Annotated in this window: 48 protein-coding genes and 1 pseudogene (1 of these 49 running past the window's edge); 19 read left to right on the top strand and 30 right to left on the bottom strand. The window is 46.1% G+C overall.

Annotation, left to right across the window (positions count from 1 at the left end; translation table 11 throughout):
- The 4 genes in view from hpsO to hpsP are tightly spaced (at most 47 nt apart) and all read left to right on the top strand, a layout consistent with a single transcriptional unit that may run on beyond the window.
- Positions 1 to 879, top strand: partial view of a hormogonium polysaccharide biosynthesis glycosyltransferase HpsO gene (hpsO, locus tag E5S67_RS10895; protein WP_172187056.1) — the 3' portion only. Its footprint begins 291 nt before the window's first position; the window shows 879 of its 1,170 coding nt (coding positions 292-1,170); its start codon lies beyond the left edge, outside the window; the stop codon is at positions 877 to 879.
- Positions 880 to 922: 43 nt separating this feature from the next.
- Positions 923 to 1,270 (top strand): hypothetical protein, encoded by a 348-nt coding sequence (locus E5S67_RS10890; RefSeq protein WP_172187055.1) that lies wholly within the window; start codon positions 923 to 925, stop codon positions 1,268 to 1,270.
- Positions 1,267 to 1,446 (top strand): hypothetical protein, encoded by a 180-nt coding sequence (locus E5S67_RS10885; RefSeq protein WP_172187054.1) that lies wholly within the window; start codon positions 1,267 to 1,269, stop codon positions 1,444 to 1,446. The genes E5S67_RS10890 and E5S67_RS10885 overlap by 4 nt, the downstream gene beginning before the upstream one ends.
- 47 nt (positions 1,447 to 1,493) lie before the next feature.
- The gene (hpsP, locus tag E5S67_RS10880) at positions 1,494 to 2,708 is read left to right on the top strand and encodes a hormogonium polysaccharide biosynthesis glycosyltransferase HpsP (RefSeq protein ID WP_172187053.1); all 1,215 of its coding nucleotides are present in this window, start codon (positions 1,494 to 1,496) and stop codon (positions 2,706 to 2,708) included.
- A 12-nt stretch (positions 2,709 to 2,720) separates the two neighbouring features.
- Here the strand turns inward: hpsP and E5S67_RS10875 are convergent, their stop codons facing one another.
- The 5 genes from E5S67_RS10875 to E5S67_RS10855 form a co-directional block, all read right to left on the bottom strand.
- Positions 2,721 to 4,694 (bottom strand): TerD family protein, encoded by a 1,974-nt coding sequence (locus E5S67_RS10875; protein ID WP_246276724.1) that lies wholly within the window; start codon positions 4,692 to 4,694, stop codon positions 2,721 to 2,723.
- 216 nt (positions 4,695 to 4,910) lie between these two features.
- Complete coding sequence (locus E5S67_RS10870; protein ID WP_172187051.1) at positions 4,911 to 5,069, bottom strand: hypothetical protein; 159 nt, start codon at positions 5,067 to 5,069, stop codon at positions 4,911 to 4,913.
- A gap of 33 nt (positions 5,070 to 5,102) precedes the next feature.
- Positions 5,103 to 5,669: a TerD family protein gene (locus E5S67_RS10865; RefSeq protein ID WP_172187050.1), complete on the bottom strand. Its 567-nt coding sequence runs from the start codon at positions 5,667 to 5,669 to the stop codon at positions 5,103 to 5,105.
- A gap of 226 nt (positions 5,670 to 5,895) precedes the next feature.
- Positions 5,896 to 6,321 carry a DUF4359 domain-containing protein gene (locus E5S67_RS10860; protein WP_172187049.1) on the bottom strand — a complete coding sequence of 142 codons (426 nt, stop codon included), beginning with the start codon at positions 6,319 to 6,321 and terminating at the stop codon, positions 5,896 to 5,898.
- A gap of 225 nt (positions 6,322 to 6,546) precedes the next feature.
- Entirely contained in the window at positions 6,547 to 7,512 is a 966-nt protein-coding gene (locus E5S67_RS10855; protein WP_172187048.1) for a M48 family metallopeptidase, read from the bottom strand.
- 227 nt (positions 7,513 to 7,739) lie between these two features.
- Here E5S67_RS10855 and E5S67_RS10850 point away from each other — a divergent pair, with 227 nt between their 5' ends.
- On the top strand, positions 7,740 to 8,291 hold the full coding sequence (locus E5S67_RS10850; protein ID WP_172187059.1) for a 1,2-dihydroxy-3-keto-5-methylthiopentene dioxygenase: 552 nt from the start codon (positions 7,740 to 7,742) through the stop codon (positions 8,289 to 8,291).
- A gap of 78 nt (positions 8,292 to 8,369) precedes the next feature.
- Here E5S67_RS10850 and E5S67_RS10845 read toward each other — a convergent pair whose 3' ends face one another.
- On the bottom strand, positions 8,370 to 9,989 hold the full coding sequence (locus E5S67_RS10845; RefSeq protein WP_172187047.1) for an NAD(P)/FAD-dependent oxidoreductase: 1,620 nt from the start codon (positions 9,987 to 9,989) through the stop codon (positions 8,370 to 8,372).
- 228 nt (positions 9,990 to 10,217) lie between these two features.
- On the opposite strand from E5S67_RS10845, the gene E5S67_RS10840 reads away from it, so the two are divergent.
- Positions 10,218 to 10,823, top strand: coding sequence for a chorismate lyase (locus E5S67_RS10840; RefSeq protein WP_172187046.1), 606 nt, complete (start codon positions 10,218 to 10,220; stop codon positions 10,821 to 10,823).
- 102 nt (positions 10,824 to 10,925) lie between these two features.
- Here the strand turns inward: E5S67_RS10840 and E5S67_RS10835 are convergent, their stop codons facing one another.
- From E5S67_RS10835 to E5S67_RS10775, 13 genes are all read right to left on the bottom strand, one after another.
- On the bottom strand, positions 10,926 to 12,224 hold the full coding sequence (locus E5S67_RS10835; RefSeq protein ID WP_172187045.1) for a cytochrome P450: 1,299 nt from the start codon (positions 12,222 to 12,224) through the stop codon (positions 10,926 to 10,928).
- Positions 12,225 to 12,425: 201 nt separating this feature from the next.
- Entirely contained in the window at positions 12,426 to 17,387 is a 4,962-nt protein-coding gene (locus tag E5S67_RS10830) for a PAS domain S-box protein (protein WP_172187044.1), read from the bottom strand.
- Between the two features lie 643 nt (positions 17,388 to 18,030).
- Positions 18,031 to 20,037 (bottom strand): ABC transporter ATP-binding protein, encoded by a 2,007-nt coding sequence (locus tag E5S67_RS10825; protein ID WP_172187043.1) that lies wholly within the window; start codon positions 20,035 to 20,037, stop codon positions 18,031 to 18,033.
- Between the two features lie 177 nt (positions 20,038 to 20,214).
- Positions 20,215 to 20,727: a hypothetical protein gene (locus E5S67_RS10820; protein WP_172187042.1), complete on the bottom strand. Its 513-nt coding sequence runs from the start codon at positions 20,725 to 20,727 to the stop codon at positions 20,215 to 20,217.
- Between the two features lie 326 nt (positions 20,728 to 21,053).
- Positions 21,054 to 21,257 carry a hypothetical protein gene (locus E5S67_RS10815; RefSeq protein ID WP_172187041.1) on the bottom strand — a complete coding sequence of 68 codons (204 nt, stop codon included), beginning with the start codon at positions 21,255 to 21,257 and terminating at the stop codon, positions 21,054 to 21,056.
- Between the two features lie 168 nt (positions 21,258 to 21,425).
- Positions 21,426 to 21,863: a DUF3574 domain-containing protein gene (locus E5S67_RS10810; protein ID WP_172187040.1), complete on the bottom strand. Its 438-nt coding sequence runs from the start codon at positions 21,861 to 21,863 to the stop codon at positions 21,426 to 21,428.
- A gap of 574 nt (positions 21,864 to 22,437) precedes the next feature.
- Positions 22,438 to 22,788: a hypothetical protein gene (locus tag E5S67_RS10805; RefSeq protein WP_172187039.1), complete on the bottom strand. Its 351-nt coding sequence runs from the start codon at positions 22,786 to 22,788 to the stop codon at positions 22,438 to 22,440.
- 333 nt (positions 22,789 to 23,121) lie between these two features.
- Complete coding sequence (locus E5S67_RS10800) at positions 23,122 to 24,204, bottom strand: ABC transporter ATP-binding protein (protein WP_172187038.1); 1,083 nt, start codon at positions 24,202 to 24,204, stop codon at positions 23,122 to 23,124.
- A 111-nt stretch (positions 24,205 to 24,315) separates the two neighbouring features.
- Entirely contained in the window at positions 24,316 to 25,179 is an 864-nt protein-coding gene (locus tag E5S67_RS10795; RefSeq protein WP_172187037.1) for a carbohydrate ABC transporter permease, read from the bottom strand.
- 91 nt (positions 25,180 to 25,270) lie between these two features.
- Positions 25,271 to 26,164, bottom strand: coding sequence for a carbohydrate ABC transporter permease (locus E5S67_RS10790; RefSeq protein ID WP_172187036.1), 894 nt, complete (start codon positions 26,162 to 26,164; stop codon positions 25,271 to 25,273).
- A 212-nt stretch (positions 26,165 to 26,376) separates the two neighbouring features.
- Positions 26,377 to 27,690: an ABC transporter substrate-binding protein gene (locus E5S67_RS10785; RefSeq protein ID WP_172187035.1), complete on the bottom strand. Its 1,314-nt coding sequence runs from the start codon at positions 27,688 to 27,690 to the stop codon at positions 26,377 to 26,379.
- A gap of 661 nt (positions 27,691 to 28,351) precedes the next feature.
- Positions 28,352 to 29,686 carry a DUF4912 domain-containing protein gene (locus E5S67_RS10780; protein WP_172187034.1) on the bottom strand — a complete coding sequence of 445 codons (1,335 nt, stop codon included), beginning with the start codon at positions 29,684 to 29,686 and terminating at the stop codon, positions 28,352 to 28,354.
- A gap of 98 nt (positions 29,687 to 29,784) precedes the next feature.
- The gene (locus E5S67_RS10775; protein WP_172187033.1) at positions 29,785 to 29,988 is read right to left on the bottom strand and encodes a hypothetical protein; all 204 of its coding nucleotides are present in this window, start codon (positions 29,986 to 29,988) and stop codon (positions 29,785 to 29,787) included.
- Positions 29,989 to 30,253: 265 nt separating this feature from the next.
- Here E5S67_RS10775 and E5S67_RS33990 point away from each other — a divergent pair, with 265 nt between their 5' ends.
- Both E5S67_RS33990 and cysS read left to right on the top strand, forming a co-directional pair.
- Complete coding sequence (locus E5S67_RS33990; RefSeq protein WP_281363531.1) at positions 30,254 to 30,376, top strand: hypothetical protein; 123 nt, start codon at positions 30,254 to 30,256, stop codon at positions 30,374 to 30,376.
- Between the two features lie 103 nt (positions 30,377 to 30,479).
- Positions 30,480 to 32,069 (top strand): cysteine--tRNA ligase, encoded by a 1,590-nt coding sequence (gene cysS, locus E5S67_RS10770; protein ID WP_172187032.1) that lies wholly within the window; start codon positions 30,480 to 30,482, stop codon positions 32,067 to 32,069.
- 50 nt (positions 32,070 to 32,119) lie between these two features.
- Here the strand turns inward: cysS and E5S67_RS10765 are convergent, their stop codons facing one another.
- On the bottom strand, positions 32,120 to 32,308 hold the full coding sequence (locus E5S67_RS10765) for a DUF433 domain-containing protein (protein WP_172187031.1): 189 nt from the start codon (positions 32,306 to 32,308) through the stop codon (positions 32,120 to 32,122).
- 110 nt (positions 32,309 to 32,418) lie between these two features.
- Here E5S67_RS10765 and E5S67_RS10760 point away from each other — a divergent pair, with 110 nt between their 5' ends.
- Positions 32,419 to 32,646 (top strand): hypothetical protein, encoded by a 228-nt coding sequence (locus E5S67_RS10760; RefSeq protein ID WP_172187030.1) that lies wholly within the window; start codon positions 32,419 to 32,421, stop codon positions 32,644 to 32,646.
- 321 nt (positions 32,647 to 32,967) lie between these two features.
- Here the strand turns inward: E5S67_RS10760 and E5S67_RS10755 are convergent, their stop codons facing one another.
- Positions 32,968 to 33,924: an alpha/beta fold hydrolase gene (locus E5S67_RS10755; RefSeq protein WP_172187029.1), complete on the bottom strand. Its 957-nt coding sequence runs from the start codon at positions 33,922 to 33,924 to the stop codon at positions 32,968 to 32,970.
- A 143-nt stretch (positions 33,925 to 34,067) separates the two neighbouring features.
- Between E5S67_RS10755 and E5S67_RS10750 the strand changes: the two genes are divergently transcribed.
- Positions 34,068 to 35,180 carry an AI-2E family transporter gene (locus E5S67_RS10750; protein WP_172187028.1) on the top strand — a complete coding sequence of 371 codons (1,113 nt, stop codon included), beginning with the start codon at positions 34,068 to 34,070 and terminating at the stop codon, positions 35,178 to 35,180.
- A gap of 130 nt (positions 35,181 to 35,310) precedes the next feature.
- Here E5S67_RS10750 and E5S67_RS10745 read toward each other — a convergent pair whose 3' ends face one another.
- Positions 35,311 to 36,246: an OmpA family protein gene (locus E5S67_RS10745; RefSeq protein WP_172187027.1), complete on the bottom strand. Its 936-nt coding sequence runs from the start codon at positions 36,244 to 36,246 to the stop codon at positions 35,311 to 35,313.
- A 730-nt stretch (positions 36,247 to 36,976) separates the two neighbouring features.
- On the opposite strand from E5S67_RS10745, the gene E5S67_RS10740 reads away from it, so the two are divergent.
- On the top strand, positions 36,977 to 37,648 hold the full coding sequence (locus E5S67_RS10740) for a hypothetical protein (protein ID WP_172187026.1): 672 nt from the start codon (positions 36,977 to 36,979) through the stop codon (positions 37,646 to 37,648).
- A gap of 5 nt (positions 37,649 to 37,653) precedes the next feature.
- Positions 37,654 to 39,732: an abortive infection protein gene (locus E5S67_RS10735; RefSeq protein ID WP_172187025.1), complete on the top strand. Its 2,079-nt coding sequence runs from the start codon at positions 37,654 to 37,656 to the stop codon at positions 39,730 to 39,732.
- Between the two features lie 168 nt (positions 39,733 to 39,900).
- Here E5S67_RS10735 and E5S67_RS10730 read toward each other — a convergent pair whose 3' ends face one another.
- From E5S67_RS10730 to E5S67_RS10715, 4 genes are all read right to left on the bottom strand, one after another.
- Entirely contained in the window at positions 39,901 to 41,073 is a 1,173-nt protein-coding gene (locus tag E5S67_RS10730) for a DUF4335 domain-containing protein (protein ID WP_172187024.1), read from the bottom strand.
- Positions 41,074 to 41,076: 3 nt separating this feature from the next.
- A complete protein-coding gene (locus E5S67_RS10725; RefSeq protein ID WP_422614740.1) occupies positions 41,077 to 41,682 on the bottom strand; it encodes a DUF3038 domain-containing protein in 606 nt (201 codons plus the stop codon).
- Between the two features lie 328 nt (positions 41,683 to 42,010).
- Complete coding sequence (locus E5S67_RS10720; RefSeq protein ID WP_246276723.1) at positions 42,011 to 42,514, bottom strand: hypothetical protein; 504 nt, start codon at positions 42,512 to 42,514, stop codon at positions 42,011 to 42,013.
- A 116-nt stretch (positions 42,515 to 42,630) separates the two neighbouring features.
- Complete coding sequence (locus tag E5S67_RS10715) at positions 42,631 to 44,835, bottom strand: cation:proton antiporter (RefSeq protein ID WP_172187022.1); 2,205 nt, start codon at positions 44,833 to 44,835, stop codon at positions 42,631 to 42,633.
- Between the two features lie 430 nt (positions 44,836 to 45,265).
- On the opposite strand from E5S67_RS10715, the gene rpsB reads away from it, so the two are divergent.
- The 7 genes from rpsB to E5S67_RS10680 all read left to right on the top strand — a co-directional run bounded on the left by rpsB (position 45,266) and on the right by E5S67_RS10680 (position 55,279).
- Positions 45,266 to 46,096 (top strand): 30S ribosomal protein S2, encoded by an 831-nt coding sequence (gene rpsB / locus E5S67_RS10710; protein WP_172187021.1) that lies wholly within the window; start codon positions 45,266 to 45,268, stop codon positions 46,094 to 46,096.
- 322 nt (positions 46,097 to 46,418) lie between these two features.
- Positions 46,419 to 47,078 (top strand): translation elongation factor Ts, encoded by a 660-nt coding sequence (gene tsf / locus E5S67_RS10705; RefSeq protein WP_172187020.1) that lies wholly within the window; start codon positions 46,419 to 46,421, stop codon positions 47,076 to 47,078.
- Between the two features lie 199 nt (positions 47,079 to 47,277).
- Positions 47,278 to 48,246, top strand: coding sequence for a hypothetical protein (locus E5S67_RS10700; RefSeq protein WP_172187019.1), 969 nt, complete (start codon positions 47,278 to 47,280; stop codon positions 48,244 to 48,246).
- 150 nt (positions 48,247 to 48,396) lie between these two features.
- On the top strand, positions 48,397 to 50,904 hold the full coding sequence (gene recG / locus E5S67_RS10695; protein WP_172187018.1) for an ATP-dependent DNA helicase RecG: 2,508 nt from the start codon (positions 48,397 to 48,399) through the stop codon (positions 50,902 to 50,904).
- A gap of 577 nt (positions 50,905 to 51,481) precedes the next feature.
- Positions 51,482 to 53,566 carry an elongation factor G gene (fusA, locus tag E5S67_RS10690; protein ID WP_172187017.1) on the top strand — a complete coding sequence of 695 codons (2,085 nt, stop codon included), beginning with the start codon at positions 51,482 to 51,484 and terminating at the stop codon, positions 53,564 to 53,566.
- 339 nt (positions 53,567 to 53,905) lie between these two features.
- Positions 53,906 to 54,550, top strand: a complete 645-nt coding sequence (locus tag E5S67_RS10685; protein WP_172187016.1) for a Uma2 family endonuclease — start codon at positions 53,906 to 53,908, stop codon at positions 54,548 to 54,550.
- A 294-nt stretch (positions 54,551 to 54,844) separates the two neighbouring features.
- Entirely contained in the window at positions 54,845 to 55,279 is a 435-nt protein-coding gene (locus E5S67_RS10680) for a hypothetical protein (protein WP_172187015.1), read from the top strand.
- A gap of 309 nt (positions 55,280 to 55,588) precedes the next feature.
- On the opposite strand, the gene E5S67_RS10675 is transcribed toward E5S67_RS10680, so the two are convergent.
- The 4 genes and pseudogenes from E5S67_RS10675 to E5S67_RS34700 all read right to left on the bottom strand — a co-directional run.
- Entirely contained in the window at positions 55,589 to 56,203 is a 615-nt protein-coding gene (locus E5S67_RS10675; protein WP_172187014.1) for an FMN-dependent NADH-azoreductase, read from the bottom strand.
- 40 nt (positions 56,204 to 56,243) lie between these two features.
- Positions 56,244 to 56,939 (bottom strand): glutathione S-transferase family protein, encoded by a 696-nt coding sequence (locus tag E5S67_RS10670; RefSeq protein ID WP_172187013.1) that lies wholly within the window; start codon positions 56,937 to 56,939, stop codon positions 56,244 to 56,246.
- Positions 56,940 to 57,022: 83 nt separating this feature from the next.
- Complete coding sequence (locus E5S67_RS10665) at positions 57,023 to 57,550, bottom strand: EamA family transporter (protein WP_172187012.1); 528 nt, start codon at positions 57,548 to 57,550, stop codon at positions 57,023 to 57,025.
- Positions 57,547 to 57,671, bottom strand: a pseudogene (locus E5S67_RS34700) (IS1 family transposase); the annotation flags it as partial. The gene E5S67_RS10665 and the pseudogene E5S67_RS34700, both read right to left, overlap by 4 nt.

Raw genomic sequence — 57,671 nt, 5'->3', positions numbered from 1 at the left:
GGTTCAAAATCCCTCGCTTGCGCGCAATTAATATTATTAAATAAACTGCTCAAACTAAAAGCAAAAAATATATTATTTACCTGGTGGAATCTGCCTTATAAATTGAAGTGGCCTGTTTCACTCTTAGAAAATTACAATCTTCAGCACACCGACGGAATTATTGCAGGGAACTTAGATGGAGCTAAAATTTTGCGGCAGCGGGGCTATCAAGGTGCGGTGAAAGTAATGCCACAACTCGGAGTAGATGAAACTTTGTTTCGCCGCACTGGTAAAGACGCTGATTTATCCCGCAGGTTCGGCATTGAACCGACCGATTTTGTGGTAGGATTTGTAGGGCGATTTGTCGAAGAAAAAGGATTGTTAACTTTAGCTGATGCCTTGGCAGGCTTGAAAAAACTTTCTTGGAAGTGGCTGTTAGTAGGACAAGGAAAATTGCGGATGCAACTCGCAGAAAAATGTATGGAATGGGGAATCAGCGACCGAATAATTTGGGTAGAAAGCGTTTCGCACGAGGAAATCCCCCCCTACATTAACTTAATGAACTGTTTGGTATTGCCTTCGCAAACCAGCTATAAATTCAAAACTTTGACCACAGTGGGCTGGAAAGAACAATTCGGTCACGTTTTAATCGAAGCGATGGCCTGTAAAATTCCGGTTATTGGTTCCGACTGCGGGGAAATTCCCCACGTCATCGGCGATGCGGGGTTAGTATTCCCCGAGGGAAATGCAGGGGTTTTGCGAGAGTGTTTGCAGCAATTGATGGAGCTGCCGGAGTTGGCGGCAGATTTGGGCGATCGGGGTTATCATAGAGCGATGAGCAATTATACCAATAAAGCTTTAGCTGAGCATTTGTTGGAATTTTACAAAGAATTGTTGTAATTTTTAGTAGTAGAATGCAAGTGTTAAATAAAAGCTGTGGTAAATGTCTATTCCTTCCGACATACGACCTTTGGTAGACGAACTCTACCAGGTACTGCACGATACCGAAAGCCAAGCAACGCAGGGACTTTTTGCACTTAGAAGAGCAATGTCTCTTTTTCCCCAGAATGAAATACTGATGCAATACTTTTCTTCCATCACTAATTTTCAATTCAACGTAGCAGGTACTCGCTTACAAGCAGAGCACATTGTGGGCAATGTATTGATGGCTGGTGTGCCCGATGAAGATGTTCAAAAAGCAGGAGATTATTTAGCAGCCTTGCTACATATGGCTCCAGAATCGAAAATTATGATTGACAAAGTAGTTGAGAGATTAGAAGCATTGCCATGAAACAATTACCAGATGAAACCCAACTCCTGGAAATCCTTGAAATTGTGAAAGCTGCGGAAGCAAAAGCCAGTGAAATGTATGAATTTTCCAAGACAATGGCTCACAATACCCAAATTACAGCAACAAAGAGAGAGGAAGCTGAACAGCTAGACGGTCAACCTTTTCCAGATAATTAAATTTGTAATGGGAGATGTTGGTATGTGGATTTAAATAACTATCCCTGATGCGGATTCTCCAAATTATCCCCTCAATTTCGCTAGTCTACGGGGGGCCCAGTCAAATGGTACTCGGACTTTCTGCGGCCCTGGCTTCCCGAGGTGTTGATGTCACAATTATCACCACAGATTCTAACGGAGATATCGGTCAAATTCCCTTAGATGTCCCCTTAAATCAACCCATAAAACAAAACGGTTATCAGATTATTTATTTCCGCTGTTCTCCGTTTCGTAGATATAAGTTTTCTCTGAGTTTATTGCAGTGGTTGAATGAAAATGCGAAACAATTTGACCTCGCCCACATTCACGCTTTATTCTCGCCAGTAACTACCTTTGCCGCCACAATTGCTAGATATCGCCACTTACCGTATATTATCCGTCCCTGCGGTATGCTTGACCCCGCTGATTTGCAGAAAAAAAAGCGCTTAAAACAGATTTATGCAGCACTTTTAGAACGTCCTAATTTAGCAGGGGCTGCCGCAATTCACTTCACAAGTAAAGAAGAAGCTAAAATCTCAGAAAGATTTGGTGTCGGGATCACAGGCAAGATGCCTGTGCCACGAAATTTGGACTTCACAGGCAAGATGCCTGTGCCACGAGATTTGGTGATTCCATTGGGGGTGACAGCAGGTTTGTTTCCTAAGAGATTGCGGGAATCTCAAGTGCCAATCATCTTATTTATGTCGCGCATTGAACCTAAAAAAGGGCTTGATTTGCTAATTCCAGCATTAGAAAGTATTTTAGAAGCGGGCATAGAGTTTCACTTTATTTTAGCTGGTTCAAGTCCCCAAGATGCTGAGTATGAAACAAAAATTAAAGTGCAAATTCATAATTCAAGCTTAGCAAAATACACAACAATAACTGGCTTTGTGAGCGGTGATTTAAAAGTTGAACTTTTGACAAAAGCCGACTTATTTGTATTGCCTTCTTATTACGAAAACTTTGGCATTGCTGTAGCAGAAGCGATGGCCGCGGGTGTACCTGTCGTAATTTCCGATCGCATACATATTGCCGAAGACATACAGCAAGCAGAAGCTGGTTGGGTGGGACCTTTGGAAGTAGGGGCGATCGCCAATTCAATCAAATCAGCACTTCTGAATCCACAGGAGCGCCAACGGCGGGGATTGAACGGCAAAGAGTATGCAAAAAAGCATTATAACTGGGAGGCGATCGCCCAGCAAACCATCGATGCTTACCAGCAGATTTTGTCGTCTACTAACTAATGCCACAGCGGTTTACCTTCTGCTTCTTCTACTGCTGCGAGTTCTGGTCCTGCTGCTATCTAAATTTTCAGGCGCTATTTTTTCGGGGCTGCTATTGCTTTTAACATCAGTAGAACCCGAAATTGAGGCATCGATCGCCGATTTTCTTCTAATTATAATCGGAACATTAACAGAGCGACCGCAGGGTCTGCCGAAGGAGTCTATGTTCCTTCGATAATCGCAGATTGCAGCCTGTACATTCGGTTCTTGACAATCATTAATAAAGCTTTGTGCTAGTTTGTAATTATTTCCGTCTCCCTCCTTTAAGAAAAGTTCTCCCGCTTGTTGAAAGTCTGCTACTGCTGGCGATTTTGTTCCCAGCATACAGCGAATAGCACCTCGTTCCAAATAAGCCAAACCATAATTAGGATTAACGCGAATAGCTTGTTCGTAATCCCCGATCGCCTTTTGCTTGTTTCCCAATTCATAGTATGCTTGACCGCGACCGAAATAAGCTTCTGCCAAGTTAGGATTAAATTGCAGCGCTCGATCGTAATTGTAAATTGCCTGCTGCTTGTTTCCCTGTTTGGAAGTAGCAATTCCCAATCCGAGGTAAGCTTGAGGTATGTTCGGATTCAGCGCTAAAGCCTGAGTAAAATTGGCGATAGCCCCCGGAACATCTCCCTTTTGAACTTTCAAAGAACCTTGGTTGCTGAAAGTTGCGGCTTTTTGAGCGATCGCAACTCTTTGACCGATCGCAGCGCGATTGGCTCGGTAATTAGATAACTTATTATGAGCTAAATTATAAACAGGTGTACGTGAATCGATCGCTTCTAAAAGTGCGATCGCCTGTTGCCATTTACTTTGCGACTGATGCCAAACTTCCATCGGATGAGGCGGCTTTTGCACAACTACAGCAGCTTCCATCGCCAATTGTTGAGCTTTTTCTAGACTTTCTGCCGCCTGTAAATTTTGCGCTACTGGAACCAAATTCGGGCGCAGTTGCAGCAAATCTGCTCTAGCTTGTTGATACCCAAAGCCGGGGAAGTTAGGAATTTTGTCTAAATTGGCGATCGTTTCTTTAAGTCGTCGATCGAAACTTCTGAGCAGATTTACATCGGTGACTTTCCCTGCATTCTGCGTTTCAACTGCCAGTATTTTCGCTTGCTTCAGCGTTTCATTTCCCGATCGCATAACGGCGCTCATCCCTGCACCTGTTCCCAACATCAAAACGCCTAAACTTGCTAATAAAGCTGCGGGTATTTTGCGGCTTCGCGAATTATTAACTTGATTGTTTAGTCGTGATGGTTGTACCCTTCGAGTCTGACGAGATTGTTCCGCTTCCGGTTCTGAATCCACCTCCAAATCCCAAGCCGGCAACTGCAAATCATCTGCTGCTGTTCCCGCTGTCAACTCCCTACTAATGGGAGCAATATTATTGCTATTTCCGCTGGAATACTTGTCAACCAAACTCTGCAATCCTGCTTGATATCCTTCTCCTACCGCCTGAAATCTCCACTCTCCATTCTTTCTATACAAACGACCAAACTCTACAGCAGTCTCTCGCGAGAAATTCTCTTTTAATTCATACCGAACAAGTTCGCTTCCCGTATCCAAATTGCTAATTTTGATAAAAGCATTTTTGATATTGCTAAAATTTGCATTGATTTTATTTGCTTCGTGAATAGTGGCAGCAAAAGTCACTTCCTCAATTTCAGGATTAATTTTCTGTAAAATAACCCCGTAAATAGTTTTATTCTCTTGACCTCGGTTGTTTTTCTCAGGAATAGATTGCAGTACCGAACCGTCACAGGATTGCAGATTATTATAAAAGATAAAATATTTATCGTTAGGTATTTTGCCGTCAGCACCTAGCATAAAGGCAGAGACATCAATCTCGTAGCTTTGTCCTGCCTCTGTCGCCTGCCAACCGAGGGCGATCGCCATTTTTTTTAAACCAGGCACTTTTTTAGAGATATTAAATCTCTCACCCTTACTTAATTGCATTGCCATCTGCTTATTTGTTAAACCTAAAATTTTATACTCCTAATCTTAATGTTACGTGGCACAATAAGTTCTTTAATTAATGAAATTTAACAGAGTTTCTCTAATCGCGGGCTTGATTAAAAATATCTGCTGCCTGTATTTGAATTTATTGAGATTTACTTAGAGAGAATTACCTAAGTAAAAACCGGGATTTCTGCCCCAAGCGGTTTCTACAATTTAACTTAATTTGACATTAGTTTGGAGCATTTTCAAAACTAGGTAGCAAGGTAACAAAGTCACCAAAAGCTCCAGACGAGACTGTTCCGCTTCCGGTTCTGGCTTCACGTCCAACTTCCCAGCCGGGAACTGCAAATCATCGGCTGTTCCCGCTGCCAACTCGTGAGTAATTGGAGCAATATTATTACTGTTTTAGCTGCAATACTTGTCAACAAAACTTTGCAATCCAGCCTGATATCCTGCTCCTACCGCCTGAAATCTCCACTCTCCATTCTTTCTATACAAACGACCAAACTCTACAGCAGTCTCTCGCGAAAATTTCTCTTTTAATTCATACCGAACAAGTTCGCTTTTCGTATCCAAATTGCTAATTTTGATAAAAGCATTTTTGATATTGCTAAAATTTGCATTAATTTTATCGGCTTCGTGAATAGTCACAACAAAAGTTATTTCCTCAATTTCAGGATTAACTCTTTCTAAGATAACGCCGTAAATAGTCTTATTCTCTTGACCTTGGTTGTTTGTTTCAGGAATCGATTGCAGTACCGAACTGTCAAAGGATTGCAGATTATTGTAAAAGATAAAATACTTATCGTTAGGTATTTTGCCGTCAGCACCTAGCATAAACGCCGATACATCAATCTCGTAGCTTTGCCCTGCCTCTGTCACCTGCCAACCGAGGGCGATCGCCATTTTTTTTAAACCGGGCGCTTCTTGAGAGATATTAAATCTCTCACCCTTACTTAATTGCATTGCCATCTGCTTATTTGTTAAACATTAAACTTTATAGTGTTAATGTTAATATTAAGTGGCACAATAACTTTTCATATTTAATAAAACTTAATATTTGGCTTTAATAGCGGGCTTGATTAAAAATATGTGCTGCCTGTATCCGAATTTATTTAGATTTACTTATATATAATTACGCAAGCAAAAACCGGGTTTTCTACAAAACCCGGTTTCTACAATTAAACTTAATTTGAGATTAGTTTTGAGCATTTTCCGAACTAGGTGGCAGCGTCACGAAATTGCCAAAAGCTCCAACAGTTTGATAGCTTTTTTTGCCTAATTCAGTTGTGTAAATACTGGCTACGCCTAAATTTTGACGCTGCGTTGTATTGTCGAGCAAGCCTTCGATCGTGTCCCGTTGCGAAGTCAGTAAATTCTTGCAACTGCCGATCAAAGTATCTGTAATGCCGCTCAAAGCTTTAGGCACGCGAGAATCCTTGCATACAGTGCTTTCCAACTCGGTTTGGAGTACGCCGGAAGCATAAGTTAGGTATTTGTCTCTCCCAGGATTTGTAAATGCCATGCCGGCGGCCAGAAGAGTCAGGGCGATCGCGACTTTTCCCACATTGCCGAAAAAATTAGAAGTTGGCTTCTTAGTATTCATTGCGTTATCAATAATCATTTTTTTTAGCCCCGTTGATTTATAAGCTTCTCTTGATTTAAACTACACCTCCTCAGAAACAGATTTCCGAAAGGAGGGGACAGTTTTTAGATTGGAGACCATTTGCGAGTAAGTCTCTCACTGGTTTACCTTCCTTTTACGTTTCTCCCTCCCTCTAATCCGGTAAATCTTCAACAAAACATTTAGCTGGTTCCCAGGCACAGCCTGGAAACGAGGAATTTAAACTTAGTTTCGCTTTGATTTTTGCCGATCGATCTCCCGCTGCAACTCTTCAATTTGACGGCGCAAAGCCTCCGTCTCGGTGTTAGGCGTTTGGGACTTCACATCAACCGCACCCTCAGCTACAGCCCGCTTGTAGTTCCCCAGCTTAATTTGGCGGTATTCCTCGGAACTTGCCCAGTCTCGCAAATACCGCAGGCGTTCCACCGGGAAAGGGTGACTCAGCATCACGCCCTGACCGCCGTTGTAAAGTAAAAACTTATACACTTGGTTGAGATTGTCTCGATCGAGATCTTGATAGTTGTCAGACTGGCGGATAAATTCTTGCAAACTGCATTGGTCAGCATATTTACTGCTAACTCCCGCAAGTTTCATCATCGTCTTCATCACGCTGTTTAAGTCATCCGTTACCAACAAAGCCGCCCGATCTGCCGATAATTCAGCCTTGCGGCGCCACTCATAAAAAGCGTAAATTAAACCGCTGCCTACCATATTTCCCAGCCCGAAAGTCATCTCGCCAATTGTCGATGCAACGCTCATTGCCCACGTCGCCATTTGATTTAAAGTTGGATGACCGCATTTAATGTGTCCCAACTCGTGAGCCAATACTACCCTAATTTCTGGCTCTTCCAACAAGTCTAAAAGACCAGTGTTTAATACTACATAAGGCTGGTTTTTTCCCAGAGCATAGCTGTTAACTGAGGGATTCTGAGAAACAAACAAACCAGGTTCTGGAAAAACATCTAAAGCCTGCACGCACTCCCGAAATATATGATAAATGCTGGCATATTGGCGTGGACCGACTTGAATGCTATTTCCCATTAGGTAAACGAATTGCGGTCGTTCGTAGACAAATTCTACAAATTTGCTGGCAATTAAGTCAAATCCAGGTACGCTGCGCAGCGCTTCCTCAGCTTGCCGATCGAGGGGATGCTGAAATGCTTCGCTAGAAATTCCAGTATAAGTAGGCATAGTTGTTGCAAAAATTACATTTAAGATATCAGTATTGCCGATTGCTGCTGGTGCTAGCTGGCCCCTGACTTATCAATATTATCGCGACAAATATTGAACTGTTGTGGAACAGGCCGGAAAGCCTGTTCAAATTAGCGTTAAAATTGGGATTCTGGTACAGGCGCGATCGACAAACATCTTTCGCTGTGTCTGTTTATCGCCTCATCCAAAAATTGGAACGTGCAAAAATGGCTATCCTGCAACTCGAAAACGGTACAACCTACACTCAATTAAGCGACATTGCGCGCGAACTCGCGCCTTTAAACATTCAACTCAACCGCTGGCCCGTGGGTGACAGCGCTGAAATTCAAAATTTGTTAGCGAAAGATGCTCTTGACGACAATCAAAAAGAGCAAGTGCTGCAAGCTCTCGACGGCTACTTTCAACAGCTAAACCAAAGTGCCGGCTATCAGGATCGCGACTTACTGGTACTGCACCCAGACATTCCCAACCTCGACACCATGCTGTCCAAATTCAACAAGTGCCACATCCACGCCGATGATGAAGTCCGCTATATCGTAGCAGGCGAGGGCATTTTCGGCTTCGTGCGGCCCGACGGCAGCCAAGTCGAACTCACAGTGCAGCCGGAAGAATTTATCAACGTGCCGGCGAATACAGAACACTGGTTTTATTTGACAGCAGCCCGGAAAGTTAAAGCGGTGCGCTATTTTACCACCAAAGAAGGCTGGACGCCGGCGTATACCGATACGGAAATTCGATCGCGTTTAGCTGCTGTTTGAACAGAGTTAACCATTGATGGTTGACGGTTGAGAGTTGACGGCAATCTTCAAACCATCCAAAAATCCTCAAACCCCGCATCAAATTTTGTGGTTTGAAGATTGCACAATACTCAAAGCAACCGCCTCCGCCACCTTAATCCCATCAATCCCCGCCGACAGGATTCCACCTGCATATCCTGCACCTTCCCCAGCAGGATAAAGACCTTCTGTATTCAAACTTTGATAATCTTCCTTGCGTTTAATCCGAATTGGTGAAGAAGTGCGCGTTTCCACCCCAGTCAAAACCGCATCATCCATCGCAAATCCTTTAATCTGTTTGTCAAAAGCCGGAAGTGCTTCGCGGATGGCTGCGATCGCATAATCTGGCAAACTTTCGCTCAAATCAGTCATCACAACTCCCGGCGTATAAGACGGCTGCACGCTGCCTAGCGCCGTGGAAGGGCGATTTGCCAAAAAATCACCCACAAGCTGCCCAGGGGCGTTATAAGTGCCACCACCTAACTCAAATGCCCGTTCTTCTAGGCGACGCTGAAACTCAATTCCTGCTAAGGGATGACCGGGATAATCCTCCGGCGTGATACCCACCACAATCCCGCTGTTAGCATTGCGTTCATTGCGAGAATATTGACTCATCCCATTAGTGACAAGTCGCCCCGGTTCTGACGCAGCCGCCACTACCAAACCACCGGGACACATACAGAAACTATATACAGAACGATTGTTTTGGCAGTGGTGAACCAGTTTGTAATCGGCGGCACCCAAAAGCTTATGGCCCGCCCGATCGCCAAAACGACAGCGATCGATGATAGTTTGGGGATGTTCCACCCGAAAACCAATAGAAAAAGGTTTAGCCTCAATGTAAACCCCGCGCGAAAACAACATTTCAAAAGTATCGCGGGCGCTGTGTCCCACCGCCAGAACTATATAATTAGTAGCAATATATTCTCCACTGGCGAGGGTAAGCCCCTGCACTTTTCCCTTTTCGATGTGGATATCTTCTACACGAGTTTGAAACCGAATTTCTCCGCCTAATGATTCAATTTGAGCGCGAAGACTTTGGACAATTCCCACCAGTTTGAACGTGCCAATATGCGGTTTGTTAATATATAAAATTTCCGGTGAAGCTCCCGCATTCACAAGTTCCGTCAGCACCTTCCGCCCATAATGCTGAGTATCTTTAACTTGGCTGTAGAGTTTGCCATCGGAAAAAGTACCCGCACCACCTTCGCCAAACTGGGCGTTAGATTCTGGGTTAAATCCTGCTTTTTTCTTCCAAAATCCAAAGGTGTCAACTGTGCGATCGCGCACTGCTTTTCCGCGTTCTAAAAGGATGGGGCGAAACCCCATTTGTGCCAGCATCAGACCTGCAAACATACCGCACGGCCCTGTACCAATCACAATGGGGCGAATCGTCAAATTGCTGGGGGCTTTGGCTGCAAAGCGATAACTCGTGTCTGGTGTCACCATTACATGAGGATCTTTTTTGAAGCGTGCCAAAATTTGCTTTTCCTGTGTCGTCTCTACATCCACAATATAGACAAGGAGGATTTCTGCTTTTTTACGAGCATCGTAGCTGCGCTTGAAGATGGAATAGCCGAGCAATTCTTCAGGGGGAATTTGCAGCTTTTTGAGAATGGCACTGGCGATCGCATCTTGAGGATGATCTAGGGGGAGTTTTATTTCGGTTATTCGTAACATATAGTGGAAGGAAGAAGGAAGAAAGAAGGAAGAAGGAAGAAGGAAGAAGGAAGAAGAAAGAAGGAAGAAAGAAGGAAGAAGGAAGAATAAAAATCCCGAACAGAAGTATTATAACTATTTAACCGGACATCCTATGGGCGATCGTCCTCGACCGAGCAATTTTTTATTTTTGAGTGGATAATTGAAGAAGCGTTATAATAAGCAAAAAATTAAGTTTTGTAAAGACCCTTGACTGCAACATTCACACCCAAAAACAGCCGCACCTGGCACGCTCTCAACCCCCTGTGGCAAGGAGCCGAAGACGCAGTACAGAAGGGTTTGCCCCACACCAAGCTCGCACCGGCATGGCAAATACTGCTCCTAGGCGACGGTTCTCCCACCCGTCACCTGCGACTGCTGACAGGGGAACCCACAGAAGTAGATGTGATCGATATGTCTTTAGTGGGTAAAGACGCAGACGGCGCACCAGAGCAAATTGTCGCGGTTCCGGGGCCGCGCCTGCGCCGCCAAGTGTGGCTGCGGACTGCTTCTGGACAGCGTTTAGCCTATGCAACTTCTTGGTGGGAAGCGAGCCATGTAGATGAATATTTACAAAATAAATCTTTGCCAATTTGGGCCAGTTTAGCGCGGCTGCGGACGGAATTGTATCGGGACGTGCAAGGCATTTATTTGGGTAATTCGGCTGCTTTGGAGTCAGCTTTTGAACAGTCGGGGCCTTTTTGGGGGCGACACTATTTGTTTTGGCATCATGGTAAGCCATTGACGCTGATTTATGAGGTGTTTTCGCCTTATTTAACTAAGTATTTAGGGCCGATGCAATTGGATGTTGATTGAGACTGTGATCTTGCACCATTATCAATAAGGGTTTCAGGGCACGCGAGCGTGCCCACCCCACAAGAACATTTACCTATTGTGGAACAGGCAAAATGCCTGTTCTTAAGAATAGTTCCGCCGAAATTTCACTCGCAAACCGTCGCGGGGATGAGGAGTCGGTACTCGGATTAAATTCAAATCTTGATCCGGTAAAAGCTCCCATTCAAACTCCCGAACAATCTTTGCCGCAAACAACTTCATCTCTAACCGGGCAAATTCTTTGCCCAAACATTCTCGCAAACCTCCACCAAATGGCACGTAACTGAACGGTTTAGCCGATCGATCCGAGCTAAATCGATCGGGGTCGAATCGATCGGCTTCGGGATAAACTGCGCTATCCTGATGAGTCTGATTGATTTGATAAAGCACGGTCCAACCCTTGGGAATTTCGTAGCCACCAAACTCGCAAGCATTAATTACCTGCCGAAAACCATTTGCCACCGGCGGAACCAACCGCAGCACTTCTCGCATAACCTGTTCTAAATAAGTCATTTGTTTGAGCTGTTCCAAGGTTAGCGGTTCACTTGTGAGGAACTGCTGCTGTTCGGCCCGTACTTTTGCCATCACGTCGGGATTTTGAGCTAGGAGAAGACAAAAAGAGGCGATCGCCGAAGTTAAAGTTTCGTGTCCCGCAAACAGCAGCAACAGCACTTGATCTTTTAACTCATCCAAACTCAAACTATTTCCCTCGTCATCGCGAGCCGAAATCAGCAAACTCAAAGCATCACTGCCACTAGGGGTTCCTTGCTGGCGATCGCGAATAATCTTTTCAAGTTCTGCCAACAGCAGCTTGCGGCACTTTTTCGCCTTGCCAAACTGAGTCCAAGGCACATCTAAAGGAATCGAAAATAAACCATTGCACCAAGTTTCAAAATAATGTCCTAGCGGCGTTTCCGAACCATTTTCAATCCCTACTAACAACTTACCCGCAACATCAAAAGTATAATTTCTCAGTTCTGGATACCAAGTCATGGTTTCCATTTTTGCCCATTTTTCTAAATAGCGCTGAGTGATATTTTCCATCCCGCCGATGTACCCTGCCAAAGCTCGCGGCTGAAACGCTTGGTACAGCAACTTACGCCGATTTTGGTGGTTAGCACCGGTTTGCAACGCCAAGGAAAGCGGCCCTAAAAGCGCTCTCGTGCTGGGAGGCCAAGTCACAACAAAATATTGGTTGTCATTGCTTAAAACAAACAAATTAGCCTCTGGGCCACACATAAACACGGTAGGCTGTCCGAAAATGCTGCTTTTGAAAATGGGCCCGTACTGCTGGTGGCGTTTATTGGCAAATTGGGAATCTTGCAAAAAGTTGAGGGTATCGCCAATTAGGGGTAAACCTAAACTGCCGGGAGGTAATGCCATTTTAGATTTTAGATTTTAGATTTTAGATTTTTAATATTATATCAATTTTAGTTGTCTCGTGCATATTGTATACCAGACAAATTTAGGGGAAAACAACTTTTATTTGTTTGTAGCTTATAGGTAAGTCTGTCTTAAGGTTAATAGAAAAAATATGGTTTTTCCAACTGATTTACCTTACTACTTTTGTTGCATAAAACCAATTTAGTTTTCTGTTCTTTTAATCGGAATCTCTATTATAAATTCACTGCCTTTCCCCACCAGAGAGAAACACTTGATTTCACCTTTATGTTTTTCGACAATAATTGAATGGGAAATCGCCAAACCCATCCCCGTCCCCGAACCGATCGGTTTTGTAGTATAGAAGGGGTCAAAGATTCGCTGCTTGACTTGATCGGTGATACCTGCACCGTTATCAGCAATTCTAATCACAGCGAGAGTACCTTCTACCGCTGTACGAATGCGAATAATTCCCGGATTTTCGAGCGGTTGTTGTAAAACGTCAATAGCGTTAGCGATAATATTCATAAACACCTGATTTAACAGTCCGGCGTAGCACTCCACCAGTGGCAATTGTCCGTATTCTTTAACAAGTTGAATTGCGGGGCGACGGTACTCCGTACCCTCTACGCTAACGGGCTGAACTTTCAGACGGTGTTCTAAAATCATCAATGTGCTGTCGATGCCTTCATGAATATTAACCTTTTTCATGTCAGATTCATCGAGGCGAGAAAAATTGCGCAAACTCCTCACGATATCGCGGATGCGAGTGGCTCCCACCTGCATAGAAGACAGCATTTTCGGCAAGTCGTCTAGCACAAAATCTAGCTCTAACACCTCTATTGCCTGCTGAATATCCGGAGAAGGTTCCGGGTATTCATCTCGATACATTTGCACCAGTTTCATCAGGTTTGTGGTGTATTCTTCTGTGTAGGTAAGATTGCCAAAAATAAAGCTGATCGGGTTATTGATTTCGTGGGCAATTCCTGCTACCATCTGACCGAGACTCGACATTTTTTCTGCCTGCACGAGCTGAGTTTGAGCTTGCTGGAGTTCGCACAGAGTTACTTCGAGTTGGGCAGCTTGTTCTTGTGCTATCCGAGCTGAATCGACGCTTTTAGTGTAAAGTTCAGATTGACTGATGGCGATGCCCAATTGAGCGCCAATTGCCTCCATTAACTCCACTTCCTCTTTTGTCCACTTACGCATCTCGCTGCAAGAAACGCAGCAAATAACACCAGTTAAACCCTCGGCACTTTTAATCGGCAAATCCAAGACAGATTTGTAACCAACCTCCAAAAAGAATTTTCGTTCTACGGGATCGCTGAGAGTTGCAACATCATCTATTGGATAAACTTCCAAATTAGCGATTTTTTGCGACTGCGTACCCGTTATGTCAGCAGGGAAATAACCCAAAAGCGAGAACAAGTCATCATTTTTAGCTTCGTGGACGACATCCCAAGCAGGTGGCGAAGCGTCGGGCAAATACCAGATAAACATACAGCGATCGAGTTGCAGCAAGTCGCGAATTTGCTGCACAGTTGTTGCTAAAATAGTACCTAAATCCAGAGATTCGCGGATATTGCTAGCTAGCTGGTTCAGCAGCGCTTCCTGCTCCGCTAACTTGCGGAATCGCGCTTCCGAAGCTTGCAATTTTCGTTGAGCTTCTTTTTGTTGTGTAACATCCAAACCCAAACCGATTAAGCCGATCGCGCTGCCGTTGGCCTCTTTTACCTTAGCTTTGATCACCTCTAAATGGTGATTTTCACCGTCAGCAAACTGGATAATTTCATCAGCATAAAAAGGAGTATCTTGACTCCAGACTTGCACGTCAGATGCCATGCACTTAGCAAATGCTTCCCCTCCCAAAATTTCTGAAGAATGAGAAGCTGCCAAAAATCTTTCTTCAGGAACGTTCACAGATTCGCAAAAAGTTTTGTTAACCAACAGCATCTTGCCTTTAGTATCAGTCAGCCACACCCAAATGGGAGCGTTGTCAATAATTGCCCTCAAAGTTTGCTTTTGTATGGCGAGAGCTTCTTCTGTTTGTTTGCGCTTAATTCCCAGGGCGATCGCATCGGCACTTGATGCCAAAGCAACCAGCGTTGATTCGTTCAACTCCTGGCGAGCAAACATCGCCATTACTCCCAGCAACTGATTGTCAACAATTAGCGGATATCCAGCAAAAGCCACCATTCCTTCTCGTTTTGTCCATTCTTTGTCCTGGACTCGGGGATCTTCTTGCACAGAATTAGTGATGTGAGGTTTTCGCTCCAAGGCGATTAAACCAATTTTGAACTCACCGACAGCAATGCGGCTGTGAGCGCCGTCAATGTGAGTATATATCCCCGCGCTTGCTTGCAGTTCCAATACATTTCCCTCTTCATTCAGCGTCCAAATCCGAGCAAACGCAGCATCCAAATGGCGCACAACTGCATCGGCGCAATATTGCAAAGTTGCAAGCAAAGTCTGGTTTTGAGTTAGAGCAATTCCCACATCTGCAGTGAATAGAGAAAGTTTCAATTGTTCTGCTAAAGCTTGTTCTGCTATTTTGCGCTGTGTAATGTCTGTAGCAGCACCGAGACGCTGTTTAATTTTTCCCTCCTCTGTTCTGCTAAATACAATATTCCGGCTGACTAACCAGTGCAAACAATTCTGTCGATCGCGTACGCGATATTCGTACTCAATTACTTCGCCGTCGGGAGCATTTTCTAATTGCTGAAAGTATCCGGGAAATTTAGCTAAGTCGTCAGGGTGGATGATGGTGGGCAGTAGATTGCTGCCCATGTTTTCAACTTCTGCCCTCGTATAGCCGAGGGTGTCACTGATTTCGCGGTTGCTGTAGACATTTCGCTGCTCGCTTTCATCGTAAACAAAGAGAAGATTCGGACTGGTATTGGCAATTCGCTCAACAAAACGCTGACTCTCTTGCAGCGCTGCTTCTGCTTGTTTGCGATCGGTAATGTTAGTCGAATTGCCAATCAGGCGGTAGATTCTGCCAGAGGCATCGCGCAGCGCCGTCAGAGTTACCATAAACCAATGTTGTGCGCCTTCCAACTCGGTGCTGTCTTCATAAGAAATCGAGCTGTCGGCTGCCAAACAATCGACGCATCTTTGCCGAAAATCTGCTGCTACGGTTGGGGGAAAAACCTCTTCTGGGGTTTTTCCTTTGATATCGGCGCTCAAAAGGCCTGTATAGGCTTCTGTGGCTGTATTCCAGCCTGCATAGCGAAACTCTCCGTCGGCGCCGACATCTATCACGAAAAGAGCTTGACTGGAGCCGTTATAGATGCTGTTTAAAAATTCCTCTTGTTCGCGCAATTGTGTTTCTGCTTTTTTGCGTTCTGTAATGTCGGTGAAACTGCCGACAACGCGATAAATTTTGCCTGATGGGTCCTGCAGCGGAGTCAGAGTTAGGATCGACCAGATTTCTCCAGGCACAAAATTAGCGGGATATTCGCGGGAAATCGAGCTGCCTTTTTCCAAACAGTCAATCAAATTCTGCCGGAACATTGCTGCTGTAGCTTCTGGGAAAAGCTCTTGAGGAGTTTTGCCGTACCCGAATTCGCTGCTGATGCCGCCGAGTAAATCTGTTGCTGGGTTCCAGCCGGCGTAGCGAAATTCTCCGTCTTCGCCGACATCTATTACAAAAATGCTGTAATCTACGCCGTCGTAAATGCTGCGCAAAAATTCTTTTTGCTGCTGTATTTGTTCTTCTGTTATTTTGCGATCGGTAATATCGAAGTGCGCTCCCACCCACTGGCGAACGCTGCCGTCTGCGTTCAATACGGGCACACCGCGCACGCTCATGTACCTGTACTCGCCGTCGTGCCTGCGCAAGCGGTGTTCTACTTCGTATAAAGTGCAGTTGGCAATTGCATCAGACCAAATCTTTGCAGTATGTTGTCTGTCGTCTGGATGGATAGCATTCAGCCACCCCCATCCTTTAAGTTCGCCGTAAGTCTGTCCTGTAAATGCACTCCATCCTGTTTGTTCGGTGACAAATTCGCCTGCGGCTTTAGTATCCCAAACAATTTGGGATGTGGCTTCAATTAAGCAGCGGTAGCGTTCCTCGCTTTCTTGCAAGGCTTTTTCGGCGCGTATGCGATCGCTGATGTCGCGAGATATGCCAACTACGCCGATAATATTTTCCTGAGAGTCGCGCCAAGGGTATTTCGCGGTTAGAAACGTTTGCACAGCCCCGTTTTTTGGTATATATTCTTCATAAGTCAAATATTCTCCTGCCGTCACTCTGCTGTCTATTTCGATAATTTTACTGGCCATTTCAGCGGGAAATAATCCTGCATCGTCTGTGCCTAAAATTGCCTCAAGCGGTTTTTCAAAAAATTGAGCTAGCGCAGAATTAGCGATCGTGTAGCGGCCTTGAATATCCTTGACACAAATGATATCCGGCGTGCTTTCAATCACGGAATACAAGATAGAATTGCTGTACTGGAGTGACTCTTGGGCCCTTTGGCGATCGGTAATGTCGCGGCCGACACCATAGATCAATTCTTCCTCGCAGAAACGGGTAGCAGTCCAGGCTATCCACTTGTAAGAACCGTTGCGACAGCGCCAGCGGTTTTCAAACCCAACGGTATTATTTCCCGCAGCAATACTTTCAACTTCTTTTAAAGTAATTTCGCGATCGTCTGGATGCACGAATTCAATGAACAGTTTGCCAATCATTTCTGCTGGGGAATAGCCGAGGATTTTTTCTGCTGCTGGGTTGATGAGTGTTACATAACCGTCAAAACCAATGACGCACAGCATATCTGGCGAGAGGCTAAAAAAGCGATCGCACCCGTCGGGTTGGCTGGATGGGCGATCGTTTTGGGCTGCGACAGCAGAGGCGTTTGAGCGCGCCGATACCGCCAAAAAGACAATATTTGCTATTCCCAAAAATCCCAGGGCGAGTTGGCCACCGTACAAATTATCACGGCTGCCAGCTACGAGCCACCCGTTTAATATCAGCAGTACAATTATCAAAATTGAGAATAAACTGCCAGGGGCGATCGTCGCTAGGCTGATTTTTTTTTCATACTGCTTGCTGCCTTCTGCCTTTTCTATTCTGGTGACTGCTGGCGTGAATTTTCTCAACAACAGTTGCAGTAAGTTCGATAATTTAGTGCTGTTTGATTCTTCGATATGAACAGAAGATTTCATTTTTTTACTCTTGATTCCGTTTTTGTTTTGGTGAGTCACAATTACAATAAAGATGTTTAAATTTTGTAAAACTTTTCTAGCTTGCTAAATCTATCATTTTTAAATTTGCGTAAATCTACGCAACTTGGTCAGAGAATTAAGTGTATTTACGGAATTAGCGAGCAATCTCTTTTTAGCTAGGGTGCGCCTTTTCTACTTTTTTCCACTCATAGAGAAAGTTTATCTATAATACTACGCTACATATTGCTGTTAGTCATTGGACATTTGGCGTAATCTAGCTCATCCTGCACGCAGAGCCTAATTATGTATGCTGCGCATGAAGCTGCTTACCGCGTTAGAGTAGCGTATTATACCACTTTTTGCGTCCGGGAATGACCGGGTTTGATGTATGAAAATACTGCGTGAACCGCCCTGGGTGTGGGTTGAACAGCCCGGAATATTAGTCAAGTTCAAGCAGGTTGAATTTGACCATAAATTATGAAGTTAAAATAAAGATAAACTGCTGATTTGTGAAGATAAAATGAAAAAAATATTTGTAGAAGTTTTTCGTTGCACGAGATGTTCGCGCTTAATGGTTAATTAGTAATTGGTAATTGGTAACGGGCAATTGGTAATTGATACCACCAGTTTAAAACACTAGAGCTCACAAGTGTTTCGATTCATCTGCCGGCGATGGGGGCCAAGCAGCTTGGCGACCTAGTTGCTGTTGCCGAATTCGCTCCAAATTTCCCGCAGGAATAGCAGCTATAAGTTGCCGCGTGTAAGCTTGCTGCGGCTGCCTGTAAATGCGCTCAGCAGTGCCAATTTCCTCGATTTTACCTTTGTTCATGACGATCGCGCGATCGCTCATAAACTTGACCACGCTCAAATCGTGAGAAATAAAAATATAAGTCAGTCCAAACTCTGTTTGCAACTCCTTCAGCAAATTTAAAACTTGCGCCTGCACCGACACATCTAATGCCGAAACCGACTCATCGCAAATAATAAACTTAGGATTCAAAGCCAAAGCTCTAGCAATACAAATTCGCTGCCGCTGTCCGCCCGAAAACTCGTGGGGGTAGCGCCGCATAAAATCGGGATTTAAACCCACTCTATCCAACAAATAAGCCGCGCGATCGCGCTGTTCTTTTTGGTTCTTACCAAAGCGGTGAATCACCATCGGTTCCATCACCGCATCCCCAATATTCAGGCGCGGATCGAGAGAACTAAAAGGGTCTTGAAAAATAATTTGCAGATCGCGCCGCAGCCACCGCAATTTGCGATCGTACTCTTTTTGCCTCCGATAATTAGCCATCCACTGCGATGCCGAACTACTTATGGCAGGAGGCGTAATTTCTTGACCTTCAAAAAACACTTTACCGCTGGCGATCGGAATTAATTGCAGCAAAGCTCTCGCCAAAGTTGATTTGCCGCAGCCAGACTCGCCCACCAAACCCAAAGTCTCGCCCGGGTAAACCTCAAAAGAAATATCGTTGACCGCCATAAACAAGCGTTTAGTTTCGCCAAACATTCCCTGCACCGGAAAACCGACTCGCAAGTTATTAACAGCCAGCAAAGGCTCGGAAATATTCGGCAGCCGAGGCGGTTTTCCATTTGGAAAAGCGGGATTTCCTCCGCTGCTGTCGCCGTCTAAATCGGTATTTTTCTCGACAATTACTAATTCGCCACTAGCAGTTGTGGTGACATCCATAAAATCGGAAACTGTCGGCAAGCGGCGCAGTTGCCGATCGAGAGTTGGGCGGCAAGCTAATAAACCTTTTGTGTAAGGATGTTGGGGATTGCTGAAAATTTGTTCGATCGCACCGCACTCAACAATCTTGCCTCGGTACATCACCGCCACCGTATCGCCAATTTCCGCAATGACGCCCAAATCGTGGGTAATAAAAATCATTGCCATGCCTCTAGAGTCCCGCAATTCGCGCAGCAAAGCTAAGATAGTTGCCTGCACGGTTACGTCTAAAGCCGTGGTCGGTTCGTCAGCAATTAATAAAGTTGGATTGCAAGAAATGGCCATTGCAATCATCACGCGCTGGATTTGACCGCCTGAGAGTTCGTGGGGGTAGCGATCGAGCATAGCTTGTTTTTGGCCGTTGACGAGCTCCATCAAATCGCGATCGTCCTCCCGAACCGCTTCTTGCCGCAAAGCCAAACACCGCTGCCTGAGCTCATCGTCGCCCGCTAGCAGCTTGACCTCTTGCAGCAGAGAAGCTGCTTTGCGCCGCGCTTCTGTCTGCGACACCTTTTGGTGCAAACAAATGGCTTCTGTGAGTTGAAATCCGATCGTATAAACAGGATTGAGCGAACTCATCGGCTCTTGAAAAATCGTCGCAATCTGGCTGCCCCGGTATGTTTGTTTTTCCCTGTCCGGCATTTCCAGCAGATTCACAGGCCCATTGCTAGCGCCGTCTTTTGTCGGAGAAAACCAAATTTCGCCCTCGATTTTCGTTGACGAACTCGACAGCAAACCCATCACAGCCAGGGATGTTACCGATTTTCCAGACCCCGACTCTCCCACGATTCCCAGAGTTTGCCCTCGCTTGACCTCAAACGAAATGCCGTCAACAGCTTTGACTGTTGCAGACGCATCGCCTGCGTCCGCAGATTGAAATTGAACCCGCAGGTTGCGAACTTCTAGGACGGTTTCACTCATGGAGGTCTATGGCAAAAGTTAAATGGAGATTAAGTGGATTGTAGCAGTGCCTGTTGAAGGCAGAAGGCAGTGGGAAAATTTTAAGTTGTGAGTTTTGAATTTTAAAGTTTAAATTCTTTAAATTAAAACTCACAACTCAGAACTACTGGAGTGCCTTCGGCCTGCGAGTAATTTTCCTCAAAAACCGATGACTTGAGTATCAGCAGGCAGTGCAGTGGCCTCAGAGACCTTTTTAAACACGGTTGCCTGCTCGTTTAAGGCATTAGGTCTGGCCTGTCCGGGATTAGTGCCTTGCAACTGAAGCCGCATTTGACCTTCGGGAGTCAATTCAAAAACAGTCTCAACGGTTTCTGTGCTGCTGAGGCCGACATCAATGTGCATCGGTTTTTCACCGAGATTAACTTTGTACCTCATTTCTTTGGCGCGGGCGGCTCCGTCGGGGCCTTTAGCCATGAGAAACAATTTGCCTTCTGGGGCAAAGACGAAGGTGAAAGACTGACCGGAGGGGACTGTGCCTTGCCATTGACCTAGGAGTTGCTGGTCGATGCTGCTAGCGGCCGGGGCTGCTGTTTCTTGGGCAATTATTGGTGCTGCTGCGGATGCGGGGCCGTATGAAGCGGTGAAGCTGGCGAGGATGCCGAAGCAAAGACCACCTGCGATCGCTTTGCCAATCATTTTTGAATTAGACATGAGACCGATCTAAAAATTGGTTATTTGTTTTGTACACTGTAGCGGTAAAACCGTACTTTTTTTAGTTTAAATCGGTTTTAGGGATAGAGATAGGTTGAGGTTCAAACCCGCAACGCAGTTCTCATCCCCTGACTAAAGCTTGTTCTGAGCTTATTGAAGAGTCACGGGGATTTCACTTTTTTTTGTTGTAAAATCCAATACAAATTCGGCTTTAATTGAACAGCTCGCTGCTCTGAGTAGATCGTTCTGAACTCAAAACAGCTAACTGACTACTGTGTTCGATCGCACAGATAATTTGGCAAATCGATCGCATTAATGATCTTTCATTAATTGCTGTCAGGATTGCGATCGACTTTTTCGCTCGGAGATTCCGGCGCGGGTTCCTGTGGATTTCGCGATCGTTGCGTTCGCTCCAATGCCTCTGCGTAAGACCAAGCCACGCTCACAATAAAAGCTTTCGCCATACCGTCCAAATTTTCTGAATCCTCGCTTTCGGGCCGTTCAGCTTTTGGGTTGCCGTCGTTTGTCATGTTTTTGTTTTCTCCCGGGCAGGTTTTTCTAGCGAGTTTTTGCAGTGTGCGATCGATACCCAAAAATTATGATTATGATTTTGCTTGCACCCGCACCCTACTTATCTTTGAGGGTATGACCTTGCTCAGCACAAATAATATCATAAATACACTGATTCGATGACCGCATCAGAAGGAAACCTTAACTTCGCTCGTGGCCCGCAAAACGGACTCTTGCTGGAAAGTGCATTTGTAAGTTTCGATAATTTCATTAATAGCCTGATTTTTTTCGGGGCTACTTTCATAAATCAAAATAACTATTTTAGAGTTTTCTCTAATCAGAATTCCCGAGCTGTTGAGAAACTGCCCCGAGCCCTCTAATACAGTTAGCCCTTCCCGAAAGCGAGGGGTAATAACTGCCTTGACAAACTCCTGCCATTCTGCTTCCGAAATTGTCTCGCCTCCCGGTTTAGTTAAGCCAAAATACAGTTCATCTTTGAGGAGGTTTATTTGCTTGGCATTAGTATCCGAAGTTTCGAGCAGTTGAGCGCGGGCAATTGTCGCGGGACAAACAGGCAGGATGAACAGCAGGCCGGTCAAGCAAAGACTGTTAAGATGTTTATTCATCAGGAATTACGCGGAACTTCTATATGTAAAGTGCAACCTAAGCGCCTTACCGCTTATTTCTCAGTCTCTTAGACAGGGACGAAAGTTTGTGTAGTTTGACCTCAAACTCGGATTCTAGAGGCGATCGAAGCCACATACGAGTTTGAGGTTAAAAGCGGTTTTAACTGACATCTTGCACCATTTTCACGAGCAGGCTTTCGGGCCTGTTCCGCTCATAGTTCAATTTTATTCGGGGCCGTTGCTCCTAGTCCGCCCTTGAAATGCTTATGGAGAATCCAGCAATATCTCAGTTTCAACCGCCGAGTCTTATCAAGGGGTTTTTAACGCGGATTTGATTTAATTTAACATAAAAGGCTTCCAACTCAAAAACCCAGTTTCACATGAGAAACCGGGTTTATGAACGTCAGTCTTAGTTTATTTATGCTCGCCTACTTGATTGTCTCTGCCGTATTAAGTAGCTCAACCTATTTAAACGTCAAACTGTTCAGGTGTTGAGAAACCCGCAAGGGCGAACACTCTTGGCGCTGCCCCTACAGCAATCAGGTTTCTCAGTGTTATATTTTTTTAGGTGGATCTACTTATCCTTTAAGTCGCGGACACTTCTCTTAGCAGTGTCTTGGTACATCTCTCCCATTTCTTTCACGGCTGCTCCTGCCTCTTGTCCAATCTTCTGAGCTCGTTCGCCCGGAGAGTCTGACGTTTCGCGAGCTTCTTGCCTCCATTCCCGGGTTGTTTGGGGTCTTTCAGGATTGTTTAGATCCGCTTTTGAGCCTCCTGCAGTGCCGAAAGCCTTGTTACTGTGTCCCGAATCAACATTTGCCGTCAGCAGCATAAAACCGACTAGGACAACACTCAAAAAACTCTTCACTTGAAAGCCCTTAAGCAGGGAACTGATGCGAGCAATGGCTGTGGAAATCAAATTCATCTCGGTAATACTCCCTAAGTTGATTGGTGATAAATTTCAACATTTTTAAATCTAATTGGCTCACTCCAAACTCAGCAGCTAACGCCAGAGAAAGCCAACTTAGCTTCACCTTGTCATTAACCACCTAAATAGAGTTATAGGTTAGCGATAAATTCTGGTAAATACGCCACCTATGTGTGAGCCAATTAGCTTTTTCACACATTAATATCACGTTAACAGCAGCAAAATAGTTTTACCTCTAACTAAAGTCATAATTTAATTAGAAGCAAAACACCTATTTTTATACACATGGTTAGAGAATTTTTAATCAATCATGCTATTCAGGGCAAATTCTTATTGCAAGCGATCGCCCGTTTTTACATCAAACCAGTGCAGCAACTGAGGCGGAAAAACCAGCTCTACAATTTCGGAATTCCCGTGGCGGTCATTGGGCAGCAAAGCCCGCACCGTTACTGGCTCCAAACCTTTAACTCGGACGCTAACTAAATTTTGCATTCCCAAGTTTTCCACTAAATAAACCTCACCTTTAATTGCCTCTGGGGCCGACATCTTGCCGGCCTCTGCATCTGCAAAGCCGACGTGTTCGGGGCGAATTCCCAACACAATTTCTGGCGGCACAGTCGGCATATTTGGGAGTGGAACTCCAAAATCACCTAACATCGCAAAATTGCCCTGGCATTTAAGCACGAGCAAATTCATTTGCGGGCTGCCCACAAAACCGGCTACAAACTGATTAGCAGGACGGGTATAAATTAAGTGTGGCGGATCTAGCTGCTGCACGCTGCCGCTGTTGAGAACTGCGACTTTTGTAGAAAGCGTCATTGCTTCGGTTTGGTCGTGAGTGACGTAAACTACAGGAGCTTTTTGGGAGGAAAACAATTGTTTGAGTTCGGCCCTAACTTTTTCCCGCAATAATGCGTCGAGATTGCTCAAAGGTTCGTCGAGCAAAAATACTTCCGGTTGGCGCACTAATGCGCGGCCGAGGGCGACTCGCTGCCGCTGTCCGCCTGATAGTTTCCCGGGTTTGCGATCGATTAATTCTGTCAATCCGAGGGATGTTGCTACTTCTGTCACTAATCGGTTAATTTCGCCGGATGGGATTTTGCGAAGTTTGAGGCTTGACGCCATATTCTCGTATACTGTCATGTGCGGATAAAGCGCGTAACTTTGAAAAACCATTGCGATATCCCGATCGCCCGGTCTGAGATAAGTGACATTGCGATCGCCAATTCTAATCTCGCCCCTAGTTGGCTGTTCCAACCCTGCAATTAACCGCAGTGTCGTAGATTTGCCACACCCCGACGGCCCCAGCAAAGTCAGAAATTCTCCTTCGCTGACATCCAAACTAATGTCTTTTACGGGAACTACTTTAGGGCTGTAGGTTTTATTGAGGTTTTTGAGTTGCAATTTTGCCATGATTTTTAAAGTGTTGACTGTTGACTGTTGACTGTGTTGTTTGACTCGTTACCAGGCACAGCCTAGGAACCAGTTCAATCTAAAATCTAAAATCTAAAATCTAAAATCGATTTATCCTTTTACCGCCCCCGCAGTTAAACCCTGAACAATGCGCCGCTGGAACACCAAAACTAGCAAAACTAAGGGCAAAGTTCCCAAAACGGTAGCTGCGGCGATCGGCCCGTAAGGAATCTCAAAGACTGACGTGCCGCTGAGTTGAGCCGTGGCGACGGGAATAGTTTTTAGAGATTCGCGAGTCATAAATGTTAGTGCAAATATAAACTCGTTCCAAGCTGAAATAAATGTCAATATTCCGGTTGTGACTAAAGCTGGAAATGTCATCGGCAGTACGATTTGCCACAGCATTTGGAAAGTGTTGTATCCGTCAACTTTAGCGGCATCTTCCAAATCTTTTGGCAACTGTTGAAAGAAACTCCGCATTACCAAAATTGTCAGGGGCAAGTTGATCGCGGTGTAAGGAATAATTAATGCTAAATAATTATTGCCTAAATCCAAAGCTTTGACAATTTCCAGCAGTCCCAAAAATAGCAGCACCGCCGGAAATAGCGTTACAATTGTCACAGTTGCCAGGATGATTCTCTCGCCCCACAACCTCAACCTGGCTAAAGCGTAAGCTGCGGGAGCGCCTACTGCTAAACACAGCAATGTTGAAGTAATGGAAACAAAAGCGCTATTTAAAATATAAAGAGCAAACGGGCGGCGCTGGAAGAGGGACAGGTAATGCTCGAAAGTAATTCGTTTGGGAATGTAGACGTTGGGAATTGCCGAAATATCTGGATTTACTTTGAAAGAAGTTAGCACCTGCCAGATAATAGGTGCGAGGAAATATGCGACAATTAATATCGCCGATATTGGCAAGATTAATTGCCGGATGTCAAAGGTTTTTTTGGTGGGTTGTTCGCGGGCAATCGACATAATTTATACCAATGAAAGGAAAAATTTAAACCGTTCAGCAATCTAAAATCTACAATCTACAATCCTCAAATCTAAAATCTAAAATCTAAAATCAATTGATGCGGGCTCTCGATAACAGGTAAGCGGCGATCGCGACTGCTGCCACTAACAGTAAAAAAGTACACACCACCAAAGCCGCCCCATACCCAAAGTCTAAATACCTCATTACCGTGCTGTAAATGTAGATAGAAACCGTCTCGGTTGCCCCCGCCGGCCCCCCTCCCGTCATCACCTGAATCAAGTCAAAAATGCCGAAAGATTGGGCAAATCGAAACAGCAAAGCAATCACAATTTGCGGCATCAGCAGGGGGACGGTAACTTGACGGAAACTCTGCCAGCTACTCGCGCCGTCAATGGCGTGTGCTTCGTACAAATCATTGGGAATTGACTGCAATCCTGCTAGCAAAAGCAAGCTGACAAAGGGCGTAGTTTTCCACACATCTGCTGTAATTACTGCCATCATTGCCAAAGTCGGATCTCCCAGCCAGCTAATGCTATTTTGAATCAATCCCAAACGCATTAAAATGTCGTTAATTACGCCGTATTGATCGTTAAAAATCCACGCCCAAGCTACTCCCATCAATGCAGTCGGTAGCGCCCAAGGTAGCAGGGAGATTGTGCGAACAATGCCGCGCCCTGCGAAGGATTGATTTAAGACTAAAGCAATGCCCATGCCGAGAATTAATTCCAGTAAAACTGAGGCGACAGTAAATACTGTGGTGTTGCCTAAAGTTTGCCAGAAACGCCCATCACCTAACATTCGACTGTAGTTAGCAAAACCGGAAAAAACCAGTTTTAATTCAGTACCGAGGTTTTGGGTGAATAAACTCAGCCAAAAAGCGCGCAATATTGGGTAAGCAAATACTAGCAGCAGAATTATCAAAGCTGGTGCTACTAATATCCATCCGGTTGTTTGTTCGCGCTGTCGCATCTTGTCTAATTGCATATTTCTCACATTTAAATTATTTTATGGCGGGCTAGGAACCCAACCCGCAAGAGAATTAGCTTTTGTGGAACAGGCCGGAAAGCCTGTTCGGGCAGGCTAGATGCCCACCCCACAATAAAAAAATTCACTCTGTGTGGAACAGGCATCTTGCCTGTTCGGGCGGGCTAGAAAATTCACTGTTTGTGGAACAGGCCGGAAAGCCTGTTTAGGACTTACGAAGCTTGGGGTTGTTTCAAACTGCCTAATAAATTGCGAGTTTCGCTAGCTGCTGCTTTCATTGCTTGTTCTGCACTCATTCTCCCGGTAAAAGCTGAACTCAAATAGCGCTGCAAAATATCAGAAGCTTGAGCGTATTGTGCCAGGGGCGGGCGCAAAGCTGGCCGTTCCACTACTTTTAGAAGCTGCGGGTAGTGGGGATATTTAGCAACTATTTCTTTGTTGGTAAATAGGGACTTGTAACTGGGAATTAAACCTGTTTCTAAAATAAATTTGCGCTGGGTTTCCTCGCTGGTAAGGTACTGAATTGCTTTCCACGCTTGTTCTGGATGTTTTGAGGTTTTGGCAATTCCCCAGCCCCAGCCGCCCAAGCAGGAACCGCCTGTTTTACCGGTACTGCTGAGCATTGGCTCGATCGCAATTTGGCCTCTAACATTCGATCCTTCGGCATTGGCCAGCTTCCAAACGTAGGGCCAGTTTCGCAAAAACAGCGCTTTGCCGTTTTGAAACAACAGCCGGGTTTCTTCTTCGCCGTAGGTGGTGACACCCGGAGGAGAAATGCCGGAGGCGATCGTATTTTTGAGAAATTCCACTGCTTTAATTGCCTCGGGTTTATCTAACCCAACTTCAAAAGTTTGAGGGTTAGCCCAGAAGCCGCCGAAACCGGAAAGCACCTCGACAAACATTGCAGATACTCCCTCGTATTGTTTGCCTTGCCACAGATAACCCCAAGTTGCTTTTCCCTGTTTCTGCAAGTTTTGAGAGATTTTTACCATCTCTTCAAAGGTTTTTGGCGCTGGAATTTTCGCTTGTTCTAGAATGTCTTTGCGGTAATAAAGCATTCCGGCATCGGAAGCATGGGGAATTCGGTAAAGTTTGCCCCGATACCGGCCGCCTTCGACGTTACCTTGGATGAATTTTGATAGTTGTTCGGGGGGAATTCTGTCTGTCAAATCCCTTACCCAGCCTGCGGCTGCAAATTTGGGAACCCAGACAATATCCATGTTGATGATGTCGTAGGGCGATTCGCCTAAAAGAAAGGCAGATGTGTAAAGATTTTCGATGAGGTTTGTGTCAAAAGGCCCTTCTATGAGGTTGATGCGAATGTCGGGGTTTTTCTGTTCAAATTCTTTGACAAAGGGTTTCCAGTTAAGAAGGTCTTGGCCTTGCATTAACATGGTGAGCACGACTGGCTGTTGAGTCAGTGCCGGCAGAATAAATAAAAGCAATACGGTGGCTAGTGTGGCAGCGAATAAGGCTAAAAGACGAGGCTTCTGCATTCGTTGCGGCGGGGAATTTATTTTTTGCATTTGCTTTTGAGAAGTGGCTGTGCGATCGCCTTATTTCTCTCATAACTCGCTTTCTTTTGTTTCGCTGAATTTAGCGAGTTTGTGCAATAAAAATTTAAGTAAACTTTAGCTTACTTAATAATGGTGGAGTGAAAAATCCATATTTTGATTAAACAAGCTCAATAGCGAGTTAAGTAAACATCTATCTACAGATAGATATTGAGATAATTGTCTAATATATAGCAATCCTAAATCATTTGTGAATTTCTTACTCCCTCCCCTTAGCAAGGGGAGGGTTGGGGTGGGGTAAAAAATTTACGACTCATTTAGTAGGATTGCTATAGCAGTTATCAATCGGATGAAATAAAGTAGGAACTTAGACCTAAGTCCCTACAGATGTTCGCATACAATCTATATTTATCCCTAGTTTTAAGAATTGGTATAACTTTTGCCGATCGCCCGATCCGCGATCTATTCTGCTATAAAAACCCGGTTTCTGAGTAAGTCCTAAATACAAAAAACACCGCTCCTCAAAACAGGAGTACGGTGTATAGGGGGTGTTATGGGTTGTTGTCTGGGATTAACCCTAACAAATCACGATCGGCTCAGGCTATGCCTTGTGATGGTTAACAAATTGGCACAAACCTGCATTATCGCCCGGATCGCGATCGACCGCGAGCGATCAGCCCAACCATTCCACAACAGCATCTTCCTTGGTATTGGTGTGCCGTTCAGGGGTTTCGCGGTTGAATTTCATGTGGATAGCGCGGTTTTGTTCGCCGTCTGCTGCTACTGCAAAAATCGGATAGTCGATTAAGCCGTCTTGGAAAGACATCTGGAAGCGGAAAGTGCCGTCAGCATTGAGTTTAATCGGCTGTCCGCCTACGTAGACGGTGGCGTCGGGTTCGGTGGCGCCGTAGACGATCAGTTCGGCATCAGCAACTAACCAGAACTGGCGGGGGCGCATCGGGGCGGCGAAGCCAACTCCCGACATACCGACACCGGACATACCGATACCCGACATGGTGAGGCCGGACATACCGACACCCGACATGGTGAGGCCGGACATACCGACACCCGACATACCGACACCGGACATAGTAGGAACAGCCCACATTCCAACGCCGGAGGGGAACACGTAAGAACTGAGAGCTTGTTCGTGGATGCCGACTTGCTGGACGGAACCGGCGACGTGCTGCATGGAACCAAAGATAGAACCCGCTACGCGCAGGGATTCGGCAGATTCTGCCATGCCGAAGATTTGTTCGTAGATGGCGTTGCTGGTGCTGTAACCACCGCCATTGACTGCTTGTGCGAGTTTCTTGGCCGGAGGAACCAGTTCCGCGAAGGTTTTGCCCTGCAATTCTTCTTCCCAATCGAGGGTGATGAATTGATCTTCAATCCAGTCGCTGGGATAGACGGGAGGAACGCGGACTTGGGCCGATCGAGCTAATACCAGCCAGCGACCGTCTGCACAGCGGTAGCCGATGTCGATCGCGTAGTCTCGATCGCTTACGGGGATTGGCACGTACCATTCCCGCGCCAGTTCGTCGCAGGGATATTCTTGAATGCTGTGCGGGCTTTGGGTGTCGAGGTTAACATCTGTAACGTCGTAGATCCGCAGGGCGAGTTGCTGTCCTCCTTGGCGGCGCAATTCTTCTTTGCGATCGTTGGGAATGTCCCAGTAAGTGTAGGCCCATTCTGGGTCGCGGGGCATTAAAACAACCCGGCTTTCGCCGTAGCCGTTGGGCAAATCTGCTAAACCTTCATCTACAGACGACAAAGAACCGCCTGTTCTATCTTCTTGACCGAGTTCAAACTTTGCTGCTTCCACTGCTTCTTGTGCCTCTAATTTGCGAGATGGGCTGTAGGAAAATTTGGTGCGCTGAATTTCTTGAATTGATGCCAGAAGTTGCGATTTCCGCATCCGGCTGTAGCGAGAGACTCCACATTCGCTAGCAACTCTGCGGAGTTGTCGCAAAGTCATCTCTTCTAATGGTGGGCGTTCTTTTGCCATGAGTTTGTTCTCCACTTATTTGGGATGGCGGGTTAGATTTTTTCTTTCAACACAAATGTGTTGACTTTTTGAGTTAGAAACTCTTTTAAATGCAAATATTATCGAGCTTCCAAATCTCTCCAACCTTTGAAGCCTTGCTTGTTTTTAGCTTGTCTTGTCCCCAATGCGATCGGGGGTTGTGACTTCTTGGCTTCTGCGCGCACCGTCCGATCTAAATAAAACTTTTCTGTCGATTCTTGATTGACAAGATCGATTTTGTGAGTGCGATCGGTGCTGCTAGCAACGCTGTGCTGGCAGCACACGCGCTATTCGACTCCCAGAGCTGCTTAGCTTAATCGAAGCATTTCTTTGGGATCGCTTTGTCATGACTTAATGTTGCAGACAAGTTGCGATCGGGTCAAGGGGTCTTTGCCATCAATCATGAGTAGTTATACGCATTTTCGTGATTTTGGGGATCAATATGTCAGGAAACCTTGACAAAAAAACGCTTGTGGGGATCGTCACCTACTATTGTCAAGATTCCCTGACATGAATTAGATGTGAGATTGAGTCGGCCGGGGCGGTACTATGGATAGAGGAGATTTAGTACCAAATTTCCTAGGCTGGCAGTTGGGCGCTCTTTTTCTGCAAGCTTCGCTAACAGGCGATCGCAACTACAAACCAACAGTCCTGGACGCAAAAATAGTTTGACGCGCTACCTATACAGATCGGGTGCGCACTGCGCACCCTACACATAGAGGTTCTGCGTAAATCTTGTAAAATCTAAAATCTAAAATCTAAAATCTAAAATCGAATGACTCTAACGCTTTACAACAGCTTGACCCGCCGCGAATCACCTTTTGAACCCATCGAACCAGGAAAGGTGCGGATGTACTGCTGCGGCGTTACGGTGTACGATTACTGTCACGTCGGCCACGCCCGCGCTTACATTGTTTGGGACATGGTGCGCCGCTATCTGATGTGGCGGGGATACGATGTCCGCTACGTGCAGAACTTTACAGATATTGACGACAAAATTCTCAACCGCGCCCGCGAAACTAATTCCACAATGGAAGCCGTGGCGGAACGCTTCATCAATGAATATTTTGCAGATATGAAAAAGCTAAATATTCTCAAGGCCGATGAATATCCCCGCGCCACCCATACAATGGACGGCATCAAACGGCTGATTCACGAATTAGAAAATAAAGGTTATGCCTATGCTTCCGGCGGCGACGTTTACTACAACGTGAGGCAGTTTGCCGATTACGGAAAACTTTCGGGCCGCAAGTTGGAAGAAATGCAGGCAGGGGCTAGCGGTAGATTGGAAACCGCAGAAATAGAAGCTCAAAAAAAGCAAGATTCCTCTGATTTTGCCCTGTGGAAAAGCGCTAAACCGGGAGAACCTGCTTGGGATTCATCTTGGGGAAAAGGCCGCCCCGGATGGCACATCGAATGTTCGGCGATGGTGCGCGATTGCTTGGGCGAAACTATTGACATTCACTGCGGCGGTTCCGATTTAATTTTTCCGCACCACGAAAACGAAATTGCTCAATCTGAAGCCGCGACTGGCAAGTCACTTGCTAATTATTGGATGCACAATGCTTTTGTGACTGTCAATGGCAAAAAGATGTCGAAATCTTTGCACAATTTTATTACAATTCGCGATTTGTTGGAGGGGAATTGGTCGGGCGATTTGGAATCTAACCCCCCCCAGCCCCCCCTTGGTAAGGGGGGGAGTCAGAATGAAGGAAGCGAGAAGTCAAAAGCGGTGGAACCGATGGCGGTGAGGCTGTTTGTGTTGATGGCGCAGTACCGCAGTCAAATTGATTTTACCGAAGAGGCGATCGCTAACGCTCGAAATGGTTGGCATACTCTTAAGGAAGGTATAGTTTTTGGTTATGTGCACGGTTCCCAATGGGGTTGGGATGTAGATAAAATTCGGAAATTGCCCATAGTGGAGAGTGAGGCTGTACAGCAATTTAGAGCAGCGATGGATGATGATTTCAATACTCCTAATGCTTTAGCTGTTCTGTTTGAATTGGCGAAGGAATTGCGGCGCGAAAGGAATATAATTGTACATGAGGGAAAAACAGAAATGCCTTTGGAAGTGTTGCAACAAAAGTGGCAGACTCTTGTTCGTTTAGCCGACGATGTTTTAGGAATTACCAACCGAGTCGAGCTAAGTTCGACTATCAATCTGCCTTCCGCATCTTTCAGTATTAATAAAGTTGAAATCATTAGCGAATTAGATGAGGAGATTGAGGCGATGATTCAGCAGCGGAAAGATGCCCGGAAAGCTAAGAATTTCGCTGAGGGCGATCGCATTCGCAACGAACTTAAGGATCGGGGCATTACTCTGATCGATCAAAAAGATGGTACAACAATTTGGCATCGGGGTTGAAACGAAATTCATAATCTGCGGAGGCAGACTTTGTTTTACAAGAAGCGGTTTCAACCGCCGAATTCTAAACACGCTCTAATGTCTTCCTCCGTCAACTCTGGGAAATCGTCTAGAATCTCTGTATGAGACATTCCCGCAGCCAGCCAACCCAACACATCATACACGGTAATTCGCATTCGGCTGATGCAAGGCTTTCCACCGCGTTTACCTGGTTCGATCGTAATGATTTTGTCGCTCATGACAAAACCGAGTTTAGTACATTTTTTTTGTTTAGCCTAGTCTTGGAATAAGCGATACAATTTACTAAACTTCGCAAGTTGTTCAACCTTAGAGGTAATAGCCTAGCTCTATGAATACCCTCGACCAAGTGCTAGAAACTGCTTTGCAACTGTCCTACGAACAGCAGGAAATGCTGATAAAAATCCTGCAAAACCCTCACCGCGAGAGTATCCGCGCAGAAATAGCTGCTGACGCTCAACAAACCTTAGCTGATTTCCGTACAGGCAAATTTCGACAGCAGTCAGCCGAGGATGTTATTGCAACATTACGCCAGTCTTTGGACGAGCCGGAAGCATGAGACAACTGGTTATGACTCCCTAATTCAAACGAGCATTTCGCAAGTTTGTCAAACGAAATCCTGAGCTCCAGCAACGTATTGAAGAATCTCTTCAACAAATGGAAGCAGATGTATTTTTTCCCAACCTAGGTACTCATAAACTAGGTGGCAAACTTGAGGGTTTTCAGTCCTGCTCTTGCGGCTGTAATTGTCGGATTGTGTTCTCGATTGAAGAGGACACGGAAACAAATTGTGAAGTCATTGTTTTACTCGACATCGGGACACATGATGAGGTCTATTAACTGTGTCAGTTATTATTAGATAATAACTCCACAAATAGATTTAATTTTTATTTAACTTATCCACAAACGCCGCAACAGCCTCGACAAATTCTGCGGTTGATTCGTAGGGCAAAACATTGCGCCCTGGCATTAATAAACCTTCCGCATTGGGAAAATGGGCTAAATATTGCGCTAATCTTTCATCGGGTTTCTCTTCCTTACCCGCTTGACTGATGCTTGAGGCTTTTTCTCCCATGACAACAAGTGCAGGCCGATCGAACTTTTGAATCGTACCGCTGTAATCCTGGCGCCAAAACCCCGCTAAAAACGAGAAAACCGCGTGCCGGCTGTCAGGATTCGCCGCCCCAGCCTGCAAAGCATCCAACCATTCGCTGTCAACTTTTTTCGCATCGCCAAAGAGTTGTTTGATGGAAAAAGAACGCAAAAACTCAGCGCGTCTGGCGTAGCGGTAAAAAGCGTTTCCCAAGGGAGAATCTAACAAATTCCAGACAATTCTTTGCTGTCTTTCTGTCGAATGTTTGTTCATCACAGCCCAAGCGGGAGGCCCTGCGAGAACTAAGCCGCGAATTAAATTTGAGCCACTTTCCTGCTGCTTTTTTACTAAAGCCAAGGCTACAGCTAGTAAAGCACCTTGCACGAGGACGATCGCAGGTTTTTTTACTACTGTTTCCAAGAAAAACTGCAACTGTGCAGCCCAATCGTCAGGATAGCAAGCCACAGCCGGCATTTCGCAATCGCCGCAGCCCAAAAGGTCGGGATTGTAAATCGGATTGCTGTTCCCTGCTTTGTACCAACTATCACAAAATCTATGCCAAAAGATTCTTGACAAACCAACTCCTATCGGATGAATTAATAACAAAGGGATGCTATCTTCTGTCGCAGTAGTTGGGTTGTAAAAATCATAAGCACAGCGATAATTTTGCCATTCGTAAAACAGCGTTGGTGATTTAATAGACGAAATAGTGGAGAAATCTTGGGTTGAATATTGCGGTTGCATATTTTTTTTTGTACTGATGTTACTTTTGATTATAATATGAGTAGGGGCAGATTTTACCCCACATATATTTGGTAAGTGAGAAGATAAATAAACTCCCCCTAGGGGAGGACATAAGCGCGAATACAAACCTTGATTACTTAATCATGTCAGAACAGCGGATTACCATTTCTTTACCTAACTTGCTGCTAATAGTAGCATCGTCCTTGCTGCTAGTGCTGCTGTGGCAATTGCGCAGCTTGCTAGTAATTCTGATGATATCAGTCGTGCTGGCCGCGTCGATCGTCCCGATCGTTAATTGGGCCGAAACAATGCGGGTTCCCCGCTGGCTAGCGGTGATTATGGTTTATTTAACTCTCATCGGCGGATTTAGCGGGACGGTAGTGTTAATCGGTCCCACGGTAATCGAACAAATAGAGTTACTGCTGCGGCAGTTACCCGTTTATGTCGAAAGTTTGAGAACTGTGGCAACTAATGTATTGAGTCGGTTGAGCGACAATGCCCCAACCTTGGTGGGTCAGTTTGTGGACACTCAATCGCTGACTAATTGGCTGATTCGATCGAGCCAACAACTGGTTTTGCGATCGTACAGTTTAACTAGAGGCATTCTAGGCGGTGTCTTCAGCCTAGTTTTAGCATTATTTATTTCCGGTTACATGGTTGCGGACAGCGACACATTAATTAAAAGTTTGGTGCAGTTTTTCCCAAAACCTTGGGATGCAAGATTAGCCGCACAAGCAGCGCCAATCGGTCAAAGAATGGGGAGTTATATTCGCGGGCGAGTGTTAGTTTCGGGGATTTTAGGGATATTTATTACCACAGGTTTAAGTATTTTGGGAATGCCGGAATTTGCTTTAGGCTTGGGTGCGATCGCCGGTGTTACCAACTTGATTCCCTTCCTCGGGCCAGTGTTGGGAGCAGTACCAGCATTAATCGTAGCATTAGCTAAAGGTGGCTGGGTACTTTTGTGGGTGTTGCTGTTATTTGTAATCATCCAGAATTTGGAAACCTACGTGCTAGATCCTTTGCTGGTTGGTTCATCGGTTGGAGTGCATCCTTTATATCAATTGCTGTCTGTCTTGGGAGGCGTTCAAGTATTGGGAATTATTGGAGCTGTAATTGTACCGCCTTGGTTTGCGGGAGTGGCAGCTTTGATTGAGAACTTGTATTTAAAACCGAAGCTTAGGAGCGAACATCAAGATGCCATAGATCAGGCTCAAAATAATTCTGACTTGCCACCTCTTACACCTTCAGCCTGATAGCCTGATAGCGGAGAAGATAGGGAGATAGGGCCATAGGGAGAGGGGAATTGAAATATTTAATTTATCTGGTTTCTGTTGGCATCGGAATAAGATGCTTGAAAAATGACTGATGACTGATGACTGATGACTAAGGACTAATTGCCACTTCAATGCGGCGGTTGCGCTGCCGATTAGTATCGGAACTATTGTCTACCGAAGGGCGACTTTCCCCATAGCCGATCGCCACCCAATGATAATTCTGGCCCACCACACCAGACAAATACTGAACCACAGCCTGAGCCCGCGCCAACGACACATTGCGATTGTCCGCCGCTTCCCCCGCGTCGTCAGTGTGGCCCGCAACCCGCACAGTTGCCCCCTCGTGATTGCCCAACTCCGCCACCAAATTGTCCAAAATCGCACTTGTTCCCGCGCGCAAAGAAATGCTGCCAGTATCAAACAAAACATCGCTGGGTAGAGTCACCATCAGCCCGTCCCCTCCAAACACCGGATTGTTGGCATTTTGTGGCGCAGTATTAACAGTTTCAGCGATCGGACTCGGGCTGCTGCCGATCGCGGGCAAAGCAGGAACAGGACTTGCCGCCGTTTCCGGCCCCGCCAATTGCTGCGACATCAACTGCAACCGCTTTTCCAAACTTTCCGTCGGGCGGCTGCTGCCCAACTGACTTTCCAAAGCCGCCGTGCGGCCGATCAGCGCGTTGAGCTCGCCCTGCAACTGTCTCAAATCCGACTGCAATTTCTCTCTCTGCGCAGGACTGACTGTGGACTGCGGACTGGGTGTAGCGGTTGGTGTCGGGAGCGCCGGAATTTGCTTTGCTGGTGCGAGTTTCGGGCTGGGGGTCACATTTTGAGTTAGACGCAGCAATCTCTCTGCCAGCGGCATCTCGGTCGCGCCTGAGGGATAAATTTGAGCGATCGCCATCCCCAGAACCCAGGCAAAACCGCTCCCCACCCCCAGCAGCAGCAGTCTAAAAATCAGCGACAGTACAAGCAAACCTTTTCCCCGCGACTTGGAGGCGCGAGTCGGGGGGATTGAAGGTTTTTGGTTAAAAGATCGCGTCATATTTCCTGCTATACAAAACTTGGCTCAATTTTATCTTTGCTTCACCATTCAACTCTAAGTATTTTCGTTGCTTGGTCTGACTCCTGCTTCTACGTGCATGAGTCTGCTCCTACTTGTCCACTGCCGTCAATTCGGGTAGAGCAACACGCTATTTTTTGTCAGTACAACTATTTTTTTTAAGCTTTTAGCCATTGTTTAATCATTATTTTCAACCTATTTAACGAATCGTGGTATCCCGTTCGACCTTTTTATAGGCTGGTCAGTTTTACATCGATCGCGGTTTACAAACTAGAAAAAAATTGCCAACCAGAAAAAAATTGCTTTGGTTTTTGGGTTTATCTAGACCTTATAGCATACAACGGAGCGTCTGTCAATAAAATCGCCATAATTCGCTTGAGAAAAAGTTTAGTAAACTATGAGGTGATTAGGTCAAACTCCCTCTCCGTTCACATACCATATGGATTTCGGTACTATCTTATTCTGTGAGATTTTAATAAAACTTGAGTTAAGTTGTGTAACGAACTAAATTAAGATAGCAGACCTTGCCGCCTTTGCCGATCGATTTTAGATTTTAGATGGGAGCACAAATCTAAAATCTGAAAAAGAAACCCGGTTTCTACAAATCTGGGGTTGGGTGGCGAAGTATCGAGGCTAAAACCGGGTTTCTAGTCCGTTGCGTGTAAGCCTGAATCTGTTGGATAATCCAGTAAAACTTTTGGAAGAAAAACCGATGACTGACCCTTTAAATAGCCCTTATCCCGTTCCGTGGGAATGGATTAGTGCCACTCATGCTAAAGTTAGCTCAACTGCAGGCACAGGCCTCCGCTACTATCGCAGTCCTTCCCTAGTTTCAACTAACGGCCAATACGCGGCTTACAGTCGAATTGAGTTGCAAGTGCAGCCGGAATTCGCCCGGTGTCGGGTTAGCAGCGTCATGTTTGTGGAAAATCTCAAAACTGGGGAACTGCAAACAGTGGCGGCTGCTTCGCCGCTGGCGGAAAGCGGAATGTATGCTAGCGATGACACAGATATGTCCGGGACGATCGCCATTTTAGTGCCTGTTTCTTGGAATCAAGACGGTTCCCGCGTTCTCGCCCGTGAATTTGAAGCACTTTTCAACTCTTCCGATATGTCCGACTACGGTGTCATTTGGGACAAAAATGATAATTACACTTATACCGTTGCTCCCGCTCGCAGTCTTTACACTCATGCTGTATTGTTGGGTTGGAGTCAAGTTTGTCCCGGACAAGTTCTGTTCCGTGCCGGCAATTTGGGCGATCGATCTTGGCCTCTTTGTGCAGTTGATATGGCCGGCAAAACCGTAGCTATCACCGAGGACAAACCCCTCGTTTTCGGCAGTCAAGCCAGCACAGACTGGATCGAACCTAAAACTCGTTTTTAGATATTATGGCGGCATTTTCTTTGAACGGGCCCACAATTTTTTTACTGTCAGGTCAATCTTTCGACCAATTCATTTTGACTCTGGCGCTGATAGTTCTGGCTGTAATTTGCGGCCTAACAGCTTTTATTTTTATTCGGATTTTTCTCAATTGGTTGCAGGCGAAATTGGAGGGAAATAGCCATTTTTTTAGACGGTCGTTCAAAAGAAAGGCTGGCAATTCACCCGCTAATATTTCAGAACCTGACAAAGTTTTTTTAGAACCCCAATTCGTAGAAAGTGACAGCAATTTAACGGCTGCTATTTTTAGAGAAGGAAGGGGTATTTCAGAAACGCTCGATCCGGAGATAATCTGCGAAAATTCAGCAGCAGTTGCCTATCTCTACAAGCCGATCGCTCTTTGGCACGGGCGGTTAATTTTGCCCTCAAGCGAACAGCGCCAGCCCTACGGTACAGTGTTTTTTGAAGTAATAAACGCGCCAAAAAAATATAAAAACTTTATTGGCAAAACAGCCTTTTTGAAATGGAGTACAAATCGCGAAGTACAGTTTTTCGCCCACGCAGTAACGCAAGATATCAACTTCACAAAACAGGCTAAAGATAGTAAAAAAGCTGGCAACATTCATCCAGATAGATTGAACGGCTGGCGAAATGTAGGCCCTTTAGAAACTCTAGCAGGCAGCAGACTCGAAGACAGCGTGACTGTGATGCTGCGCAGGCCGGTGATTGCGATTAATTATAGCAGCAGCGATCGCTATGAACTCACGATCGATCGCGAACCAGTACAAATTATCGGACGTTTGTGCGCCTTCGTCTCAATTTTGCAACGAAAAGAACCCGACAGCGACAAATTTATTGTCCGGCATTTCAACAAAACATCTCGACAATTTGACGGCGCAGCCGAAATTATTCGGATTCCGCAAGTACAGCCAGACAAAAATGGCGTAGCGAGGTCTACCAATCACCTGATCGAAAAATCGCCATTAAATCCAGACGGCTGGTACATTTACGGCGAAAGAGACGAAGACAGTATTTTTGTAGTGCAGGCAATCGAACCCCGCAAAATTGCCCAATTAACACCAGATGAAACACATTTCGGTCTCAAAAAATCTCTGGCTTATTTAAGCAGCAAAAATTGGGCAAATACACCAGCACAAAAAGGGCAAGCAAAAATAGTATTGTTAACCCCAAATGATGCTACAGAAAACGCTTCAATCTCCCCTTGGCAAGAAGGAGATATCGGCATAGTGATTCACAGTTTCGGCGGTATCGGTGGCAAAAAACGCGAACCTGCACCGCTGGGAATTGTCACCGGACATTTTGCTTTCGGAGTAGCAAAAGTGGTGCGCGATCGATTTACCAGCGAACTGCGTTTTGACATAGAATACAAACAAGTTTACGCCCACAATCCCGACGGAATTGTTGCCGGTTCCAGCAAATGGCAAAGCTATATGGGAGACTTGCAGCGCGGCTGGTTGGGCGATCGCCCGGTTTGCGATATCATCTGTAAATTAGATTGCGTGTGTTGCGACTACGATTTTGGCGGGATCGCCTTGTCGCCTTTAACCGAATTAAACCAGCAACTAGATATTATGATGGCCCGCTACCGCAGCGGAGACGGCACCGGCGCAAGTTTAGTCACGCCAGCAACTTCTTGCGTCCAAGATTCAAGTCAGGCAATTTACGCGACTATTAAAAAAATTACTTCCGAAATAGAGTCAAATCCTCAAATTCAAGACTGGCTGAAAACACATCCCACCGACGCACAAACCCAAAGATTTCACCACTTAGTAGCTTTAGGAGAAAGTTTAGAAAAAGTATTAATGCCCCTCGGCATTGTCCGTCCAGATTGGCGGAAAAATCCGAGATTGGCGGGGATTGATTCGGAACTGAAAAAAACCTTTTTTGCGGGTATAGTGAACCTAATAAAAGCTGCTATTAGTTACCGAACAATGCTGCCTAGGCGTACCCAAGATGAAATCGCTAAAATTTTCTTAAAACAGGGAGCATTTTTGTGGATAATTCGCACAAATCAAGTCGGAGGATTTGACCCCGACATTGAGCCGATCGCACCGACAGGTTTTTGAATCAGCAATCGGTTTGTAGATGATTCGGCGATTGAAATCGCTACTAAAAAAACCAAGTCTGCCTCCGCAGACTAAGAGATTGAGGGAGCATTTAAGCGGGATTTGGTATCAGTCAACAGTCAACCGTTAACAGTCAACAGTCAACCGTTAACAGTCAACAGTCAACCATTACCAAGGAGTGACTTGAACAGTGCCGTCTGGTGCAAAAACTACTCGGAAATCAGCCAGCGGTTCCGCAGGCGGCCTGCTGCCAACCGGTTTGTAAAGCAACTCCGACAACGGCGTTTCGGATCGATCGACTGCTGCCGAATTTTCCGACTTGTAACCGACAATCGCCCCGTCTTTAGCCACACTCACCCGATAAACCAACTCCGCATCAACCGGAGGCTGATTCTTCACAACTCCGTCAATTTGCTGGGAAAGTTTGCCCTTCAAGAGATCAATTTCTCCTGGATCGCTAATTGGCACGGCTGCCACCTCAGGGCTTGCCAAATCTTCAGAAACAGGACTCGGCGTGCTTTCTGGCGAAGTGTTCGACTGCGGTGTGGCGCTAGGTAAAGCGTCCGACTGCGGCGCGGGGATCGGAGTCGGCGAACTCGATTCAGCGTTCGGAGTTTGAGTCCCAGGCAGCAAACCGTCAGCCGCAGGCGTAGGATTGGGATTAGGCGAACCCGATCCGCCCGGATTCGGCGTTCCCAGATTCTGGCCGCCAGCATTCGGCTGCGGCACCGGATCTCTGGGGCGCTGGACTTCGGGCACTGGCACCAAGAAAAACGCCATCGCCGCCAAAGCCAAACTCGACACTCCCACGACAGCAGGCAAACTCCGCTTCGCCAAAGGTTCGGCAGACTTGACGTAACGCTTGGAAATTGGGGTTAATTGCAGTGACAATTCCGGCAGCGTCTGCGTGTCCGCAAAAAACTGATCGATCGCTTCCACTAAGTCAAATAGCTGTACCGTCGTCAAATCTACTTTTGCCGACAGTTCTGTTTTTTGATCGATTTGGGTTGGGCTGCCTGTTTCGGTGGGTAGAACGGTCAACCGATGCAAATTCCCGTCAATTCTGTGCAACTGCACCATACCCAAATTCGGGCCGTAGCGATCGGGATAATGCACTCCGCTCATAAATTCTTGAGCGTAGTTGCTGACGGCCCTCACCAAGCTTTCAAAAAAGTCTCGTCCCCCGCTTAGGGGCCCGCTGAGACCTGTAACATAGCATTCAGCGCTCATTAGTATGGAAAGCACCGGCCGTATATCTAACTGGCTGGCTGCCGATCCATCGCTCAACCCTTCTAGAACCAGGGTGCAATTTGGCAGACTGTACTGACGCCTAATAGTCATTTTTTATTCAACTTCTCCATCAAACAGGCTAACCCAGAAGCGCTGCATTCCGGCTGTGCCTGTACAAAATAGCAGTTTGCTCAACAAGTTCAAAGCTAGTTCGTTGAGCTTGTCGTCGGAATCGTAAGCTGCAACTAGCGATCGCTTGGGGTTCATGCGCGATCGAAAGTGAGCTCGAAAGCGTTCTAAATACTCAGCCAGCGGCAAGTTCTGGTTGAGGGGGATATTTCTCGATCGCAACTGCTGCGAGTCTAGCAGCAACTGCCGAATTGTCGCGGTTAACTTGCGCGCCATATTACAGGCGATCGCCACCAGCGCTTTTGCCTCCACCATGGTAAGGGAGCGGCGCTGCGTGTAGCGTCTCAGCGGGTTAGTATTGCGCATCAGCCAAAGGGCAACCCGATTTTTGATAATTGATTCCAATTCCAGGTCCTTTGACACTGCCAGCATTTCTTCAGCACCTCCGAGATACAAGGCTTCGATCGCCAGCAACATCAAGTCAATTTGCAATCTGGCCCGGCGGGGACATCCGCCATCGTTCGGCGACAAGTCTGGCAAACTGTCTAAAATCAAGGGTTTTGACTGGGTAAGCGAAGTTTCTGACGGCATTAAGATCACGGCAACATCCATTCCAAACAAACTATACGGGCACGGGGGGTCTTGAGCAAGACAAATTCTCAACCAAGGACTCTTCTGGGATACTTTATTTTTATCATTCACTTTTAGATATATTTTCCAATCTAGCAGCAACCGACCGTCGCGGGCGAGCTCTGGAGGCGGGAGTTCGATCGTCCACTCCCCCACCCCCGCCTTCAGAGCTTTTTGATTCCTTACTTAGCCTGGGGAGAAGCGGAGAGTAGGAAAGTCGCAGAGTCGGAGAGGGACAAAGAATTTGACAATTACCCATTTCCCATTTCTTATGCCCCATTGGGATCGATCAATGTTCCTTCTTCTGGGGTTGCACCGCCGCTTGTCTTTGAGCCGTAAAATCAGTAGCCGCCGCCTTATCAGTTAGACTAATTTTTCCCTTGAGGGTTTCTTTGTCCACAATTCCGCGCATTTTAACAGAACTGTTTTGACCGGTTGCTGTGGAGTTGCTGCAACCCGCTAAATTAGGAACCGCACCCGACAAGTTCAATCCTTGAGTTTCCCACTTACCAAATAGAGAAGGTTTCTCCTCGCCTGTTTTTTCCCTGTCGTCCCTGGTGCCCGAGCGCAAATTACCGCTCAAATAAACACCCGATTGCTCGATTGTCAAGACCAAGGAATCAGATTCCAGACATTCGGGCAAACTTTTAGCATCGAAGCGATAACTTCCCCCAATTGCCGGGGCCGCCTTTAAATTTGTTTCGCCGTAAGCACTCACTACTTTAAACAGGAGCGCAACTGAGCCGATCGCAACCCCATAAAATGCCAGCGATTTGAGGCTTAAATGATTCATAATCTTGGTAATTAATAATTGGGCATTGGGCATTGGGCATTGGTACTCACTCACAAATAACCAATAACCAATAACTAATAACAACTGCCAACAGTCAACAGTCAACAGTCAACTGACTACCTTTGAGGAAGTACCGATGCCAAGTGCGATCGCACTTTAACGTAGCACCGCGCAATCAGCAGCGAAGAATGACACTGCACAGCCAATTCATCAGTATACTGTCCCAAAGTTTGGCGCTCAATTCCCCACTCCCGGCTCGTACCTGCAATAGTCAAATCAGCATTAGCAGAAGCCGCCACCACAGCTTGAATTGGCTCAGCAGCCTCCACAATCGGAGTTTCAATGCGCGATCGCACCTCAACCGGCAACTGCTCGATCACTCGCTGAAAATCGTAACTCAGCTCGTTGCCAGATTCCCCGTCAACTGCTACCCGCAGCACCGTCAAACGGCGTTCCTCGCTATTTACTAACAGTCTCAGCGCCAATTCTAACCCCAAATCATCGTGAATGTTTGCCGCGTAAGGTACTAACAAGTTATTCAACCTTTCCTGGCCTCTGTCAACAAAAATTGCTACATCAACCTTAGCGTTGCTGAGAATTTGGCCGACACGGCCTCCCAAACGGTTGCTGCTAAAAGTAGGTCTGTGCCATCCTACTAAAATCAAATCCGCGCGATCTATTTCCGCAATTTGTGCCGTTTCCCGGGCTACATCATTAGTAACCCGAATGATGGGATGTACAAATTTTCGCGCCTCAGACAGTTCCAAACTATCAATCAATTCTGATAATTTCGAGCGGCGCTCTTGAATAATGCGATCGGCTTCCGCAGGCGTACTTTCAAAGGCATAGTCATCATTTAATTCTATCAAACTCAGAGGATGAACCGCCGCCGACTGTAAATCCTCACCACCCATACCAGCAGCCGGCTGCGCCAGCGCTACCGCTAGTCGCAGTAAACCTTTCTGCGTGCTGGGATTGGCAACAGGTACTAAAATTCGATAAGTTGGCAGCAATTTGTTAGCAGTTTCTTCGCTGCTACCGGCAATTGGTGAATCTTCTAATTCTGAATCCTCAGAGTTAACTTCGGAAATATCTAACCTAATTAACCGTTTTGGATAAGTCCACTCCAACAGAGGCGAAGTCATAAAAGTTGTCACTAAAGCCATGATGACTAACATCGTAAATAGCAGCGGCGAAACTACGCCCAAGGAAAGACCGATATTTAGCACAATTAGTTCCGTCAAACCGCGAGTATTCATCAGCCATCCCAGCGCTGAAGCTTCGCGGTTGCTGATGCCACAGACTCTGGCCGCAACGTAAGTGCCGACGTACTTGCCGATAATTGCCACTCCCAAAACTGCGGCGCACAGCAGCCACAATTCGGGACTGTTGAGCAAGCCGATTTGAGTCCGCAAGCCGCTGTAAGCAAAAAATATTGGCAGCAGAAATATTAGTACAAAGTCTTCGGTTTTTTCTGCTAATTCTCTGGTTAATCCCGCATTCTTCGGCATGGCGGCACCCAACAAAAATGCACCGAAAATTAAATGAATGCCGATCAATTCAGTAATTAAGGCAGAAGCTACAACTCCCATGTAAATTCCCGACAGCACTAACTGTGTTAATCTGCCAGTGCGGTTGTACTGTTTGGAAAGTCGCTGCAAGAACCAGCGGACTACCGTCAGCATGAAACCGATGTAAATTAAAGACTCAATAATTGTCGGCAAAGCACCGATCATCGAATTAGTACGAGTAACTGCGATCGCCACCGCTAACAAACACCACGCCGTCACGTCGTCTACCGCAGCGCAAGTCAGGGCTAGCGTCCCCAATTTTGTATTCTGCAAGTTGTGTTCTGTAATAATTCTTGCCAGCACCGGAAAGGCAGTAATTGACATCGCAGCGCCCAAAAACAAAGCAAAGGCGGTAAACGAAACGCTATTATTTGAAACGATGGGATACAGCAGCAGTGCGAGCAAGCTTCCCAGGGAAAACGGCACTAGAATGCTGACGTGGGAAGTTAAAATCGCTATATCTAAATTGCTTTTGAGGTACTTGGGATTCAGTTCCAAACCAATCAAGAACATGAAAAATATCAGCCCCACCTCAGACAACACGTTGAGGAAGGGAACGGCCTCGGCTGGAAAAAGTGCAGTTGCTAAATCTGGTGCAACTAAGCCAAATAGAGAAGGCCCAAGCATAATTCCTGCTACAATTTCTCCAATGACTTGAGGTTGTTTGATCGCTCGAAATCCTAAACCTACAAGTCTCGAAAGTCCGATGACAATTAGAACTTCAAGCAGGACAAGAATGGGTATGGGCATAGCGTTTTTAGCTTTGGGATTTTTGCGGATCGAGAGGGCACGGCAGTAAAGCCGACAGAATGGGCGATCGAAAAAAATGGATACCAGCTCGATCGAAGGTAGAAGGCACAAGAGGCGCACCAACAACGCCATTCTCTCACAAGCGAACAAAGGCTTTGGCAACCTCCCACCTCGATTTTTCGTTTTTAAGAAGCGCTTGCGAATAACTCTAACCGCAGCCTGCGCACCCCGCACTAAATCTCACCTCCGGGTGCCTACCGCCCATCTAGACCTAGGGATATCAGATTGTCAGAAAAAGTAGCGCGCGCTGTGATAAACTAGAAAAGTTGTTTAAATTCGCACATCCGGGTTTTCGGGTGTTTCGAGGGCGCAAACCTTCAGAAATACGACCGGGTGGAGGATTAACCCGAATACAGGAGTTAAAAATACAATGCCAGTAGTCAGTTTGGCTCAAATGTTAGAGTCAGGGGTTCACTTCGGACACCAAACCCGCCGGTGGAACCCGAAAATGTCTCCCTACATTTTTACAGAGCGCAACGGGGTTCACATCATCGACCTCGTGCAAACCGCTCAGCTTATGGAAGACGCCTACGAGTACATGAGAGTGGCCTCAGAAAAAGGCAAAAAGTTTTTGTTCGTGGGTACGAAGCGCCAAGCGGCCGGGATTGTAGCCCAAGAAGCTCAACGCTGCGGTGCTTATTACGTCAACCAGCGCTGGCTGGGGGGAATGCTCACCAACTGGACGACTATTAAGTCCCGCGTGGAGCGCCTCAAGGATTTGGAGCGCCGCGAGGAAATCGGCGCCCTCGATTTGCTGCCGAAAAAAGAAGCTTCGGTGCTGCGCCGAGAAATGGCCAAACTCCAGAAGTATCTGGGCGGGATTAAATCCATGCGCAAGATTCCCGACGGAGTGGTGCTGGTAGACCAACGCCGCGAGTATAATGCGGTGTTGGAATGCCAAAAGTTGGGAATTCCGATAGTCTCTCTGTTGGACACCAACTGCGACCCGGATTTGGTGGACATTGCGATTCCGGCGAACGACGATGCTATTCGATCGATCAAGCTGATTGTCGGCAAGTTGGCTGATGCCATCTACGAAGGTCGTCACGGTCAGCAGGGCGGCGACTCTGAGGAAGACTACGACTACGACGGTGGTTACGAAGGCGCTGAATATGATGTCGAAATCGAAGAATTGGATGACCCCGATTATGTAGATCCAGACGACGCTGCTGAGGCCGAAGGCGAAGAAACCGAGAGCTAGTATTGCCCTCGCAATCTGACACCAGGAAATTAAAAATTAAAGATTGAAAATTAAAAATAATTATTATTTTTAGTTGGATATTTTTAATTTTTAATTGTACATGGCAGGAGTCTAAGTCATTAGTAGAGTTCTGGCAAAAGCATTCATTGTGTCAGCGCTAGAATTAATTCTGGCGCTACACCTACAAAGTCGGTACTAATATCGACTGGGTATTTCTTCACTCTGGTCTAATCATTAACATTAAAATTAGTGACTGATGACTGATGACTAATGACTGATGACTAATGACTAATAACTAATTTTGATTGGGAACTTAAAGAAGATGGCGGACATATCTGCAAAACTTGTTAAAGAACTGCGCGACAAAACCGGCGCGGGCATGATGAACTGCAAAAAAGCCCTCGCTGAAAACGATGGCGATATCGAAACATCCATTGAGTGGCTGCGGAAAAAAGGTCTCGCCGGGGCTGACAAAAAAGCAGGACGGGTTGCCTCAGAAGGGCTCGTAGGTAGCTACATTCACACGGGCGGCCGCGTCGGAGTGCTGGTGGAAGTTAACTGCGAAACTGATTTTGTGGCACGCCGCGAAGAATTCCAAACTTTGGTGCGGAATATTGCGATGCAAATTGCAGCTTGCCCGAATGTGGAATACGTGAAAGTTGAAGATATCCCCGCCGAAGTTGTCGAAAGAGAAAAGGCAATTGAAATGGAGAAGGACGACTTGGGCAACAAGCCGGACAACATCAAAGAAAAGATTGTTCAAGGGCGGATTGACAAGCGCATGAAAGAGTTATCTTTGATGGATCAGCCTTTTATTAGAGATCAGAATATCTCGGTGGAAGAGTTGGTGAAACAAACGATCGCCCAAATTGGAGAAAATGTCCAAGTGCGCCGCTTCGTGCGTTTTGTGTTGGGCGAAGGCATTGAAAAGGTAGAAGCTAACTTTGCCGATGAAGTGGCAGCCCAAATGGGTGCTAAATAATTCCCAAGTAAGATTGAAAATTAAAAATTAAAAATGTGAAAACTTGATTTTTTGCATTTTTAATTTTTAATTTTTACAGGACTCCCGGACTGCGTACAAAACACCCGGTTTATAACCAGTATTAAATGGAAACTCAGACAATTTGTGGCAGAAACCTGATTTTTTTGCCCGCCTCCTATTTTAATTTTATACGAAAGATATGGTGCGAGCAAGAGAGCGAATAGAGCAAGATTTGGCAGGACTCGAAGAGGCTTTAGCAGCCTTGACTTTGGAGTTTCGCAGTACCTACGATGGTTATTTAACTGCGTTGGGACAAGCAGTGCGGCAGCAATTAATTTTGGCTTGCTATCACCTTTGCACTCAAGCAGTACCGGAGTCCTTTCTCAAGTTGTCATTCGACGGGCGGCAAAAAATGCAGCAGTCTGTAAGGGCTTTGGCTGCGGCGTCGGAGGAAAAATTGCGATCTCTAGTGACGACAGAATCTGAGGAAGAAGAAGAGGAAGAAGAAGAAGAAGAGGAAGAAGAAGAAGAAGAGGAAGAAGAAGAAGAAGAGGAAGAAGAAGAAGAAGAAGAAGAAGAAGAAGAGGAAGAAGAGGAAGAAGAAGAAGAGGAAGAAGAAATAAAGGAAAAAAAAGAGGGAAAAAACGAAGTTTCCGCCATTAACTATCTATTTTCATTGGCAAATTACCAAATGCCAAGTGCCAATTCCCCCGAAAGTTTGGCGCGCTGGCAAAATAGTATTGAAAAGTCGATCGCCCGTATTATCAAGCTGCTTTCTCGCGACACCAACCGCTTGCTGCAACAGTCGGGAATCTTGCCCAGTCACTTGCCAGAACCTATTCTAGAAGCCGCTTCTCAAGCTGAATTGTCCGGCGACAGCGTTGCTGGGCCACCTAACTTATTAAACTTAATCATTGAAACCGATGCGTCATCAGCATCCCGAAACTTGGCAGAAACATCCGGTAATAGGGCGCTGCACATTACAGCGATTAAACTGCGGCTGTCGGAAATAGAGTTTGCTGATGCGGGAACCTCGGCTTGGCGCCAGCAAATTCGCAACCTCTCTGTAAAGTTGAACTCGCTAGGCCGCGATTACCAGAAAAAGCAGCGGGAACTTGCTGTGGTGGACGCTGAGTCGGCTTGGCGATCGAGTTGGTTTGAAGATTAGTCAGTTGACAGTTGACATTTGTCAGTTGTCAGTTGACAGTTGACAGTTGTCTGGAATTCTTGAGCTATGATTAATAACTAATGACTAATGACTAATGACTAATGACTAATGATTAATTACTAATGACTAATTACTAATGACTGATGACTGATGACTAATAATCAACCAGAATGGCAGCGATTGCAAAAAGCTCTTTCAGTAGAAGCCGATCGCGGATTTAACGACATCCAAGGCAGTCAATACCGCTTCAGCGAGTTTCTGGGCCTCAGTTTGAGACAGTTGGCAGTTGCTGTGGCGGCTTCTTCGCGCGATCGAGCCAGACAACTAGCCGCTGAATTTGACATCTACCCTCAGAAAGATCTCGAACAGCGCCAACATTCGATCGCCATTACGGTCAGTTTTTTGAGGCAAATGGAGCAAGTTTGGGACCAAGAAACTCGGCACCAGCAAGAACAAGCAGCACAAGTAAGACCCGCAAACGCTCTCCAACCAACCCCCCCAGCAGTTTCCGTTCCCCGAACAGCACCCCTGAGTGCAGCACCCGCACCGCCGGGCCTGACTCTCGACCAACAGTTAACCCGCGTCACCGGCATCGGGCCCGCCAACGGCAACCGCTTAGCCAAACTGGGTTTATACACTGTATACGACTTGCTTTACTACTATCCGCGCAACCACATCGACTATGCAAAGCAAGTACAAATTCGCGAACTCGTAGCTGGGGAAACTGTGACTTTGATAGCAGAAGTGAAGCGGTGCAATTGCTTTTCTAGTCCGAAGAATAAGAAGTTAACCATATTAGAAGTAATTTTAAAAGACCGCAGCGGAGAAATAAAAATTAGTCGTTTTTTTGCAGGCCCTCGCTACAGTAATCGCGGTTGGCAAGAATTCAAAAAGCGCGAGTATTGTACTGGTGCGGTGCTGGCAGCTTCCGGGTTGGTGAAGCAGGGTAAATATGGAATTACTTTAGACAATCCTGAGTTAGAAGTATTAGACGACTCCGGCGGTGCGATCGAATCAATGAAAGTCGGCCGCCTGATACCAGTTTATCCGCTGACGGAAGGGGTGGATGCCGGTTCGGTGAGGCGATCGATTTTGGCTGCAATGCCCGCGGCGAAAATGTTGCCAGAATCGCTGCCGGAAGATTTGCGCGAGCGTTACGGTTTAATGGGTTTAGCCGATGCCGTGACTAATATTCACTTTCCGCTCGATCGAGATTGTTTGGCCGCCGCCCGCCGCCGCTTAGTTTTTGACGAATTTTTCTACCTGCAATTAGGACTTTTAAAGCGCCGCCAAACCCAAAGAAAAGCTCAAGCTAGTGCCGTCATCCTTCCTAGCGGCAAATTGATCGAACATTTTTATGAAATCTTGCCTTTTGCCTTGACTAATGCTCAGGAAAGAGTCATCAATGACATCCTCAACGATTTAGCTTCCTCGCAACCGATGAACAGATTAGTGCAAGGCGATGTCGGCGCAGGCAAAACTGTAGTAGCCGTCGTGGCAATGCTAGCAGCTATTCAATCCGGCTATCAAGCCGCTTTAATGGCGCCGACAGAAGTTTTAGCAGAACAGCATTATCGCAAATTGGTAGGTTGGTTTAACTTGATGCACTTGTCAGTTGAACTGTTAACTGGTTCCACAAAAGTAGCAAAGCGCCGGGAAATTCACAGCCAGTTAGAAACCGGAGAATTGCCTGTTTTAGTGGGAACTCACGCGCTGATTCAAGATACGGTGAGTTTCAGAAAATTGGGTTTGGCAGTAATTGATGAACAGCACAGATTCGGCGTGCAGCAGCGTGCTAAATTGCAACAAAAAGGCGAAGCTCCCCACGTTTTGACGATGACGGCAACTCCCATTCCCCGGACGCTGGCACTGACGCTGCACGGGGATTTAGATGTGAGTCAAATTGATGAACTTCCCCCCGGCAGGCAGGCGATTCAAACCACTGTACTGTCTGCAAAAGAACGCATTCAAGCTTACGATTTGATTCGGCGGGAAGTGGCGAGCGGGCGTCAAGTTTATGTGGTGCTACCGCTGGTCGAGGAGTCGGAAAAGTTGGATGTGCGATCGGCAATTGAGGAAAAAGAGAAACTTGAAAAAAGTGTATTTCCTGAGTTTAAGGTGGGTTTGCTCCACGGCAGGATGAGCAGTGCTGACAAAGATGAGGCAATTACTAAGTTTCGGGACAAAGAAACGGATATTTTAGTATCTACTACTGTGGTTGAAGTGGGAGTAGACGTGCCGAATGCCACAGTAATGCTGATTGAAAATTCTGAGCGTTTTGGACTGTCGCAATTGCACCAGTTGCGGGGTCGAGTCGGTCGGGGCAGCAACCGTTCTTATTGTTTGTTAATGCCCGGTTCCAAAACTGCGGAAGCTATGCAGAGAATGAAGGTTTTAGAACAATCTCAAGATGGCTTTTTTATTGCGGAAATGGACATGAGATTGCGCGGGCCCGGTCAGGTCTTGGGGACTCGGCAGTCTGGTTTGCCGGATTTTGCTTTGGCGAGTTTGGTGGAGGATCAGGAGGTTTTGGAGTTGGCGAGGGCCGCGGCTCAAATGGTAATTGAGAATGATGAAACTTTGAATCAGTGGCCGGTGGTGCGGGATGAATTGGAGCGGAGATATCAGCGGATGATGAGCGGGTCGATTTTGACTTAGATATTCCTGGACGCAGCAACGGTGTTTTTAATAATATTTTGTATGGTCGGGTTAAGCGAATATCTATCACAGCCGGCAGTTTATTGCTGCACTCACGCGCCCTATCCCCGTAGGCGGATTTATTTGCACCTACCTATTTAATGTCAGATTTAATGTCAGAAACCGGGTTTCTTGCCACAAAGTCACGTAAAATCTGAGTTTTTTTGTCAGGACAACCCGCTTTATACCGTTTTGCTGAGAATGGTGCAAAATATCAAGTTTAGCGAAGCGTCAAAAACAAGAATTTGTTGGGTACGAGTGCCTCAACCCAACCTACTTTCTGAACCCAACCTAACTTTCACAGAAAATTTTTCCCTTGGTCTAGGGTATTTTTATGAATTGTAAGGATTCCCGTACTGAATTAAACCAAAAATCCTTCGCAGGAATGACGGGGAAGTGTCAAAATTAAGATAGTTCTGCCAGAAACAGGGGAAAGGAAATCTAGCCTGTACTGGCGCCTAAGGCAACATTGATTCCTCGCTGGTTACGCTTGCAGGTGGTCGCCGACGGTTCGTCGAATTTAATCTCAACAGTAATTATGAAAGATCTCACTCGTTATCGAAATATTGGCATCTTCGCCCACGTAGATGCTGGCAAGACCACCACAACAGAAAGAATCCTGAAACTGACAGGCAAAATCCACAAAATTGGTGAAGTTCACGAAGGCGCGGCGACTACTGACTTCATGGAACAGGAGCAAGAGCGCGGTATTACGATTCAATCCGCTGCTACCACCTGCTTCTGGAACGAGCATCAGCTCAACATCATCGATACCCCCGGACACGTCGATTTTACGATCGAGGTGTACCGTTCGCTGAAGGTTCTCGATGGTGGCATCGGTGTGTTCTGCGGTTCGGGTGGAGTTGAACCGCAATCTGAAACCAACTGGCGCTACGCTAACGATTCCAAAGTCGCTCGCGTCATCTACATCAATAAGCTCGATCGCACGGGTGCAGATTTTTACCGCGTTGTCCAGCAAGTCGATAAAATCCTTGGCGCTAAACCGATGGTAATGGTATTGCCGATCGGCATAGAAGAAAAGTTTTGCGGCGTAGTCGATTTGCTGACCCGCAAAGCCTGGATCTGGGATGAATCCGGCGATCCGATGAACTATGCAATTAAAGATGTCCCCGCCGATATGGTCGATGATGTCGAAACTTGGCGCGAAAAGTTGATCGAACTGGCCGTCGATCAAGACGACGCTGTGATGGAACAGTATCTCGAAGGCAACGAGCCGAGCATCGACGACCTCAAGCGCTGCATTCGCAAAGGTACTCGCGATCGGGCATTTTTCCCCACCTACTGCGGCTCATCGTTTAAAAACAAAGGGGTGCAGTTGGTTCTCGATGCCGTAGTTGACTACCTGCCGAACCCGATGGAAGTCACACCGCAGCCAGAAGTCGATCTCGATGGCGAGGAAACCGGCGAGTTTGCGATCGTCGATCCCAATAGGCCATTGCGGGCACTCGCGTTTAAGATCATGGACGATCGCTACGGTGCTTTAACCTTCACGCGCCTGTACTCCGGTAAGTTGTCCAAGGGCGACACCGTTCTCAACACCGCCACAGGCAAAACCGAGCGCGTCAGCCGTTTGGTGGAGATGCACGCCAACTCTCGCGAAGAAATTGAATCGGCCCAAGCAGGGGACATTGTGGCGATCGTCGGTATGAAAAACGTCCGCACCGGACATACCATCTGCGACCCCAAAAATCCCGCAACCTTAGAGCCGATGGTATTCCCCGATCCCGTTATTTCGATTTCGGTCAAACCGAAACAAAAAGGCGGCGAAGAAAAAATGGGAGCAGCCCTCACCAAGATGGTGCAAGAAGACCCATCCTTCCACATGGTGACGGATCAAGAAAGCGGCGAAACGATTCTCAAGGGGATGGGCGAGTTACACCTCGACATCAAAGTAGACATTCTCAAGCGCACCCACGGCATCGAAGTAGAAGTCGGCGAACCACAGGTAGCCTATCGCGAGTCGATTACCAAGCGCCTCGAAGACGAATACACCCACAAAAAGCAATCAGGTGGTTCCGGTCAATTTGCCAAAATTGGCTATGTGATCGAGCCTGGTGAGGTGGGAACTGGCTTCCAGTTTGAGTCAAAAGTGACCGGTGGTAGCGTACCGAGAGAATATTGGCCAGCGGTCGAAAAAGGCTTTGAAAGCTGCATCGACAAAGGCGTCTTGGCTGGATTCCCCTGCCTTGACTTGAAATTCACGCTTCTAGAAGGCGGTTTCCACCCCGTTGACTCGTCAGCAATGGCCTTTGAAATTGCTGCCAAAGCGGCCTATCGCCAGTCTCTGCCGAAAGCGGGGCCTCAGTTGCTCGAACCGATTATGAATGTCGATGTATTCACACCAGATGATTACATGGGCGACGTGATCGGCGACCTCAACCGCCGCCGGGGGATGATGAAATCTCAAGAAACAAGCCAGACAGGAGCGCGGATCAAGGCAGATGTGCCGTTGAGCGAAATGTTTGGTTACATTAGCGACTTGCGTACTATGACATCTGGCCGCGGCCAGTTTTCCATGTCCTTCTCGCACTATGCTCCTTGTCCGAATAACATCGCTGAAGAAGTGATCAAAGCGGCAAAAGAGCGTCAAGCTGCGAAGTAGTGTATTGATTGCGACGAATCGATTCGTCGCACTCGATCGCCAAGGTTAAAAACTAGAAAAATCTAGTTTTTAACCTTGGTCAATGGGAGTCAGCACAGGCGCATCTAAAGGGTATTTTTCGGGCGGGCGGGACACCCCACAAGAGTTCGATCGCACTTCACAGTAAAACTTAGATGCGCCTGGGCTTATCCCAATTTTATTTTCACACTCCTAAAAAATGCTTTTTAGTCTCCGAAAGAGATGCTCGCTTCAAAAGTCTCTCTAAAAGGGCGATCGCGCATCAATCAATATAATGTTTGCTAATATACAATCAATAATTTACAACCCAGGCAGGTAGCCATGACAGCCACCCTGATCCCGAGTCAAAGTAGCGGAATTCTGCTGAAAAACATTAGCTGGAAAACATACGAATCCCTGCTGAATGAGTTAGCCCAACAGAGAGGAATTCGCCTGACTTACGATCGCGGAAATTTAGAAATTATGACTCCATCAGCACCCCATGAAAAGTACAAAAAAATCTTGGGACGTTTTGTAGAAAGCGTGAGTGATGAATTGAATGTTGAAATTTGCAGTTTGGGTTCTCTAACTTGCAGGCGCGAGGATTTGGCTCGCGGTTTGGAACCGGATCAGTGCTACTACATCCAAAATGAGGATGTGGTTTGGGACAAACAACAAATCGATCTCAATCAAGATCCGCCGCCAGATTTAGTTGTGGAAATTGACGTTACGAGTAGTTCGATCGATCGACTTTCTTTATATGCAAGTTTAGGCGTACCGGAAGTTTGGCGCTACGACGGAAATCGTTTAATAATTTATCAGTTAGAATCACAGGAATATGCCGAAAGAGATGTTTCTCCGACTTTCCCTTTTTTGTCGCAAGTTGAGATGCTGCGCTTTTTGGAATTGAGGAGGACTACAAAAGAAAATGCTTTAATTCGCTTGTTCCGGGAGTGGGTGAGGAGTCAAATTCAGTCAGGAGAGTGAATGAGGGCGATTCCCTAGGGGATGGCTGGGTTTGACGCTCTTTTTAGCAACCGCAGATGAACGCTGACTGACGCGGATGGATGACTCGGGCGAGATACTCAAATTCACCTCAATTTCGCCCTTGCATATCTTAAACCGTATCGCTAATGTTCTCCTCCATCTCAATTTTGATAGAGATGTAACGTGCTCAACAAGAGACACAACGAGCCGATCGCCTGGCCGCCAAACTGCGAGAATTAAATATTGACCCTGATACAATTTAGCAATTTTATTTCATCAGATAGCGAGGTTGAGATGACCGAAATAAATCCCGATCGCACTGCTGGTACAATTGCGATCGACGTTTGTGCTCAATCAAACGGGCAGTATCTTTGTCAGATTTCGTCATCTCTGAGCGATCGTCCCGACGATCGCATGAATTTTTACGGACAAACGAAAGAACACGCGATCGCGATCGCCCTGGAACATTTAGCCTACGAGTATCGCGAAAAAGCAGAAGATTCTCAGAATATAGATTCGCTCGCCGTGGAAATTTCAGATTCTGGAGAACCAATTAATAAATATTATCATGTGATTGTACACTACGAAGAAATTTCGGAAGCAGAATCTAAGTTTGAGGCAGTACACAATACAATGATGGGAAATACGATAGTTGAGAATGCCAGAATTGCAGCCATTAAGATTGCTCCAGATATCGAAATCGAGCCATTAGAGCGATCGGAATATTGATCGATCGGGACTTACGTGCAGACACTATGCTCGGGGTGCGCAGTTCGCACCTTAATAGGTTTGCCGATCGTACTTTGATTTTTTTCGTAAACCGGATAGAATTTGCCAGCAATATTGTGACCGTCGATTTTCATTTAATGAGGCTACTTTAGGTCTGCAAAATTGACAAGCAATCTGGGCAATTGCTGGCTTCGATTTTACCAGTTTATCACATCTGGCAGACAAACAATTATGAATTATATCGTACCCTAACAGAGCGCCGATCGTATACGTATCACTGACTTGACAACTGCTATATAATTAAATGAACTACCAGCAGAAGGCAAAATCTTGAATCGCTGTTCTGATTTCTGTTAAAGATTGATCCCGCCGATTGGAGTTGAGCGCATTGGCATTGATAAATTGAATATCCGTAATGCCAATAAAGTTAAACACAGTTCGCAAAAAAGGTTCCTGAAAATCAAATGGGGCAAATGCAGAACCCGGACTAAAATCACTGCCGCGAGCCGTAAAAATCAGCATTTTTTTGTCAGTTACTAATCCTTTAAAACCACCAGCATCAACAGCAAAAGTGCGTCTGGGTCGAACAATATGGTCGATGTAGGATTTAAGCACTGCCGGAATACTGAAGTTATACATCGGGACAGATAGAACGTAGCGATCGGCAGTCAAAAACTCATCAATCAATTCATCTGAAAGCTGGAGCGCATCTGCCAAATCGGGAGTGTATTGGTCGGGTGGCGTAAACTTTGCCTTCACCCATGTCGCATCAATGTAAGGCACAGGATTTAACCCTAAATCTCTGTGGATTATTGTAGTTTTAGGATGACGATCGCTCCACTTTTCCATAAATTCTTGCGCAAGCATCCGCGAATGAGATTGTTCGTACCGAGGACTGGTGTCGATTTGTAAAATGCGAACCATAAAATCACTTTCTCCATGAGATTGTTTTGAATTTGATTGCCTAGTAGCGTCGCATTTCCGCAGCAGTTACTCCAGAGGCTCGATCGCTGGCATACTGGGCGTAATCCTGAATGTAAACTTCGGGAGGCTGAGCAGTTGCTCGAACAGAAGGATGCTGCTGCATCACACCCAACCATTCCCTCAATCGAGTACATTCTGCTGGCAGTTTGACACCTCGATAATGTTCTAAAGCTATCCATCGATCGAACCAGGGATAGAAGGACAGATCGACTAAACTCAGTGAATCACCTAACCAGTAGGAACCTGCTTTTGATAACTGACGAAATCCCTCTTTTTCGATAAACAACAAGTGTTGATGGAGTTCATTTGTCCAGTTTTGTTGTTGTGGAACATCCTGGCTCAACAGCAATTTGTAAAATGCAGGGGTAAATTTGGTATTGGCAAAGTCAATCCAAATGCGGGCGATCGCTCTCAATCCAGGATTCTTGGGCATTAAGGGTGGCTCTGGGAATACTTCATCCAGATATTCGTTGATAATGCTCGATTCCCAGATCCGATTTTCTTCATGTTGAATCACGGGTACTTTGCCATAGGGAGAAACTTCAGCAAACCAATCTGGCTTATTTTGCAGATCTATCTCAATCTGTTCAAAGTCTACCCCTTTTTCTAGTAGAACCATGCGAGTTCGCTGAGCGTATGGACAAACTTTGGCGCTATAAATTTTTACTTGAGACATGAGTCATTATTCCCTTACTAAACGTTTAATTTCTATCGATCTCTCAACCGTTTTTTTGTTCTAGCTAGTAGCATTCGCAACAGCTACTGTGAACGTAGGGAGTTTGGGGTTGCGGTTTGAAACTGCATCCAGGTAATCGCCACAACGATCGTAAATCCACCAACGATCTGCATCAGAGTCAGGGTTTGACCGAACCAAAACCATGCCAGCACTCCTGCAACGACGGGTTCTAGCGTGGGAGCGATCGCCGCTCTTTCTGCCTGAATCCGTTGAATGCACCAGAAAAACAATAGATAAGGAAGTAAATTCCCTGCAATTCCGACATAGATAACTTTCAGAATGTTCTCCCGTGCAAGCAGCGTCCAAGGCATTCCTTGGGTCAACTGATAGGCAATCCAAAATAGGCTGGCGACGGCAAAAACTTTCAACATTACACCAATGGTTTCTTGAGTTGCGCTCACCCGATCGCTCAGCACAATATAGGCAGCAAAAAATACCGCCGTCGTTAAACCGACGAGAATTCCCAACCAGTCAATCTGTGCGTTGCTACTGGCGAGTAAATTAGAAACCAGCAGCACTCCGACGATGGAAAGAAGGCGTTGCTGAATCAAGGTATGAATGCCCCAGGAATGGGAATATCGTGAAATTTCAAGTAATGTATTAATAACTTAATAGAATGCTTGAGCATTTTCTCGCACTTAGAATAACAAAGAGTCTTCCGATGTAGTCTGG

This window comes from Microcoleus asticus IPMA8 (genome assembly GCF_013179805.1).
Lineage (GTDB): Bacteria > Cyanobacteriota > Cyanobacteriia > Cyanobacteriales > Microcoleaceae > Microcoleus > Microcoleus asticus.
This window is presented reverse-complemented; position numbering and strand designations above follow the sequence as displayed.

Bases quoted from the DNA above. Each gene is read 5' to 3' on its own strand.
- E5S67_RS10800 (WP_172187038.1), bottom strand. From the start codon at position 24,204: ATGGCAAAATTGCAACTCAAAAACCTCAATAAAACCTACAGCCCTAAA.
- E5S67_RS10825 (WP_172187043.1), bottom strand. From the start codon at position 20,037: ATGAGTGAAACCGTCCTAGAAGTTCGCAACCTGCGGGTTCAATTTCAA.
- E5S67_RS10810 (WP_172187040.1), bottom strand. From the start codon at position 21,863: ATGAATAAACATCTTAACAGTCTTTGCTTGACCGGCCTGCTGTTCATC.
- E5S67_RS10855 (WP_172187048.1), bottom strand. From the start codon at position 7,512: ATGCCTACTTATACTGGAATTTCTAGCGAAGCATTTCAGCATCCCCTC.
- E5S67_RS10780 (WP_172187034.1), bottom strand. From the start codon at position 29,686: ATGGCAAAAGAACGCCCACCATTAGAAGAGATGACTTTGCGACAACTC.
- E5S67_RS10890 (WP_172187055.1), top strand. From the start codon at position 923: ATGTCTATTCCTTCCGACATACGACCTTTGGTAGACGAACTCTACCAG.
- E5S67_RS10725 (WP_422614740.1), bottom strand. From the start codon at position 41,682: ATGCCGTCAGAAACTTCGCTTACCCAGTCAAAACCCTTGATTTTAGAC.
- E5S67_RS10850 (WP_172187059.1), top strand. From the start codon at position 7,740: ATGGCTATCCTGCAACTCGAAAACGGTACAACCTACACTCAATTAAGC.
- E5S67_RS10680 (WP_172187015.1), top strand. From the start codon at position 54,845: ATGACCGAAATAAATCCCGATCGCACTGCTGGTACAATTGCGATCGAC.
- E5S67_RS10765 (WP_172187031.1), bottom strand. From the start codon at position 32,308: ATGAGCGACAAAATCATTACGATCGAACCAGGTAAACGCGGTGGAAAG.
- E5S67_RS10755 (WP_172187029.1), bottom strand. From the start codon at position 33,924: ATGCAACCGCAATATTCAACCCAAGATTTCTCCACTATTTCGTCTATT.
- E5S67_RS10720 (WP_246276723.1), bottom strand. From the start codon at position 42,514: ATGAATCATTTAAGCCTCAAATCGCTGGCATTTTATGGGGTTGCGATC.
- recG (WP_172187018.1), top strand. From the start codon at position 48,397: ATGACTAATAATCAACCAGAATGGCAGCGATTGCAAAAAGCTCTTTCA.
- E5S67_RS10735 (WP_172187025.1), top strand. From the start codon at position 37,654: ATGGCGGCATTTTCTTTGAACGGGCCCACAATTTTTTTACTGTCAGGT.
- E5S67_RS10795 (WP_172187037.1), bottom strand. From the start codon at position 25,179: ATGTCGATTGCCCGCGAACAACCCACCAAAAAAACCTTTGACATCCGG.
- E5S67_RS10685 (WP_172187016.1), top strand. From the start codon at position 53,906: ATGACAGCCACCCTGATCCCGAGTCAAAGTAGCGGAATTCTGCTGAAA.
- E5S67_RS10835 (WP_172187045.1), bottom strand. From the start codon at position 12,224: ATGGCATTACCTCCCGGCAGTTTAGGTTTACCCCTAATTGGCGATACC.
- rpsB (WP_172187021.1), top strand. From the start codon at position 45,266: ATGCCAGTAGTCAGTTTGGCTCAAATGTTAGAGTCAGGGGTTCACTTC.
- fusA (WP_172187017.1), top strand. From the start codon at position 51,482: ATGAAAGATCTCACTCGTTATCGAAATATTGGCATCTTCGCCCACGTA.
- E5S67_RS10700 (WP_172187019.1), top strand. From the start codon at position 47,278: ATGGTGCGAGCAAGAGAGCGAATAGAGCAAGATTTGGCAGGACTCGAA.
- E5S67_RS10785 (WP_172187035.1), bottom strand. From the start codon at position 27,690: ATGCAAAAAATAAATTCCCCGCCGCAACGAATGCAGAAGCCTCGTCTT.
- hpsP (WP_172187053.1), top strand. From the start codon at position 1,494: ATGCGGATTCTCCAAATTATCCCCTCAATTTCGCTAGTCTACGGGGGG.
- E5S67_RS10845 (WP_172187047.1), bottom strand. From the start codon at position 9,989: ATGTTACGAATAACCGAAATAAAACTCCCCCTAGATCATCCTCAAGAT.
- E5S67_RS10730 (WP_172187024.1), bottom strand. From the start codon at position 41,073: ATGACTATTAGGCGTCAGTACAGTCTGCCAAATTGCACCCTGGTTCTA.
- E5S67_RS10820 (WP_172187042.1), bottom strand. From the start codon at position 20,727: ATGTCTAATTCAAAAATGATTGGCAAAGCGATCGCAGGTGGTCTTTGC.
- E5S67_RS10715 (WP_172187022.1), bottom strand. From the start codon at position 44,835: ATGCCCATACCCATTCTTGTCCTGCTTGAAGTTCTAATTGTCATCGGA.
- E5S67_RS33990 (WP_281363531.1), top strand. From the start codon at position 30,254: ATGGATAGAGGAGATTTAGTACCAAATTTCCTAGGCTGGCAGTTGGGC.
- E5S67_RS10815 (WP_172187041.1), bottom strand. From the start codon at position 21,257: ATGACAAACGACGGCAACCCAAAAGCTGAACGGCCCGAAAGCGAGGAT.
- E5S67_RS10670 (WP_172187013.1), bottom strand. From the start codon at position 56,939: ATGTCTCAAGTAAAAATTTATAGCGCCAAAGTTTGTCCATACGCTCAG.
- E5S67_RS10875 (WP_246276724.1), bottom strand. From the start codon at position 4,694: ATGCAATTAAGTAAGGGTGAGAGATTTAATATCTCTAAAAAAGTGCCT.
- E5S67_RS10805 (WP_172187039.1), bottom strand. From the start codon at position 22,788: ATGAATTTGATTTCCACAGCCATTGCTCGCATCAGTTCCCTGCTTAAG.
- E5S67_RS10745 (WP_172187027.1), bottom strand. From the start codon at position 36,246: ATGACGCGATCTTTTAACCAAAAACCTTCAATCCCCCCGACTCGCGCC.
- E5S67_RS10760 (WP_172187030.1), top strand. From the start codon at position 32,419: ATGAATACCCTCGACCAAGTGCTAGAAACTGCTTTGCAACTGTCCTAC.
- E5S67_RS10790 (WP_172187036.1), bottom strand. From the start codon at position 26,164: ATGCAATTAGACAAGATGCGACAGCGCGAACAAACAACCGGATGGATA.
- E5S67_RS10865 (WP_172187050.1), bottom strand. From the start codon at position 5,669: ATGGCAATGCAATTAAGTAAGGGTGAGAGATTTAATATCTCTCAAGAA.
- cysS (WP_172187032.1), top strand. From the start codon at position 30,480: ATGACTCTAACGCTTTACAACAGCTTGACCCGCCGCGAATCACCTTTT.
- E5S67_RS10740 (WP_172187026.1), top strand. From the start codon at position 36,977: ATGACTGACCCTTTAAATAGCCCTTATCCCGTTCCGTGGGAATGGATT.
- E5S67_RS10750 (WP_172187028.1), top strand. From the start codon at position 34,068: ATGTCAGAACAGCGGATTACCATTTCTTTACCTAACTTGCTGCTAATA.
- E5S67_RS10675 (WP_172187014.1), bottom strand. From the start codon at position 56,203: ATGGTTCGCATTTTACAAATCGACACCAGTCCTCGGTACGAACAATCT.
- tsf (WP_172187020.1), top strand. From the start codon at position 46,419: ATGGCGGACATATCTGCAAAACTTGTTAAAGAACTGCGCGACAAAACC.
- E5S67_RS10860 (WP_172187049.1), bottom strand. From the start codon at position 6,321: ATGATTATTGATAACGCAATGAATACTAAGAAGCCAACTTCTAATTTT.
- E5S67_RS10830 (WP_172187044.1), bottom strand. From the start codon at position 17,387: ATGAAATCTTCTGTTCATATCGAAGAATCAAACAGCACTAAATTATCG.
- E5S67_RS10885 (WP_172187054.1), top strand. From the start codon at position 1,267: ATGAAACAATTACCAGATGAAACCCAACTCCTGGAAATCCTTGAAATT.